Origin of the sequence: Saccharibacillus qingshengii (assembly GCF_013185195.1) — a bacterium.
Taxonomy (GTDB): domain Bacteria; phylum Bacillota; class Bacilli; order Paenibacillales; family Paenibacillaceae; genus Saccharibacillus; species Saccharibacillus qingshengii.
The window spans coordinates 127581-185251 of sequence record NZ_JAAZWC010000009.1; the positions used below are offsets into that span (position 1 = coordinate 127581).

At 57.6% G+C, this 57671-nt stretch carries 47 protein-coding genes and 2 riboswitches (1 of these 49 only partly in view); of the genes, 26 read left to right on the forward strand and 21 right to left on the reverse strand.

What is annotated here, in order from left to right; all coding sequences use genetic code 11:
* Positions 1-204: 204 nt before the first annotated feature.
* The gene (locus HRQ60_RS10055; RefSeq protein ID WP_172195681.1) at positions 205-729 is read right to left on the reverse strand and encodes a GrpB family protein; all 525 of its coding nucleotides are present in this window, start codon (positions 727-729) and stop codon (positions 205-207) included.
* 172 nt (positions 730-901) lie between these two features.
* Here HRQ60_RS10055 and HRQ60_RS10060 point away from each other — a divergent pair, with 172 nt between their 5' ends.
* The 3 genes from HRQ60_RS10060 to HRQ60_RS10070 all read left to right on the forward strand — a co-directional run bounded on the left by HRQ60_RS10060 (position 902) and on the right by HRQ60_RS10070 (position 4421).
* Positions 902-1531 carry an RNA polymerase sigma factor gene (locus tag HRQ60_RS10060; protein ID WP_172195682.1) on the forward strand — a complete coding sequence of 210 codons (630 nt, stop codon included), beginning with the start codon at positions 902-904 and terminating at the stop codon, positions 1529-1531.
* Positions 1521-2510 (forward strand): hypothetical protein, encoded by a 990-nt coding sequence (locus HRQ60_RS10065; protein ID WP_172195683.1) that lies wholly within the window; start codon positions 1521-1523, stop codon positions 2508-2510. The genes HRQ60_RS10060 and HRQ60_RS10065 overlap by 11 nt, the downstream gene beginning before the upstream one ends.
* Positions 2511-2690: 180 nt before the next feature.
* Positions 2691-2791: riboswitch (purine riboswitch) on the forward strand.
* A 112-nt stretch (positions 2792-2903) separates the two neighbouring features.
* Positions 2904-4421, forward strand: coding sequence for an NAD(P)/FAD-dependent oxidoreductase (locus HRQ60_RS10070; protein WP_172195684.1), 1518 nt, complete (start codon positions 2904-2906; stop codon positions 4419-4421).
* Between the two features lie 591 nt (positions 4422-5012).
* Here the strand turns inward: HRQ60_RS10070 and HRQ60_RS23630 are convergent.
* On the reverse strand, positions 5013-6932 hold the full coding sequence (locus HRQ60_RS23630) for an ABC transporter ATP-binding protein (protein ID WP_246281257.1): 1920 nt from the start codon (positions 6930-6932) through the stop codon (positions 5013-5015).
* A 177-nt stretch (positions 6933-7109) separates the two neighbouring features.
* On the opposite strand from HRQ60_RS23630, the gene HRQ60_RS10085 reads away from it, so the two are divergent.
* From HRQ60_RS10085 to HRQ60_RS10100, 4 genes are all read left to right on the forward strand, one after another.
* Positions 7110-8552: an ABC transporter permease gene (locus HRQ60_RS10085; RefSeq protein ID WP_172195685.1), complete on the forward strand. Its 1443-nt coding sequence runs from the start codon at positions 7110-7112 to the stop codon at positions 8550-8552.
* Positions 8553-8571: 19 nt separating this feature from the next.
* On the forward strand, positions 8572-10107 hold the full coding sequence (locus HRQ60_RS10090) for an ABC transporter permease (RefSeq protein WP_172195686.1): 1536 nt from the start codon (positions 8572-8574) through the stop codon (positions 10105-10107).
* Positions 10108-10188: 81 nt separating this feature from the next.
* Complete coding sequence (locus HRQ60_RS10095) at positions 10189-12048, forward strand: ABC transporter substrate-binding protein (RefSeq protein ID WP_172195687.1); 1860 nt, start codon at positions 10189-10191, stop codon at positions 12046-12048.
* A 184-nt stretch (positions 12049-12232) separates the two neighbouring features.
* Entirely contained in the window at positions 12233-12760 is a 528-nt protein-coding gene (locus tag HRQ60_RS10100) for a GNAT family N-acetyltransferase (RefSeq protein ID WP_172195688.1), read from the forward strand.
* 153 nt (positions 12761-12913) lie between these two features.
* On the opposite strand, the gene HRQ60_RS10105 is transcribed toward HRQ60_RS10100, so the two are convergent.
* Together HRQ60_RS10105 and HRQ60_RS10110 are read right to left on the reverse strand one after the other, a co-directional pair.
* Positions 12914-13759, reverse strand: coding sequence for an MBL fold metallo-hydrolase (locus HRQ60_RS10105; RefSeq protein ID WP_172195689.1), 846 nt, complete (start codon positions 13757-13759; stop codon positions 12914-12916).
* A gap of 176 nt (positions 13760-13935) precedes the next feature.
* The gene (locus HRQ60_RS10110; RefSeq protein ID WP_172195690.1) at positions 13936-14511 is read right to left on the reverse strand and encodes a thymidine kinase; all 576 of its coding nucleotides are present in this window, start codon (positions 14509-14511) and stop codon (positions 13936-13938) included.
* 355 nt (positions 14512-14866) lie between these two features.
* Here HRQ60_RS10110 and HRQ60_RS10115 point away from each other — a divergent pair, with 355 nt between their 5' ends.
* The 7 genes from HRQ60_RS10115 to HRQ60_RS10145 all read left to right on the forward strand — a co-directional run bounded on the left by HRQ60_RS10115 (position 14867) and on the right by HRQ60_RS10145 (position 22090).
* Complete coding sequence (locus HRQ60_RS10115) at positions 14867-15196, forward strand: metal-sensitive transcriptional regulator (protein ID WP_172195742.1); 330 nt, start codon at positions 14867-14869, stop codon at positions 15194-15196.
* 313 nt (positions 15197-15509) lie between these two features.
* Positions 15510-15710, forward strand: coding sequence for a copper ion binding protein (locus HRQ60_RS10120; RefSeq protein WP_172195691.1), 201 nt, complete (start codon positions 15510-15512; stop codon positions 15708-15710).
* Between the two features lie 145 nt (positions 15711-15855).
* Positions 15856-18342 (forward strand): heavy metal translocating P-type ATPase, encoded by a 2487-nt coding sequence (locus tag HRQ60_RS10125; protein ID WP_172195692.1) that lies wholly within the window; start codon positions 15856-15858, stop codon positions 18340-18342.
* Between the two features lie 239 nt (positions 18343-18581).
* The gene (locus HRQ60_RS10130; RefSeq protein ID WP_172195693.1) at positions 18582-19670 is read left to right on the forward strand and encodes a hypothetical protein; all 1089 of its coding nucleotides are present in this window, start codon (positions 18582-18584) and stop codon (positions 19668-19670) included.
* A gap of 168 nt (positions 19671-19838) precedes the next feature.
* The gene (locus HRQ60_RS10135; protein WP_172195694.1) at positions 19839-20108 is read left to right on the forward strand and encodes a hypothetical protein; all 270 of its coding nucleotides are present in this window, start codon (positions 19839-19841) and stop codon (positions 20106-20108) included.
* Between the two features lie 241 nt (positions 20109-20349).
* The gene (nfsA, locus tag HRQ60_RS10140; protein ID WP_172195695.1) at positions 20350-21099 is read left to right on the forward strand and encodes an oxygen-insensitive NADPH nitroreductase; all 750 of its coding nucleotides are present in this window, start codon (positions 20350-20352) and stop codon (positions 21097-21099) included.
* A gap of 82 nt (positions 21100-21181) precedes the next feature.
* Complete coding sequence (locus HRQ60_RS10145) at positions 21182-22090, forward strand: protein kinase family protein (RefSeq protein WP_172195696.1); 909 nt, start codon at positions 21182-21184, stop codon at positions 22088-22090.
* 112 nt (positions 22091-22202) lie between these two features.
* Here HRQ60_RS10145 and HRQ60_RS10150 read toward each other — a convergent pair whose 3' ends face one another.
* Positions 22203-22409: a hypothetical protein gene (locus tag HRQ60_RS10150; protein ID WP_172195697.1), complete on the reverse strand. Its 207-nt coding sequence runs from the start codon at positions 22407-22409 to the stop codon at positions 22203-22205.
* A 335-nt stretch (positions 22410-22744) separates the two neighbouring features.
* On the opposite strand from HRQ60_RS10150, the gene HRQ60_RS10155 reads away from it, so the two are divergent.
* Entirely contained in the window at positions 22745-23563 is an 819-nt protein-coding gene (locus HRQ60_RS10155; RefSeq protein ID WP_172195698.1) for a purine-nucleoside phosphorylase, read from the forward strand.
* 538 nt (positions 23564-24101) lie between these two features.
* Here HRQ60_RS10155 and HRQ60_RS10160 read toward each other — a convergent pair.
* The 5 genes from HRQ60_RS10160 to HRQ60_RS10180 all read right to left on the reverse strand — a co-directional run bounded on the left by HRQ60_RS10160 (position 24102) and on the right by HRQ60_RS10180 (position 28538).
* A complete protein-coding gene (locus HRQ60_RS10160) occupies positions 24102-25019 on the reverse strand; it encodes a TatD family hydrolase (RefSeq protein ID WP_172195699.1) in 918 nt (305 codons plus the stop codon).
* A 332-nt stretch (positions 25020-25351) separates the two neighbouring features.
* Complete coding sequence (locus HRQ60_RS10165) at positions 25352-26275, reverse strand: ABC transporter ATP-binding protein (protein WP_246281258.1); 924 nt, start codon at positions 26273-26275, stop codon at positions 25352-25354.
* The gene (locus HRQ60_RS10170) at positions 26272-27072 is read right to left on the reverse strand and encodes an ABC transporter permease (RefSeq protein ID WP_172195700.1); all 801 of its coding nucleotides are present in this window, start codon (positions 27070-27072) and stop codon (positions 26272-26274) included. The genes HRQ60_RS10165 and HRQ60_RS10170 overlap by 4 nt, the downstream gene beginning before the upstream one ends.
* Complete coding sequence (locus tag HRQ60_RS10175) at positions 27069-27368, reverse strand: thiamine-binding protein (protein ID WP_172195701.1); 300 nt, start codon at positions 27366-27368, stop codon at positions 27069-27071. Before HRQ60_RS10175 ends, HRQ60_RS10170 begins: the two co-directional genes overlap by 4 nt.
* Positions 27369-27476: 108 nt before the next feature.
* The gene (locus HRQ60_RS10180; protein ID WP_246281259.1) at positions 27477-28538 is read right to left on the reverse strand and encodes an ABC transporter substrate-binding protein; all 1062 of its coding nucleotides are present in this window, start codon (positions 28536-28538) and stop codon (positions 27477-27479) included.
* 127 nt (positions 28539-28665) lie between these two features.
* Positions 28666-28779, reverse strand: a riboswitch (TPP riboswitch).
* A gap of 178 nt (positions 28780-28957) precedes the next feature.
* Between HRQ60_RS10180 and HRQ60_RS10185 the strand changes: the two genes are divergently transcribed.
* The 3 genes from HRQ60_RS10185 to HRQ60_RS10195 all read left to right on the forward strand — a co-directional run bounded on the left by HRQ60_RS10185 (position 28958) and on the right by HRQ60_RS10195 (position 31754).
* On the forward strand, positions 28958-29374 hold the full coding sequence (locus HRQ60_RS10185; RefSeq protein WP_172195702.1) for a pyridoxamine 5'-phosphate oxidase family protein: 417 nt from the start codon (positions 28958-28960) through the stop codon (positions 29372-29374).
* A gap of 261 nt (positions 29375-29635) precedes the next feature.
* Positions 29636-30676, forward strand: coding sequence for an EAL domain-containing protein (locus HRQ60_RS10190; protein WP_172195703.1), 1041 nt, complete (start codon positions 29636-29638; stop codon positions 30674-30676).
* A gap of 265 nt (positions 30677-30941) precedes the next feature.
* On the forward strand, positions 30942-31754 hold the full coding sequence (locus tag HRQ60_RS10195) for an undecaprenyl-diphosphate phosphatase (protein WP_172195704.1): 813 nt from the start codon (positions 30942-30944) through the stop codon (positions 31752-31754).
* A 131-nt stretch (positions 31755-31885) separates the two neighbouring features.
* Here HRQ60_RS10195 and nadA read toward each other — a convergent pair whose 3' ends face one another.
* The 3 genes from nadA to nadB are packed head-to-tail and all read right to left on the reverse strand — an operon-like array spanning position 31886 to position 35435.
* Positions 31886-32992, reverse strand: coding sequence for a quinolinate synthase NadA (gene nadA, locus HRQ60_RS10200; RefSeq protein ID WP_172195705.1), 1107 nt, complete (start codon positions 32990-32992; stop codon positions 31886-31888).
* Positions 32971-33861, reverse strand: a complete 891-nt coding sequence (gene nadC, locus HRQ60_RS10205) for a carboxylating nicotinate-nucleotide diphosphorylase (RefSeq protein ID WP_172195706.1) — start codon at positions 33859-33861, stop codon at positions 32971-32973. Before nadC ends, nadA begins: the two co-directional genes overlap by 22 nt.
* Positions 33843-35435, reverse strand: a complete 1593-nt coding sequence (nadB, locus tag HRQ60_RS10210; RefSeq protein ID WP_172195707.1) for an L-aspartate oxidase — start codon at positions 35433-35435, stop codon at positions 33843-33845. The genes nadC and nadB overlap by 19 nt, the downstream gene beginning before the upstream one ends.
* 136 nt (positions 35436-35571) lie before the next feature.
* Between nadB and HRQ60_RS10215 the strand changes: the two genes are divergently transcribed.
* From HRQ60_RS10215 to HRQ60_RS10225, 3 genes are all read left to right on the forward strand, one after another.
* On the forward strand, positions 35572-36732 hold the full coding sequence (locus HRQ60_RS10215; protein ID WP_172195708.1) for an IscS subfamily cysteine desulfurase: 1161 nt from the start codon (positions 35572-35574) through the stop codon (positions 36730-36732).
* A 6-nt stretch (positions 36733-36738) separates the two neighbouring features.
* Positions 36739-37269 (forward strand): transcription repressor NadR, encoded by a 531-nt coding sequence (locus tag HRQ60_RS10220; protein WP_172195709.1) that lies wholly within the window; start codon positions 36739-36741, stop codon positions 37267-37269.
* 178 nt (positions 37270-37447) lie between these two features.
* A complete protein-coding gene (locus HRQ60_RS10225; protein ID WP_172195710.1) occupies positions 37448-37948 on the forward strand; it encodes a glycosyl-4,4'-diaponeurosporenoate acyltransferase CrtO family protein in 501 nt (166 codons plus the stop codon).
* 58 nt (positions 37949-38006) lie between these two features.
* Here HRQ60_RS10225 and HRQ60_RS10230 read toward each other — a convergent pair whose 3' ends face one another.
* A complete protein-coding gene (locus HRQ60_RS10230; RefSeq protein WP_172195711.1) occupies positions 38007-38369 on the reverse strand; it encodes a hypothetical protein in 363 nt (120 codons plus the stop codon).
* A 245-nt stretch (positions 38370-38614) separates the two neighbouring features.
* Between HRQ60_RS10230 and HRQ60_RS10235 the strand changes: the two genes are divergently transcribed.
* Positions 38615-39403 carry a copper amine oxidase N-terminal domain-containing protein gene (locus HRQ60_RS10235; protein WP_172195712.1) on the forward strand — a complete coding sequence of 263 codons (789 nt, stop codon included), beginning with the start codon at positions 38615-38617 and terminating at the stop codon, positions 39401-39403.
* Between the two features lie 64 nt (positions 39404-39467).
* On the opposite strand, the gene nspC is transcribed toward HRQ60_RS10235, so the two are convergent.
* Positions 39468-40610 carry a carboxynorspermidine decarboxylase gene (nspC, locus tag HRQ60_RS10240; RefSeq protein ID WP_172195713.1) on the reverse strand — a complete coding sequence of 381 codons (1143 nt, stop codon included), beginning with the start codon at positions 40608-40610 and terminating at the stop codon, positions 39468-39470.
* Positions 40611-40630: 20 nt separating this feature from the next.
* Positions 40631-41830 carry a saccharopine dehydrogenase family protein gene (locus tag HRQ60_RS10245; protein ID WP_141448243.1) on the reverse strand — a complete coding sequence of 400 codons (1200 nt, stop codon included), beginning with the start codon at positions 41828-41830 and terminating at the stop codon, positions 40631-40633.
* Between the two features lie 563 nt (positions 41831-42393).
* Here HRQ60_RS10245 and HRQ60_RS10250 point away from each other — a divergent pair.
* On the forward strand, positions 42394-43500 hold the full coding sequence (locus HRQ60_RS10250) for a metallophosphoesterase (RefSeq protein WP_172195714.1): 1107 nt from the start codon (positions 42394-42396) through the stop codon (positions 43498-43500).
* A 263-nt stretch (positions 43501-43763) separates the two neighbouring features.
* Here HRQ60_RS10250 and HRQ60_RS10255 read toward each other — a convergent pair whose 3' ends face one another.
* The 3 genes from HRQ60_RS10255 to HRQ60_RS10265 all read right to left on the reverse strand — a co-directional run bounded on the left by HRQ60_RS10255 (position 43764) and on the right by HRQ60_RS10265 (position 49421).
* Positions 43764-44912 carry a mannitol-1-phosphate 5-dehydrogenase gene (locus HRQ60_RS10255; RefSeq protein WP_172195715.1) on the reverse strand — a complete coding sequence of 383 codons (1149 nt, stop codon included), beginning with the start codon at positions 44910-44912 and terminating at the stop codon, positions 43764-43766.
* A 424-nt stretch (positions 44913-45336) separates the two neighbouring features.
* A complete protein-coding gene (locus HRQ60_RS10260) occupies positions 45337-47301 on the reverse strand; it encodes a PTS mannitol transporter subunit IICBA (RefSeq protein ID WP_172195716.1) in 1965 nt (654 codons plus the stop codon).
* Positions 47298-49421, reverse strand: a complete 2124-nt coding sequence (locus HRQ60_RS10265) for a PRD domain-containing protein (protein WP_172195717.1) — start codon at positions 49419-49421, stop codon at positions 47298-47300. Before HRQ60_RS10265 ends, HRQ60_RS10260 begins: the two co-directional genes overlap by 4 nt.
* A gap of 506 nt (positions 49422-49927) precedes the next feature.
* Between HRQ60_RS10265 and HRQ60_RS10270 the strand changes: the two genes are divergently transcribed.
* Complete coding sequence (locus HRQ60_RS10270; RefSeq protein ID WP_343044660.1) at positions 49928-50776, forward strand: transcriptional regulator; 849 nt, start codon at positions 49928-49930, stop codon at positions 50774-50776.
* 725 nt (positions 50777-51501) lie between these two features.
* Here HRQ60_RS10270 and HRQ60_RS10275 read toward each other — a convergent pair.
* Both HRQ60_RS10275 and HRQ60_RS10280 read right to left on the reverse strand, forming a co-directional pair.
* Positions 51502-53865: a glycoside hydrolase family 65 protein gene (locus HRQ60_RS10275; RefSeq protein ID WP_172195718.1), complete on the reverse strand. Its 2364-nt coding sequence runs from the start codon at positions 53863-53865 to the stop codon at positions 51502-51504.
* Positions 53866-54046: 181 nt separating this feature from the next.
* Positions 54047-55084, reverse strand: coding sequence for a LacI family DNA-binding transcriptional regulator (locus HRQ60_RS10280; RefSeq protein WP_172195719.1), 1038 nt, complete (start codon positions 55082-55084; stop codon positions 54047-54049).
* Positions 55085-55638: 554 nt separating this feature from the next.
* Between HRQ60_RS10280 and HRQ60_RS10285 the strand changes: the two genes are divergently transcribed.
* Both HRQ60_RS10285 and HRQ60_RS10290 read left to right on the forward strand, forming a co-directional pair.
* Positions 55639-56967, forward strand: coding sequence for a sugar ABC transporter substrate-binding protein (locus HRQ60_RS10285; protein WP_172195720.1), 1329 nt, complete (start codon positions 55639-55641; stop codon positions 56965-56967).
* A 99-nt stretch (positions 56968-57066) separates the two neighbouring features.
* Positions 57067-57671: the beginning of a carbohydrate ABC transporter permease gene (locus HRQ60_RS10290; protein WP_246281260.1), read on the forward strand. It continues 742 nt past the right edge of the window; only the first 605 of its 1347 coding nucleotides appear in the window; its start codon is at positions 57067-57069; its stop codon lies off the right edge, out of view.

Consider the following 57671-nt stretch of genomic DNA (forward strand, 5'->3'; position numbering starts at 1 on the left):
ACGCGAGACGCGAGACGCGAGACGCGAGACGCGAGACGCGAGACGCGAGACGCGAGACGCGAGACGCGAGACGCGAGACGCGAGATGCCGTCGTCGGCTTAAGCTTTGCCTGGCGGCTAAGCGCTCCGCCTTCTCCTGCGGTCCCCGCCTGCAAAGCCAAACAGCCCGGACCTGGTTCCGGGCTGTTTGGCGTATGCGCGCTCCTTAATCGACGCTTCGTTCGGACGCTTCCGCCCACGCCAACGCACGTTTTTCCAACTCGCCGACGTAAGCTTTTTTGGCCGGGCTGTAGCCGCTTGTTTCGTCGAAACGGGAAGCCAGGTCTGCTTTGAATGCGGTGTAAGCCTGCGCTTCGTCCGCTCTCGCCCGCAGGTAATCGCGCACGATCAGATGGCGCGCGATATGCGCACTGTCGACCTCGTAGAAGTGGATATGATGCGTACGCGCCTCGCCGCCTTTGCGGAACAAACGGCGCCCGGGAATGCCCCAATCGCCTGCCGCGTCGTAGCCGAGTTCGATCATGCGCGCGTTGTACCCGTCGATCGCCGCAATGTCGCGCACGATCGCCATCATGTCGATGACGGGCTTGGCGCTCATGCCGGGAACCGAGGTGCTGCCGAAGTGTTCGAAGCTCACTATTTCTTCGCCGAACACGGTGCGCAGGAATTCGGTTTCTTCCCGATACCCGACCGCCCACTCCGGGTTATACTCGCTTAGACGAACCTGCATGGACATCGCTCCTCTCGCTTCGCGGACAGCCGCGGTTGCCGGCGTATCCGCGTCCGATTGGGACTATTCGACAGCAGGGAGAGAGATTCCTGTGAAATCCGCGAAACAAACTGACATACATGGCGTTCACGCCGCGTCTAATATAAAAAGAGGAGAGAAAGGAGGCGGTGTTTTGGCGGAGCGGATATGGAGCGGGGGCGGAGCACCGATTCTTATGTCGAAACCGGACGGATCTACAAAAGAACAGGCGGCAGCGGCGGACGGATCCGAAGGGGAGCAGCTGATCGCGGAATGGTTCGAGTCGTACTATGAAGATATTCATCAGTATCTGTATTTTATGCTGGGGGACCGGGGCAGCGAGGCAGAAGATATTCTGCAGGAAGTCTTTATCAAAGCGTACCGCAATCTGCATGCGTTCAAAGGCCAGTCTTCGCCCAAAACCTGGCTGACGGCTATCGCGCGCAACGCCGCTCTGGATACGCTGCGGCGCAGGCGCTGGACGCTGGCGGGATTCGTGTCCCACAAGGAAGAGCATGCATCCGCGGCGGACGAACCGGAAGGGGCCCTCCTTACGGAGGAGCGGCGTGCGAAAGTGCTGGGACTGCTGGACGCGTTGAAGCCGGCGCAGCGGGAAGTGATCTTTTTTCTGTATCAAAAAGAACTGAGCGTTAAGGAAACGGCCGCCCTGCTCGACTGCAGCGAAGCGAGAGTGCGGACGGTGAGCCACCGGGCCCTGCGTATTCTGCGCAAAAACGGCGAATTTCAAGAATGGATCGGGGGAGAAGCGAGCGATGGGGACTAACGGACCAACGGGAGGAAGCGGACGGGGGCCGGGCAAAGGGCTGCTCGATATTCCGAAGCTGGACCCGCAGCGCAAGGAGCAGATTCGCAGCGGCATTCTGACCGGTATCCGTTCCTGGACGAAGCTGCCGGGCGAAGCCGAGCCGCCCCGCCGGGAGTCGGGGAATGGCCGGCGTCGGCTGCTGAGGGGAAGCGGTATCGGAGCGGGCTGCGCGGCATTGGCGCTGGCCGCCGTATTGATCGTGCAGACGCAGGGAGGGGAGCCGGGCGAAGTGTCGTCGCGGGCGGTTCCCGCAGCGGCATCGGCCGATAGACCGGGGCAGCCGGCTGCGGAACCCGGAAATGCCGATCGGAACCTGGAAACCGGTCCGACTGCCGACAAGAGCGCGGAGTCTCCGCCGATTTGGACGGAAGAGGAAGACCGCAGCGGCGAAGGCCCGCATGGAGTGGCGGGCACGCGGCTGGGATTGACGTACGAACAGTTTCTGATGCGTTGGCGGACGGGAGCCAGTCAAGAACTGGAACAGCTGATCCTGCCGGTGAGCGATCATCCCATACTCAGCCAAGCGCTTCCGGGACTCCGTAACACCACGCAGAGATTCGGTGCCCAAGGAGCCGGTTACGGATACGGAGTCTGGATGAACGCCGATAACGACGAGCTGCGCCGGATCACGTTTCAATTAGCGCCGATCGAAGCCGGGCAGTTCAAGAACGAATCCAACGATGCGGTCGTCCGTTATGTGACGCAGGTGCTGCAGCCGGACTTGACGGAGGCGCAGCGGGCCGAGCTGCTGGATCAGCTGCGATTCCGCGACTATGAGCAGCCGGGCGGATCGCGCTTTACCGAGATCAGCGGGGTGCTGTATACGCTGGACCAAAGCGAAGGGAATCCGAGACTCATCGTCGAATTTGCGCGCAAAGAGGGAGAACTCGACGAGATGGGTAAATTCCAAGACACCCTTCTTCCTATTGTGTCTTGATGGTCGAAGTAGATAAAAAAGAGGTTTGGATGATCGAATGTTCGGGAAAATGACAGAATAATTATTTTTCGGGCGAATTTAAGAGAATATTTCTGTTTAAGTCGAATAATACGGACATTTCGGCTTGACTCTGCTCCGGGGATTAAGTATGATTGGTTTTGTTGAAAAGCGAACAATACCATAATTAATCATATAATCATTCGTATATTCCCGGAGATAAGGTTCGGGAGTCTCTACCAGGGAACCGTAAAGTCCCGGCTACGGATAGGATGCTTTTCGCATACCTGCCGTCAGTCGGGCTTTTTTGCGCGTTCAGCAGCTTGTCCGCCGCCGCCCGCCCGTCTGTGCAATCCGAAGCCCGGTATGCGCCCATCAGAGGAGGAGACTACCCACATGACCGATTCCCTTACTTTTGAAACGACCGAACAGAGTTCCGCAGCATCCAATCTATACGACTGCATTATCGTCGGTGCGGGTCCGGCCGGCATCTTCGCCAGCTACGAATTGACGCGTCAGGCGCCCGACTGGAAAGTGCTGCTTGTCGACAAAGGCCATGATATCTACAAACGCCGCTGTCCGATTCTGGAAAATAAAGTTCAGTTCTGTCCGCCGGCCGCGGGACGCAAAGAGTTTGCGGGCTGTCTGCCGGCCTGCTCGATCACGGCGGGATTCGGCGGCGCGGGCGCGTACAGCGACGGCAAGTTCAATATCACGACGGAGTTCGGCGGCTGGATGACGGATTATCTGTCGCCTTCGCAGGTGCTGGATCTGATCCAATATGTCGATTCCATCAATCTGGAGCACGGCGCGACCGAGTCGATCACCGATCCGACGACCGATACGATCCGCGATATCGAGCAGAAAGCGTATTCGGCGGGCCTCAAGCTGCTGCGTGCGGAAGTCCGCCACCTGGGAACGGAGCAGAACCTGGAGATCCTGAAGGCCATTTTCGAATATCTCAAACCCCGCGTCGAGATGAAATACAAAGCCGAAGTCGACGACCTGATTACGACAAAAGAAGGCGGAGAGCACACGGTCACGGGCATCCGTCTCAAAAACGGCGAAGAGTACCATGCGCCGCGCGTCATGATCGCACCGGGGCGCGACGGCTCGGCATGGCTGTCGGAGGTGTTCAAAAAGCGCCGCCTGAAGCTGACCAACAACCAAGTCGATGTCGGCGTGCGCGTCGAGACGTCCGACGTGGTGATGCGCCAGATCAACGAGCATCTGTACGAAGGCAAATTCGTGTTCAACACGTCGGTCGGCACGCGCGTCCGCACGTTCTGCAGCAATCCGTCCGGCCACGTCGTGGTGGAGAATCACAGCGGCGTCATGGCGGCGAACGGCCACTCGTACAAAGACCCGGCACTGGGTTCGCGGAACACGAACTTTGCGCTGCTCGTTTCGCATAAGTTCACGGAGCCGTTCGACAAACCGAACGAATACGCCCGCGAGATCTGCGAACGCGCCAACGACCTGTCGAGCGGCGGCGTCATTGTACAGAAATACGGCGATATCCTGCGCGGACGCCGCTCCACGCCGGACCGGATTCGCGAAGGTTTCCTCGAACCGACGCTGAAGGAAGCCGTGCCGGGCGACCTCGGCCTCGTGCTGCCGTACAACACGATGAAGAGCCTGATCGAGATGGTGGAAGCGCTGGAGAAAGTCACGCCGGGCATCGCGTCCGAACATACGCTGTTCTACGGCGTCGAAGCAAAATTCTATTCCGCCCGTCCGAAGCTGGACGAGACGCTCGAGACCGAGATCCGCGGCCTCTACTGCGGCGGCGACGGCGCGGGCATTACGCGCGGTCTGGCCCAGGCCGGCGCGGCGGGCGTTCATATTGCGCGCGGCATGGTGAAGAAAGCCGCAGCGGGCGGGCGTCCGGCTGCGGAGCGGACGCTGGCTTAGAATCGGCCGGCCGAAGCGGTCTCGGCAGCCGGAACGAAGGCGAAAAGGCCCAACTCCCTACAAATACATAGGGATTCGGGCCTTTTTGTGATGAATTTGTCGTTGGCGCTGGCGAACGGGTTCCCGTGGCTGAACGGATTCCTTCGGCTGAAGGCCAACCGGCAAAAGGAACGGCGAACTCGCAGCCATTTCCCGCCTTCGTGAGCGCTAGCAGAAATAGCTGCGCCAGAGCATCTATTTTCCCTAATTCGCGCCCAAAATCGCAAATAGCTGCGCTACTACATCTATTTGCCCGCTGAAGCCCAAATTTCGGTGGAAACAGGCCAATTAGATGTATTCCTGCACCTATTTGCATAGGGAGAAATTTTGTAGGCGAAATAACTGTAGATTCGCAGTTATTTCGCCGCCGGCATGTCATCGGCGGCGGGTAAGGCACCTGATACGCCCGCCGACGCCGAAGCCTCATGCGAAGCACTCGCTTCCGAAGCTCGCCGCAGACTTTCGCACGCTTCGCACCGCCACCTCACGCCACCCTCGTACCGGCGACTCGTCACTGCCGCCGGCCTTTCGCCTCACGCCGCCCTAACCCCGTCAATCGCCCGCCAATTCCGCCGTTCCTGCCGGCATCGCCACCCAGTGCCCCGGCGATACTTCGACGAGCTCCGAACCTTCCAGTCCGTACTTGTCTTCCCGGACGTCTTCTTCCATCAGCACACGCTTTTTCTTCGCTTCGATCGCGGGATCGGGGACGGGAATCGCCGCCAGCAGCGACTTCGTGTACGGATGCTGCGGATTGCGGTACAATTCTTCGCTTTCGGCCAATTCGACGATTTTGCCTGCATACATCACGGCGACGCGGTCGCTGATATGTTTGACCATCGACAGATCGTGCGCGATAAACAGATATGTCAGCCCGAGCTTCTGCTGGAGATCTTCCAGCAGCGTCACGATCTGTGACTGGATCGACACGTCCAGCGCGGACAGCGGTTCGTCGCAGACGATGAACTTCGGTTCGACCGCGAGCGCGCGGGCGATACCGATCCGCTGGCGCTGGCCGCCGGAGAATTCGTGCGGGTAGCGCAGCGCGAACGCCGGATCGAGGCCGACCATCTCCAGCAGTTCCTCGACGCGGGCGCGGCGCTGGACCGGATTCTGCGACAAGCCGTGCACGTCCATCGCTTCGCCGATAATGTCCAGAATCTTGAGACGCGGATTGAGCGAGGCATACGGGTCCTGGAAGATCATCTGCATCTCGCGGCGCATCAGCTTCATTTCTTTGGGCGACAGCCGGTTGACGGCCATGCCGCGATACAGCACGTCGCCGCTCGTCGGCTCGTGCAGACGCAGAATCGCCCGGCCGGTCGTCGATTTTCCGCTGCCGGATTCGCCGACCATGCCGAGCGTCTCGCCTTCGCGGATAAAAAAGCTGATATCGTTGACGGCGCGCAGCGTCCGGCCTTTGCCCAGGTTGAAATGCTGCTGCAGCGAGCGGACTTCGAGCAGGGGACGATCCTCGGAGAGCGATTGCGTCCCGCCGCCCTGTTCCGTCAGGCGGCTTTCGACGTGCCGGTCGGCTCCGTCCGCTGCCGTTCCTGCCTTGCGGCTTAGGCTTTCGACGCGTCGTTCGGTCGCGTCCGCCGCCTCTCCTGCCAAGCCGCCACCTGCCCCGCCGGCTTCTCCGACCGAAGCATCCGCCCGCGCCCGCTTGGGCTTTTTCGGCTCATCCAGCCGCGGCAGCGCGTTCAGCAGCTTTTTCGTATACGGATGCTGCGGATTGGCAAAAAGTTCTGCCGTCGTGCCTTCTTCGACGATCTCGCCGCTTTTCATGACGACGACGCGGTCGCACATGCCGGCGACGACACCCAGGTCATGCGTAATCAGGATGATCGACGTGCCGAGCTTTTCCTGCATCTGCTTCATCACATTCAGGATCTGCGCCTGAATGGTAACGTCGAGCGCGGTCGTCGGCTCGTCGGCGATCAGCAGCGACGGCCGGCAGGCGAGAGCGATCGCGATCATCGCGCGCTGGCGCATGCCGCCGGAGAACTCGTGCGGATATTGATTGAAGCGGGTCTCGGGATCGCGGATACCGACCAGCTTGAGCATTTCGACCGCTTCGGTGCGGGCTTCGCGCTTGGACATTTTGCGGTGTTTGCGCAGCGTCTCGGCGATCTGCTCGCCGATGCGCAGCGTCGGATTGAGCGACGTCATCGGGTCCTGGAAGATCATGCCGATCTCTTTTCCGCGAATCTGTTCCATTTCTTTTCTCGTTTTCTGCGCCAGGTTTTGTCCCAGGAACAGGATCTCCCCGCTCTTGACGCGCGAAGAAGCTTCCGGCAGCAGGCGCATGATCGCTCTTGCCGTGACGCTCTTGCCGCTGCCCGATTCGCCGACGATCCCGAGCGTTTCCCCTTTGCGCAGCTCGAAGCTGACTCCCCGAACTGCTTCGGTCTCCGTTTCGCGCGCCGCGAACGATACGCGCAGATTGCTGACTTGCAACAGTTTCTCCATTCCCGCAGGCCCCCGTTATCTATTCCAGTATATTCCATGATCAAAAATGTTTTCGGATGTCTTGACTTTAGGGGAGAAAGAACCCTAAAATACGACATATAAATACGAGTAGTTCAATCGGAATTAAACGTTATGAACGAATTATACATTTACAACGTTTTGGGAGGCAAGTTTTTTATGGAGGCGGCACAAAAAAATAGACGTTCGCCCTGGCAGGTGCCAATTGGGCGGCTGTATCGCAAAATGCTTGGTATTCCCGGTTACCGCTTCTGGATGCTGCTGCTTGGGGCACCCGTCAACCTGATTGTGCTTGCTGTATGGCTTGCCCGGCGCGGCAGCGGCGGATATGCGGCACTGAGGGCTTCGGTACTGGAGGAACTTCGGCAATCCGGTTGGGAAAAAGAACTCAAGGAAGACTTCGCCCGACAGTTGGCGGAGAAGCAGCGCTTCTTCAAACAGTCCGCGAACGCGAAGGAGACGGAGCGGGAAGTGAACCGCAGAGCCGAAGAACGGCTGCAGTCCCGGGCCGACGAGATCACGGCCGAACGGGCCCGAACCGGCGGCGTGGCTCGCAGCGATTACGCGGCGATGTTCGAATCGCTGATCGGCAATCCGTTCTTCGCGGTACTTGCGGCGATCCTCGGACTGCCGATGGCTGCGTTGATGCTTCTGTACAGCAACGCCTACTCGAAATACATATTCGAACGGCTGCTCATGACGCTGTTTGTAGTCGTGGGCGTCTCGGCTCTCGTATTCACGATCCTGCATCTGTCTCCAATGAATCCCGCCGCCAATATTCTCGGCGAGACGGCTACCGCCGAGCAAATCGATACGTTTAACCGGATCTACGGACTGGATCGGCCGTACCTGGCCCAGCTCTGGGACAATATCCGCGGCGTACTGACGCTGGATCTGGGCAAGTCGTTCGCGGGCAACGAAGACGTCGCTTCGACCATTATGCGCAAATTCCCGGTCACGCTGACGCTTGCCTCGGTCTCGCTGGTGCTGGCGCTGCTGGTGGCGCTGCCGATCGGTATCCTGTCCGCGGCGCGCCGCGGTTCCTGGCTCGATTACAGCTTCATGTTCATCGCGCTGATCGGCTTGTCTATCCCGAACTTCTGGCAGGGCCTCGTGTTCATTCTCGGCTTCTCGATCAAGCTCGGCTGGCTGCCGGCGACGTATACGCCGGGCAATCTACTGTCGTTCATCATGCCGGTCGTCGTGCTCGGCACGGGCCTGACGGCGGCGGTGGCGCGGATGACGCGCTCCTCGACGCTTGAGGTCATGAACGAAGATTACATCCTGACCGCCAAAGCCAAAGGGCTCGGGCGCAGCACCGTATTAATGAAGCATACGGTACGCAACGCCCTCATTCCGATCGTGACCGTGGTCGGTCTTCAATTCGGCGGCATGCTGGGCGGAGCGGCTATTACGGAGAAGGTATTCAATATCAGCGGCCTCGGCAGCTACATCGTCGACAAGCAGTTCGTGCCGGACATTCCGGCCGTCATGGGCGGCGTCGTCTACACGGCGATCGCGATCTCGCTCGTCAACGTCATTATCGACGTCATGTACGCCTTTATCGATCCGAGAATCCGGACCAAGATGAAGCAATATTAGACAAAGGGGGACATGCGAAATGTCCGAATTATCGGTTACCGAACCTTCGGCCGCAGGTTCTTCCCCGTCGGGACTCGATGCCGGCGGAGCCAAATCTTCGTCCGAATACGCGCAGGCCGGCTTCGCCTGGGTCGCTTCGCTGCTGCTGACGCTGCTCCTGCTGGCCAACGCGTTCGATTACGCCGCCGGAACGATCAAGCCTGCGTTCCTGACGATCGCCGCCGCGTACGCTTTTTTCACGCTGATGCAGATTCTGATCGCTCTCTTGATCCGGCGAGACCTGGCGACCACGGGGCGAATCAAGAACCGAACGCGGGCGCTCGGCTGGGTGCAGCTGCTCAGCCTCGCGACCGGCAACGTGTTCGCCGCCGCCGCGGCGTTCCAATTGATCAAAAAGGTCAAAACGCCGGAGTACGTGTTCGCCGGGTACATGCTGCTCACCCAGATCGGCGTCATCGCGGTATCGGCGCTCAACCTGTTTAAGCCGTACGTCGCGGATACGTTCCCGCTCGGCATGCTGGTGCTGCTGATCGTGGCCGGCTTCCATCTGCTGACGCTGATCCTGATCGCCGCGTTCGTCAAGCGCAGCGCCGTGCCGCCCCGTATGACCTGGCTCGCGCTCGCGTTGATCCTGACGGCGGTGACCGGCAATCTGTTCGCGCTGCTGCTCGGCATCGTGCTGCTGGCGAAGATCCGCAGTCAGAAATCGCCGGCTTCCCCGAGATGGGAAGACGCGATCGACCGGTTATCGAGAGGCACAACGTCGATGCTGGGGATGTTCTTCATCTTCTTCTTGTTCTCGCTGTCCGTATCCAGTTTGTTCACGTTCGATTACGGCATGGCGGTCGAGAACAATTACGGCGCGATCCTGCAGACGCCGAGCCTGGCTTATCCGCTTGGTACCGACAACTTCGGCCGCGATTTGTTCTCGCGGATCGTGTTCGGCGCCCGCATCTCGCTGATCGTCGGCGCCGTATCCACGCTCATTCCGTTCGTGATCGGCGGCATCCTCGGTGCGGTATCCGGATATTACGGCCGCCGTACGGACAATATCATCATGCGGGCACTCGACATCCTGTATTCGATTCCCGGCATTCTGCTGGCGATCGCGATTATCGCGGCGTTTGGCGCGAACACGATGAACCTGATCCTCGCGCTCAGCGTGGGGGCCATTCCGACGTACGCCCGAACGATGCGCGCCAACGTCATGATGGTGTCCACCTACGAATTCGTCGACGCGGCGCGGGCTTTCGGTTCCGGCAGCCTGTCGATTATTTTCAAACATATCGTTCCGAATGCCATGGCTCCGATGATCGTCAAAGCGACGCTGACCATCGGCACGGCCGTCATCTCCACCAGCAGTCTCAGTTATCTGGGGCTCGGCGTGGAACCGCACATTCCCGAATGGGGCAACATTCTGAAGCTCGGCAGCGCGTATCTGGAAACGAATTCTTATCTGGCCGTCTATCCGGGTCTTGCGATCATCGCACTCGTCCTCTCGTTCAACTTCCTGGGCGACGGGCTGCGCGATGCGCTGGATCCGAAATTGGACTGAACCTGGAGAAATTGGAACAAGAACGCGGCCTGGTTTTGGACAAACATATACAGCTTCACACTCACGGAGGGGGAGAAAAACATGCGTAAATCTTACAAGTTCACCAAGACGCTGACCGTACTGCTGCTGGCCTTGCTTCTGGTACTGGCGGGCTGCTCGTCGGTCAAAACGAAGTCCGATACGGCCGCTCCGGCCGCCGAGTCGGCAAACAAAGGCGAAGAGGCCGCTGCCGAGCCGACAACCGCCGCTCCGGTGGATATCGAGCTGCTGGCGATGACTTCGCAGGAAGCGGACGTTAATATCATCCGCGACCAGCTCACCAAGAACGGCTTCAACGTGAAGCTGAACCTGCAGCCGGACTACGGCAGCTTCAAAGCCCAGCAGGACGCCGGCAACTATGACGCCGCGCTGTCGAGCTGGACAACCGTAACCGGCAACCCGGACTATGCGGTGCGTTCGCTGTTCAAGACGGGCGGCGATTACAGCATCCTGGCCGATTCCGAGATCGACAAGCTGATCGACAAAGCGGCGACCGAGTCGCCGGAAGATTACGTGGCGACGTATAAGGAACTCGAGCAGAAGCTCGTCTTCGACAATGCGTATATCGCGCCGCTGTACATCTCGCTCAAAAGCCAGGCGATTAACAAGGATATCCTGAATCCGGAGTCCGTCCGCCTGTCCAAATCCCGCGCCCTGGCCTGGGAAGATATCGAATTCAAAGACGCCGCGAAAAATGCGTCCGAGCCGCTGGTGCTGACACAGGCCATGTCGACGCTGACTTCGCTTGATCCGATCAAAGGCAACGACGGTTCGATCAATACGCTCAATACGAATATGTACGTGCGTCTGATCAACTTGACCGACGACGACAAGATCACCTCCGACGGTTCGCTGTCGCGCAACTTCAGTATCGCCGACGGCAACTCGGATTATTACTTCATCCTGCGCGACGATATCAACTTCGCCAAAGTCGAAGACGGCAAAGCTGTCGATACCGGCGAGCGCGTAGGAGCGGACGACGTGATCTTCGCGCTGGACCGTGCGAAAAACAAAGACTCCGTGCCGGATCACCGCACGTACTCGCTGCACGAACATATCAAGACGGTCGAAGCGGTCTCCGATCTGTCGGAACTCGATTCCGTCAAGACGACAGACGGCGGAACGGTCCGCGAAGCGCTTGAGAAAGGACTCGACGCGCCGATCTCCGCACTGGTCGCGGACAAGAAGCAGGCCGACAACGCATCCGGCAAATATCAGGTCGTCAAGCTGACTACGACCGAGCCTTTCCCGCAGGTGCTGAACTACCTGGGTCACCAATCCGCGGGTATTGTCTCGAAGAAGCAGGTCGAAAGCATCAACACGTATGATGTAGCCAAGTTCGACGTTACCAAGGATATCCCTTACGGCGACCAGAATACCGTTACGGAAGGCGCGGCCTACAACAACACACTGTATGCAAGCGGCCCGTACATCCTGACGACCAAGAACGATTATGACGCGAAGTTCGTCAAGAATCCGGCCTACATGCCGGGCACGGAGAACGAGCCGAAGATCTCCAATATTTCGGTCCGCTTTATTGCCGATGCCGACAGCGCTCTGGCTGCTCTGCGCAGCGGCGAGATCTACTCGTATTACGGCGTGCCGGAAACGAAATTCTCCGTAGTCGAAGGCGACGCGAAGCTGCAGCTGCAAAAGATTGAAAGCAACGCCGTCAGCTACCTGCTGTTCAACACCGCGGAGAACCGTCCGATCGGCAAGAGCGCCGATCTGCGCAAAGCCGTGCTGTACTCGATCAACCAGGACGAAATCCTGCAGTTCTATGAAGGCAACAAGATCAAAGCCGCTTCCACGGTCAGCCCGCTCGTCGATACCGGCAATGTGCTGACGGCGGACCCTGCCAAGGTCAAAGAAGCTTTGGCTGCTTACGAAGCTTCGAAATAAACAACGTACAAAGAGGCTCATCACGAGACCGGCTTCCGAACAAACGGACGAATCCTTCCTTCTTTGGGAAAGGGTTTGTCCGTTTTTATATCCGAATGCCCGGACAGGAATTCGCCGCCGGATCGAATCGATATTGTCAGTCTTTTTCCCGAGCTTCATAATTGAATATAGAGGAGGGATGAATATGCAAACGACGATCCGCACAGAAAGACTGATCCTGCGGGACCCCGTGCTGGACGACTGGGCCGCCATTCATGAGTATTCGTCCGATCCGGATGTGGTCCGTCACTCCATGTGGGGGCCCAATACGGAGGAAGAGACCCGCGAGTATGTGGAGCAGATGATCGAGATGCGGCAGGAGCAGCCCCGGATGAGCTATGAACTTGTAGTGACGTTAAAAGACAGCGGGGAGCTGATCGGCGGCTGCGGCATTCACAAAGCCGGCTTCAATGCGGAGATCGGCTACACGTTCAATCCGCGCTTCTGGGGACGGGGTTACGCGTCGGAAGCGGCTTTTGCGCTGCTGCGGTTCGGCTTCGAAGAACTGGGCGTACACCGCATCTACGCGACCTGCCGTCCGGCAAACGAAGCGTCCGCCAATGTGATGAAGCGAATCGGGATGCAGCGGGAAGGACGGATGCGGGAGCATTTGTTTTTCAAAGGCAAATTTCACGATTCGGAACTTTATTCGATTCTGCGGCAGGAATTTTAAGCGCAATAGACGTACGATAGCGATAGCGCTTCAATATCTCCGGATCTGTCTGCTTGGGGCCCGCCATACCCTCTTCAAACAGCAACGAAAAGACCGGCAGAAGCTTCTGCCGGTCTTGGATAGAAAATAGGGGTGGGCTGGGTCGTCCGGAAATCAGGCTTCCGGATCGATATGCGCCGAATCGACGTATCGTCCGCTGGCCGGTACGGCCAACCGGTCGAAGTCGTGATGCAGGCGCTCGAGTCCTTCGGTCAGTTCGCTTCCCGCCATCGGTTCGCCGTGACCGGTGACGGCCGAAGCCGGACGCAGCGCGGCAAGGCGCGCGACCGAAGTACGGGCCGCTTCCCAGTTCGGCGTGAAGTAGGTCGGCGGACCGTGGATCTCGCGGCGCTGGGTCAGCACGGCCAAGGCCGATTCCTGCTTGACCGTGATAAACGCGTCTCCGGCGATAAGCGTACCGTCCAGGCTGCGGAACAGCGAGATATGGCCTTCCGAATGCCCCGGCGTATGCAGCCAGTGCCAATCCGGAAGAAACGGAACGCTCCCGTCTGCCGGCAGAGGCTGGACGCGCGTGCCGAGATCGATCCCTTTATTGGGATACAGCGGCGCCGAAGCGGCCATCAGGCCGCCGCCCACAGTCGGGTCGCCCGGCGGATAATCGGCTTTGCCGGTGAGAAACGGAAGTTCGAGTTCGTGGGCATACACCGGCACATCCGGGAACAGTTCGACTAGATCTTTGATCGAGCCGGAGTGATCGAAATGGCCGTGCGTAAACACGATCGCCAGCGGCTTTTCGCTGCCGAAGCGTTCTCTGGCGGCTTTTATGATCTTGGACGTGGAACCGGGCATGCCGGTGTCGACAAGTATCCACCTGCCGCTGCCGGGCATGCCGACCATGACGACATTCGAAATCATCGTGCGCAGATAGGTCACATCTTCGGGCAGTCGGTCCTCGGGACGTTTTGCATCCGGCGAACCGGAATTGGAATAAGGCTGCATAAGTCTGCACCTCCGTAAGGTTGGAATAAATAGAAGGAAAACAGCGAAAGACGTATCAGTTGCCCTGTTTTACCCGTTACGAAGAGTGCTGACACAAACAATTGCCCTGCAAAACGAACAATTCGCGGACACTGCAGCCGAACTTGAGGCCGCCGCGACCTTGGGATAAAAGGCAGTTACAGAGGCGGATTGGCGTGGCATTTGCGGCAGACCGGGAAGTAGCGGTCGTTGCCGCCGATCTGGATCTGTTCCCCGGTATACAGCGGTTTGCGGTTCTCGTCGACCCGCAGCGCCATGGTCGCTTTGCGTTCGCAGAACCAGCAGATCGTTTTCATTTCCTCGATTTTGTCCGCATACAGAAGCATGTATTGGCTGCCTTCGAACAGCTCGTTGCGGAAGTCGTTTTTGAGACCGAAGCCCATGACCGGGATATTCAGTTCGTCCACGATTCGCGTCATCTGAAGCACCTGCTCTTTGGTTACGAACTGCACTTCGTCGAACAGGACGCAGCTGATCTTTTGTCCGTGGTAATTTTTCACTTCTTCATATAGATCGGTATCCGCATACACGGAGATCGCTTCGCGCTTCATCCCGATCCGGGAAGAGACATGGCCCACTTCGTCGCGGTCGTCGATACCGGAGGTGAAGATGAGGACGTTTTTGTTTTGTTCTTCGTAATTGTGGGCGACTTTGAGAATTTCGATCGATTTCCCGCTGTTCATTGCCCCGTATTTAAAAAAAAGCTGTGCCATCGTATTCGCTCCTTAGCTGTAAAGTCCGACTTTCATTGTAGCAGGAATGCGGAGCCGGGAAAAAGAAATTTGCATGAAGCGGTTCCGGAAGCTTGTCTCGATCGAGTCGAATGAACTTCCATGATACCTGTGCGCCTTTTGGAAGAATGGGTACCCTCCGGGGGTAAGGCGTGAATCCGGACTGCGGAAACAAGGCTTGGCGAAGAAAATTTAATTTGGGGCTTTACATACCCTATGGGGGTATATTATGATAAGGACAGAACTTGAACCAAAGCCGCTCGCCGCAGACGTTCCAACAGGAACCGAGCTGCAGCGAAGAAGGAGTGAGCCTATGGCGATTCAGAAACACACCGAGATGGCGCCCGCAAGCGAGAGCTGCCATATTCCCGGAGAAGACGGCAAGCAGCCAAGAAAGAGCCATCACTCCGAACAAACCAAGAACAATCTCGTTTCCCGCCTGAACCGCGTCGAAGGCCAGATTCGCGGTATCAAAGGAATGATCGAGAAAGATACCTACTGCGACGATGTGCTGAACCAGATCGCCGCCGCCCAGTCCGCGCTGAACAGCGTCGGCCGACTGCTCCTCGAAGGCCATATGAAGAGCTGCGTGGTCGAACGGATCGAAGCCGGAGAGACCGAAGTGATCGATGAACTGCTGATCACCGTGAATAAACTGTTGAAGTAAGACCTTCCATCCCGCCCTTCAGCTCCTTCCAATCAAAGCTTGGAAAACCGGACGGTCTAACCGGTTATCCAAGGTATCCCGGGAGCGATTCCAATGAAGGATGGAAGGTCCAAAGACCTTCCATCCCACCCTTAGCTCCTTCCAATCAAAGCTTGGAAAACCGGACGGTTCAACCGGTTATCCAAGGTATCCCGGGAGCGATTCCAATGAAGGATGGAAGGTGTGAACACGTGCTCAAAGTACCTTTCACCCTAGTTGATTTTACGCTTCATTTTATACCAAACAAATCCAATCTCCCAAGGAGGAACCACCCATGCAAACTACAACCCTTAACGTCGAAGGCATGTCCTGCAACCACTGTGTCCAAGCTGTCGAAGGAGCCGTCAAAGAAGTCGGAGCCGAAGGCAAAGTGGATCTGGGCGCCAAAACGGTAGACATCTCGTACGACGAATCCGCCGTCAACCTCGATACGATCAAAGCGGCGATTGAAGATCAGGGCTACGACGTCGTGTAAGACGATCGAGCCGTCCGGACGCGGCTTCACAAGAGCTTCGTCCGGATTTTTGCTTTCATGTGCGGCTCGCCCTGCTCGAATGCGGCCGTTTTATTTTCAATAAAATATACCCCCTAGGGGTAAATGGTAAGAGGAGGTTAACAGGATGACGGTACCCACCGAAACAAAATCTGCGCCCGAACGCGGACGTACGCAGCAGGCCACGCTTCAGATCAGCGGGATGACCTGCGCCGCTTGTGCCAACCGGATCGAGAAAGGCCTGAACCGGATGCCCGGAGTCGCCGAAGCCAACGTCAATCTGGCGCTCGAGAAAGCTTCGATCGATTATGATCCCAAAGAAACGAGTCCGGCGGAGATCGAGCACAAGATCGAATCGCTCGGCTACGGCACGGTCAAAGAAACATCGGACTTCGATATTACCGGGATGACCTGCGCGGCCTGTTCCACGCGGATCGAGAAAGGTCTGAACCGGATGCCGGGCGTGCTCAGCGCAAGCGTCAACCTGGCATTGGAGACGGCGCATGTGGAATACTCGCCGGGAGCCATGGCTCCGGCGGATATTATGCGCAAGGTGCAGCAGTTGGGCTACGAAGCGAAACTCAAAGAGGACGGTCAGGCACGCGACCGCGGCGGGGAAGAACGCAAGCGTGTGATCCGGGTGCTGATCTCCGCGCTGCTGTCACTGCCCCTGCTGTGGGCGATGGCCGGCCACTTCTCGTTCACGTCGTTTCTCTACGTGCCGGAATTGTTCATGAACCCCTGGTTCCAGCTGGCGCTTGCAACGCCGGTGCAGCTCGTTATCGGTTGGCCGTTCTACGTCGGCGCCTACAAAGCGCTGCGCAACCGCAGCGCCAATATGGATGTATTGGTGGTGCTCGGTACATCGGCCGCCTACTTCTACAGCCTCTATCTGTCGATCCGCTGGCAGCTCGACGGCGGATCGGGTGCGATGGCCGGCATGGAAGGGATGGCAGGGATGGGCGCACCGGAATTGTATTTCGAGACCAGCGCAGTCCTGATTACGCTGATTCTCGTCGGCAAGTGGTTTGAAGCCCGGGCCAAAGGGCGCTCGTCCGAAGCGATCCGCAGCCTGATGGGGCTGCAGGCCAAGACGGCGATCGTCATTCGGGGCGGAGTCGAGAGCGAAGTGGAAGTCTCCGAAGTGGTACCCGGCGATATCGTCCGCGTCCGTCCGGGCGAGAAGATTCCCGTGGACGGAGTCGTGACCGAAGGCCGCTCGTCCGTCGACGAATCGATGCTGACCGGCGAGAGCCTGCCGGTCGACAAGGAAGCGGGATCCGCCGTCACGGGAGCGACGATCAACAAGAACGGTTCCCTGCTGATGCGGGCCACCAAGGTCGGCCGCGACACGGCGCTTGCGCAGATCGTGCGCGTCGTCGAAGAGGCCCAGGGCTCCAAAGCGCCGATCCAGCGGATGGCCGATGTGATCTCCGGCATTTTCGTGCCGATCGTGGTCGGCATTGCGGCCGTGACGTTCCTCGTCTGGTATTTCGCGGTAGAGCCGGGCGCTTTCTCCGAAGCCTTGGAGAAAGCGATCGCGGTACTCGTGATCGCCTGCCCCTGCGCATTGGGGCTTGCGACTCCGACTTCGATCATGGCCGGTTCCGGCCGGGCAGCGGAGTTCGGGATTCTGTTCAAAGGCGGCGAACATCTGGAAGCCGCGCAGAAAGTCGATACGGTCGTGCTGGACAAGACCGGTACGATTACCAAAGGCAAACCGGAACTGACGGATGTGGTTGTCTATGGCGGAAGCGGGGAGAATGAACTCCTGGCGCTCGTCGGTGCGGCAGAGAATGCTTCCGAGCATCCGCTGGCCGAAGCTCTGGTCCGCGGAGCCGGCGAACGCGGAATCGTTCTGCCGCAGGCGGAACGATTCGAATCGCTGCCCGGCTACGGCATCGCCGCCGCAGTCTCCGGCGCCGAACTGCTTGTCGGTACCCGCCGCCTGATGGGCGAACGCGGGATTGACGCTTCCCCGGCGCTTGCGGACATGGAGCGCCTGGAGAGCGAAGGCAAAACGGCGATGCTGATTGCCGTAGACGGCCGCCTGGCCGGGGTAGTCGCGGTCGCCGATACGCTCAAGGAATCTTCGCCCGAGGCGATCCGCCGTCTGCGCGGCATGGGGCTGCGCGTCATGATGATTACCGGCGACAATCTGGCGACGGCACGCGCCATTGCCCGGCAGGCCGGGATTGACGAAGCCGACGTATTGGCCGAAGTGCTGCCGGAAGGCAAAGCGGCCGAAGTGAAAAAGCTTCAGGAAGCGGGACGCCAAGTCGCGATGGTCGGCGACGGCATCAACGATGCGCCGGCGCTTGCAACCGCCGATACCGGTATGGCCATCGGCACCGGTACCGATGTGGCGATGGAAGCCGCCGATATTACGCTGATGCGCGGCGATCTGAACGGGATTGCCGACGCGATAGAGATGAGCCGCCGCACCATGCGCAACATCCGGCAGAATCTGTTCTGGGCACTCGCCTACAACGTGATCGGCATTCCGATCGCCGCCGCCGGATTCCTGGCCCCGTGGCTGGCCGGCGCCGCGATGGCATTCAGTTCCGTCTCGGTCGTGCTGAACGCGCTGCGCCTGCAGCGGGTAAAGCTCTGACCTGCCCCGGCACGTCGCCGGCAGTATCCCCTCACACCCAAGCGTCACGGAGAGCCGGCCGGCTTCCCGTGACGTTTTTTTGATCGGCAGATCCGTACGGCCCGGCTCTACCTTAAGCCCACATTAAATTTTGGGATTTACGAGCCGTTTCCCCGATTGGCGCGTATAATACGCCAAAGAACATGTATCCGCTTGCAGCGAAGCGCAAAGCGGCGGAACACATCCGAGGAGGAGACAGCATGAGCGGAACAAGAAACCGGACAAGCAAGAAGATTCCCGCACTGGCTGCGATCGCATTGATGACGGCATTGACCGGTTCGGTCCTGCCGCCGGAACGGGCGGCCGCCGCACCTGCGAGCCAGGAACGGCCGGGCAGCGGACGGGAAACGAAGGCTCCGCAGAACGGGACCAAGCCCCGGCGCGAGGCAGCCGGCTCGCAGGTAGTGCCCGCTTCCGGCGAAGCCGCGGAGTTGCCGTCGGCGCTGCCGCTTCGATCGGGAGCTTCCGCATCGGGGAATGCTTCGTCCGCCGCTTCCGCGTTTGCCAAGCTGGCAGCCGCGAACGATGTGCCGCGCATGTGGGCTTATATCGATTCGCGGGCGGAGGCTTCTTCGCCGGCAGCCGTGACCGTCTGGCTGCGCCGCCTGGAAGCGGTCCAAACGAAGCGGTTGATCGAATTAGATGAACAATTGAGCGCAGAGAACGTGCAGCAGGCGCTGATGAAGACGGATCTGTTCGACAGCCAAGACGGAAGCTGGCTGCGCAGCGTCCGCACCGGAGTACCCAAAGCCGATGCGCTGTTAAAAGAAATGGCGGCGCAGGGTTATGTGCTGGATACCACCGAGGGGTATTATTTTCCGAAGATCGATTATGAACGCTACCGGAAATACGCTTCGCAAGTAAGCGCACGCTACGCCGCGTATCTGACGATCCGAGCCGACGAGACGAGAAGCGAATTGACCAAAGATGCCGGGCTGATCGTCAGTTGGGCCGAGCTGCTGGAACGGGCCGAGCGCCAAAGTCTCTATCTGCACAGCTATCCGAACTCGCCCGAGAATGAAGTCGTGATGCGCATGTATCGGCAGTCGCTGTATGTCACCTTGTACGGTACGGACAACGTGCCGCTGTTCGATTACGGGAATCAACGGATCGAACCGGATGCGAAGAAGGCCTACGAGCGCCAGGTACGCAAAGGCGGACAGTCGCCGTTTGCCCGAAGCCTACGCGGATACATGCGGGTACTGGCCGACTGCGGCGGCAAGCTAACGCCTGCGGCTGAAGCTTATCGCGAAGCCCAGGATCCGTGGGGAGAAGCATGGAAGGAATAACGCTGCGGATTCGGCCAAAATGCAGATAAATGAACAAAGTGTGTCGAGAAAATGCGAAATCCGCCCTTTTTTTTCCATAAATCATGAGTCAAAAGCGGCGGATAACGTTAAATATAGACAAAGCTTAGCCGATATGTAGGATAAGATCACGCGAAGGGAGAGAATCGAATGAGCAAAAGCCGCCGACATCCGCACCATCTATCGTTTACCGCCGCTTTTGCGCTCATTCAGGTACTGCGCGAACCGACCGGCGTTCGGGAGACCGAAGCGTGTACCGATTTTCGCAGCGAACCTGACCGGCCGGCGGAACCTTTTGCCTTTTTGCCGGATTCGGGAGATTCCTTTCGCCCTGCTTCGCATGAAGAGTTTCGCCCGGACTTTTTGAATCCGCTTTCTTCCGATCTTCCGCAGAACGGCAATCCGAAGCGGCAGCCTTGACGGGAAACCGTCTTGTTCTCCTGCCCGGCAGACTCCGGCGTACCCGCCCGGGGTCTTTTTTTGTTTTCCGCCGCGCCGAACGCAATGACGAAAATGGGGTTTGGCCGCCGCTGCCCGCCTCTATGCTTGCGCCTCGACTGCCGGAGTTTCATAATAGAAACGACACGGATTCCCGTCTGCGCATCCGGTGCAGCCGGTTACGGGTCCGTACCGACTCCCTTAAGGAAAGAAGGATTTTGTCATGAACGATACTCTTTCACTGCTGATGAATCACCGTTCCGTACGCAAATATACCGATCAACCCGTTGCCCGGGAGCATCTCGAAGCGATTGTGGCTGCCGGCCAGATGGCTTCAAGTTCCAGCAATGTGCAGGCCTATACCGTTATTGCCGTTACCGATCCCGATTTGAAAAACAAGCTGTCGGCCCATGCGGGCAATCAGGCTTATATTCGCGAGTGTCCGATTTTCTTGGTCTGGTGCGCAGATCTGTCCCGTCTCAAAAAAGCCGCCGACACCCATACTCCGGGCGTCCCTTCGTACGAAGGCGCAGCCGAGAACTTTATCGTAGCGACGGTGGATGCGGCGCTTGCGTCCCAGAACGCGGCCGTAGCCGCCGAATCGTTGGGACTGGGCATCGTCTATATCGGCGGCATCCGCAACGAGATCGAACAGGTCGCAGAGACGCTTGGACTGCCCGACTATGTCTATCCGGTGTTCGGCATGTGCGTCGGCTATCCCGATCCGCAGCACGGAGCGGGCCTGCGTCCACGGCTTCCGCTCGAAGCGGTGCTGCACATGAACGGCTACAGCGAAGAGCAGAGCGAGCGCGGCGTGGAAGCGTACGACGAGACGTCGGTCCGCTATATCACGGAGCGCACCGGCGGACAGCGTACCTCTTCCTGGTCGGAGCAGATGGCGGTCAAGCTGACCACGCCTTCGCGTATGCAGCTCCGGGCTTTTCTGGAGAGCAAAGGTCTGAACAAAGAGTAACGCTCGCGCAGAACGGTCAACGAACCGACCCGCCCGGCGCCCTGCCAGGCAGAGGCGCCGCAGCGAAACGAAGGAGTACGGGATGCTGGAATCCATCAAAGAATTTATCCGGGCCTGGCGCGATTATCCGCTGCAGCCGGGGGACGTGATCGGAGAACGTTACGAAGTGGCCGAATGGTTGGGCATGGGCAGCTACGGCCTAAGCTACCGCTGTATCGACCGGGAGAACGGGGGCGAGGTGGCGCTCAAGCAGGCCAAGCCGAGCCGCCGCCGTCTCGCTTCTTTTCTGCTGAAGCGGGAGAACGAAGCGCTGCTGGCGATGGACCACCCTTTTATTCCCCGCTGCCGGGGGTTCTTCGCCGATCGGCGCAGCGTGTGGCTGGCCGCCGATTATGTGCGCGGGCGGACGCTGGAAGATCTGATCTTCGAAGAAGGCCGGGTATTCGAGGAAGCCGACTGCCTGAGCTGGGCGCTGGAACTGCTGGACCGGATCGCCCATGTGCATCGGCGCGGGTATGTGCATCTGGATATCCGGATTCCGAACGTGATGATGGACGACGCCGGTATCCATCTGATCGATTTCGGGCTGGCCCGGCGGATCGGCGAAGACGATGCCCAAGCTCCGGACGGTTCGCCGCTGCCGAGTCGAGTGCCGCCCTGCATCGTATCGGATCTTGAAGATGCCGGCCATCTGCTGCTGTATATGCTGTATTCCGGGTATACGCCGCCGGGCGGGACACGGGAAATACCGGATACGTCCGAAGCGGCTGCCGGGAATCTTCTGTCTGCCGGCCGGCAGGAAGCGCAGGGTCCCTCGTGGGAAGAAGAGCTTTCGCTGTCCGGGCCGACCGCCTCGCTGCTGCGCAGACTGCTGCGTCTGGATGCTCCTTTTGCCGATACGGAAGAAGCCTCCGGTGCGATTCGGGTCAGTCTGGAGCAGATTCGCCGCGGCAGTGGACCGGAAGCCTCGCCGCAGGATCCCTCGTTCTAACCGCCGCGTGGCGGGTTTCCACATTTAAAACCAAAAGGCCGTTCCCTTCGTCAGATCGACGAGGAGAACGGCCTTTTGTTTTTTCCGGCAAAAGGGATACGGATGTTTCCGATCAACTGGAGCTTCCGGATTTTCTTTTGTAATAGGAGTGTCCGTGACGTCCATGCCCGCCGTGCCGGTAATCGGAAGACGAAGAACGCGAATATCTCGGGCGGCTGCTGGAACCGTGATGGCGGCGTCCGCGATGACTGCTGGAACCGCGTTTATGGCTTGAACTCGAAGCGGAGTGGATGATTTTATCGACAATTTTCTTGAACATGACTGATTCCTCCTTAAAAGTGGTCGCCTCTGTGCTCTTCGGCTTTGCGGCGATGAAGGGTATACGCAGTACACAGGCGGGCGTTTCAATTCGGATGCGTTCACGCGCTGCAGGTTCTTGCTTCAAAGTTACCCGATTTGGCAGGCGAGGAACATTAGAACTTGATGAGAAAAAGTCCCGCGGCAAAATGCGGCTTCGAACAAGGTTTACAGGCGGGCGTTTCTCCCGGTACACTGGTCTAGGCAGGGGATGCTTCATAGGGCAGAAGACTTCGCCGAACCTACCCGCCGCTGCGGCAAAATGTTCGGGAAGCCACCATTCGAGGAGGAATCAGGATGCAAAAAACAGAGGAAATTAGGGAAGCGCGCGATTTTATCGCCGCCAAGACGGAGCACCAACCGACGATCGGTCTGATTCTGGGATCGGGTCTGGGCACACTCGCCGACGAGATCGAGAACGCAGTCGTGATTCCGTACGCCGATATTCCGTATTTTGCGAAATCGGAAGCGATCGGCCATGCCAACGAGCTGGTCATCGGGCAGCTGAACGGCAAGACGGTCGTCGCGATGAAAGGACGTTTCCATTACTACGAAGGATATTCGCTCAAGGAAGTCACGTTCCCGGTTCGGGTGATGAAGGAGCTGGGCGTCGAGACGGTCATCGTGACCAATGCCTGCGGAGCGGTCAATACGAGCTTCAAGCCGGGCGACCTGATGCTGATCAGCGACCACATCAATCTCGTCGGCGCCAATCCGCTGATCGGACCGAACAACAGCGAACTGGGCGTACGTTTCCCGGACGTCTCGCAGGTCTACAACCGCGAACTGCGGGAGCTGGCACAGGAAGTGGCGGCGCAGCAGGGCACGACACTGCAGCAGGGCGTATACGCCTGGTGGAGCGGACCGGCTTACGAGACGCCTGCGGAGATCCGCATGATCCGTACGCTCGGCGGCGACGCGGTCGGCATGTCCACCGTACCCGAGACGATCGTAGCCGTTCACGGCGGGATGAAAGTGCTCGGCATCTCCTGCCTGACGAACATGGCCTGCGGCATTCTGGATCAGCCGCTCAGCCACGACGAAGTGATCGAGGTAGCCGCACAGGTGCGCGAGAAATTCGTCGGTCTGGTCAAAGGAATCCTGGCCCGGGCGTAAGCAGCCGGTTAGCCGCGGAGGAGCTGCGGCAGAGAATAGGAAGTAAGCTTGGGAAAGCGTGCGAGCAGAGTTCGGGAAGAGTTCGAGAAGAGCTCAAAAAGAGCTTGGGAAGAATTCGGAAAGAGCGCGAGAAGCGCGCGAGAACTGTTCGGGAAAGCATGCGAGCAGTTGGAAAAGAGCCAGGCAGCCGGTTGAACGGCTGTCCGGCTCTTTTTTTGCGTAGGCAGTCTATCTCGGGCGGCCGAAAATCGGCTAACGAATCCAGGGAGCGTTAAACGGGCAGATCGATGCTTTTTTCAAATCTAACGAATCGTCATATCGCTAATCGGTCGTAAAGCGGGTGTTTTCGCTCAAATCGGGTGAATAGCGATACGAGGATTCGTTAGAATGCCAGTTGGACCGCAAAGCCGCAAATAGCGATAGGACGATTCGTTAGAATATGGGCGATTGAAGCGATAGGCCGGGTGCGCAGAAGCTGTTGGATCAATCAGAGTGGCGCAGGGGATTAGGATCAAGCAACAGCCGGCGATCCGGCTGCTCAATCCTGGAAGGGAGCATAGAAACGTCTGGCGTTGTCGAGCAGGAGGGTGCGGGCGGTGGATTCGTCGATTCCGCGCAGCCGTGCCCATTCGCGGCAGACATCGGCAGTCATGGAAGGATGGGTACCGCGTCCGGCGAAAGGTCCTTCGAACGGCCAGGGTCCGTCGGTCTCGCTCATGACAAGCGTATCCGGATAGCGGCACGCAAGCTCGCGGATTTCTTCTTCATAGAGAAGGTCCGGCGTGAAGGAGACGAAATATCCATTGGTGATCATGCGCTCGACTGCGGCGGGCGAACCTTTGAACCAGTGGAAATGGGCCCGCCGGATCCCGTGGCGCTCAAGCAGATCGCAGGCGGTATCGGCATCTTCGTAGACGGCATGCAGCACAATCGGCAGATCGTGGCGGGCGGCAAAAATAACGAATCGCTCGAGCAGGCGGACATAGCCGGCTTCGTCCAGCGTCTCGCCGCGCTCGGCCGCTTCCAGCCGACTGTAGTACGGCAGGCCGACTTCGCCGACCGCCGCCATGCGGGGCGCGGCAGCAGGGCTTGAGCCAAGCGCAGAGGCAGCCGCCTCCTCCGCCCGGCTCAAAGCAGCCGGCGCCGCAGCGGCACTGACCTGCGGTTCCGCCGCTTCGCGCCCTGCGGCGGCCGCCCGCGCTTCCATCCAGGCGAACAGCGCTTCTTCTTCCTCGGGAGTCGGAAGAGGCTGCTCGGGATGGAAGCCATAAGCCGGGCGCACGAGGCCCGGAGCCTGCATCGCCAGCCGTTCGGTCCGGCGGGCGGATTCCAGGTTCATCGAGACGGCGACGACAAACTCGCCGCCCTCCTCTTGAAATTCGCGCAGCATCCGGGACGCTTGTTCCGGCTCATACTGCTCGAGATGAATATGCGTGTCGGCCAGTTTGACAGTCATGGCGGATGAACCTCCTTTTGAAATGTGATCAAAACGGCAGAAATTTATATCCGAAAAAAGCCTTTTTGCGAAAATGTGATCATCCTGCACACATTTATCGCGTAAAAGGGACAAAAGAAGAGAAAATGCCTGAATTTGTTGTCATTTTGACCACATTTCGTCGGAAAATCGGATTCTGCAGCCAAAATGTGGTCATAATGATCACTTTTGTTGAGCCGGCAGCTATGGGCTGCGGACTTGGGGCTATGAGTTCCAGGCTATGTGCTGTGTAGAATATACCCTTGAGCCACAGCCTGCGGCCTGCAGCTTCTTAGCTGTGGCTTTCGGTTTCTTCAGCTTTCAAAAGTTCCGCTCCGGATTTTACGCTGTTCTTCCTTCATCAGCCCGGTCAGTTCGCGGCGCAGGGCCAGGAATTCCGGCGATTCCGCGATTTCTTCGCGGCGCGGGCGCGGGAAAGGAACTTCGATCCGCCGCAGGACGGCGGAAGGGCGGCCGGACAGCACATAGATCGTGTCCGACAGCAGCAGCGCTTCCTCGATATGGTGGGTGACGAACAGGACGGAGCGCCGCGTCTCTTCCCAGATATCGAGCAGCCAGGCCTGCATCTCGCTGCGGGTAAAAGCGTCGAGCGCGCTGAACGGTTCGTCGAGGCACATCAGCTCGTGCGGGCTGAGCAGCGCACGAACGAATGCCGCGCGCTGCTGCATGCCGCCGGACAGCGTATGCGGGTACGCCTGCTCGAAGCCGGACAGACCGGCACGCGCCATCCAGCGCCTCGCTTCTTCGAGCGTCTCCCGGCGCGGCGTTCCGTTCACTTCGCGGTCCAAGGCCACGTTGTCTTCGATCGTACGCCACGGGAACAGAGCGGGCTGCTGCGGCATATAAGCGATATGGCCGCGTTCGCCGGCGATGCTGCGGCCATCCAGCGCGATCTCGCCGGCATCCGGCTGGAGCAGGCCGCCGATGAGGTGAAACAGCGTGCTTTTGCCCGAACCCGACGGTCCGATCAGGCTGACGAACTCGCCTTCGCGTACCTCGAGCGAGACGCCGCCGATGACCGGCAGCGGTCGGCGTTTGCTGCCGAAAGACTTGTGCACGCCGGACAGCGCCAGCTTGACCGGCGTGTCCGCTGCGCCGGTTCTTGCGGAATCTGCCGCTAGGCCGGCTGCCGTACCGCCGCTTGCCGCGCTTACAGGCGATCTGCCGCCCAGACGGTCTTCCGCCGCCCGTCCGCTTTCTTTTTCCCGTTCACTCATTTCGTTTCGCCTCCTTCCGCGTTCCCGCTTCGCCGTCCTCCGCGCACGACCAGCCGCTCGATCAGCGTGACCAGCAGGAACAGCAGCAGGCTGAGCGCGACGATAATGACGATCGCAGCGAAGATGCGGTCGGTGCGGAACGCCGATTTTTGCAGAATCATATAGTAGCCGATGCCTTTCTGGGCCCCGATCCATTCCGCGATGACGGCGCCCATGACGCTGTACGTCGCCGCGATGCGCAGTCCCGAGAACAGGGAAGGCAGGGCGTGGGGGAACTCCAGTTTGCGGAAAATCTGTCCCCGTTTCGCTCCGATCATACGCATGTAATTCAGCATGGTCCGGTCGGTCTGCGCGAATCCGTCCATCGTCGAGACGGCAACGGGGAAGAAGCAGACCAGCGTAATGACGATGATCTTCGGCAGCAGGCCGAACCCGAACCAGATCATGAGCAGCGGCGCAAGCGCGATCGTCGGCACATTCTGGCTCAGGATCAGCAGCGGATAGAGCGCCGAACGGAGCAGCGGAACGAGATGCAGCAGGCAGGCGACCAGCAGTCCGAACGCCGAGCCGATTGCGAATCCGATCAGCGTAAGCTTGAGCGTGGACAGGGTATGCATCCGGAGCGAGTCCGCGCTGCGCGCCGCTTCACCGGCAATGATCGACGGGGACGGCAGAATCCAGGCTTCGATCGCGAAGAAGCGGACCGCCGACTCCCACAGCGCCAAAAACAAGAGGACCGCCACGAAGGGCGGCCACGCGGAGCGGAACCATTGAGCTAACGTCGAGCGCAGGCTCATGGACGGTATTTGGCGGTCAGACGTTCCATGCTGATGCCGTCCGGAGTCGGATAATGTGCGATCTTGATCTGGGAGATCACGCTTGGCGCACCGGCTTCGGTCAGCGCGTCATGCATCTGCCGTACGATCTCGAGCAGTTCCGGCAGTTCGCCTTCGAGGGTCGTTTCCAGCGCATGGACTTCGTATTTGACGCCGGAGCGCTGGATGACTTCGATCGCTTTGTCTACGTAAGGAATAGAATCTTCGCCGCTGGGCGTCTTGGGAATAACCTGAATACTGAGCAAAGTCGTGGCCATGGTCTGAGGTTCCTCTCTGTGAAAAGAAATAGGGCCGCGCGATCCGTACGGAAAAAGCGGCCGCGGTAACATAAAATTGTGTATACGGGCAGTGCGAGCTTGACTTGGTTACTTGGCGTCGGCCGTAGGCAGATAGTCGTTGGTAAACGCTTTGGTGGAGTCGAATTCGCCTTCAAGCAGCTTCTGCGAACTCATCCACTCGCCGTAGTTCTTCCAGACCTCGGGTTTCTGCATGCCCCACTGGGCCGCGTCGTCTTGATATTTCGGGCTGAGCCATTCCTGACTGGCTTTGACGAGCTTCGGATCCAGGTCGGGAACGGCCTTGACCAGAATCTCCGCCGCTTCCGCCGGATGCTCGATCGCGTATTCGTACCCTTCGCTGGTCGCTTTCATAAACGATTTGACCAGCTCTGGATCGTCCGCGATCTGTTTCTCGTTCGTGGCGATCACCGGTGTGTAATAGTCGAGGCTGTCGGAGTAGTCTTTGACGTACAGCATGTCGATCGGCTCGCCCCGAAGTTCCGCTTCGATGCCTGTCCAGGCGTAGAAGATCCAGGCAAAATCGATATCGCGTTTGACCGCGGTGAAGAAATCGGCGTCGCCCATATTGATATTTTCCACTTTGGATACGTTGGCGCCTTCCTGATCCATAATCGATTTCATGACCGCTTCTTCGACCGGAGAACCCCAACCGCCGTAGCGTTTGCCTTCGAAGTCTTTGGGCGTCTTGATCTTGCGGTCGGCCGGAGCGGCGAAGCCGGATGTATTATGCTGGATGACCGCGGCAAGCGAGACGAGCGGAACGCCCTGCACGCGTGCCTGCGTGATGCTCTCCTGATAGCTGACGCCAAACGGCACTTCGCCCGAAGCCACCATCTGGTCCGCTCCGCCGGCGCCCGGCTGCAGGATCGTGACGTTCAGGCCTTCTTGTTCGTAAAAACCTTGATCCACCGCGGCATACAGGCCGGTGTGGTTGGTGTTCGGCGTCCAGTCCAGCACCACGCTTACGTCGCGCAGCTTCTGCGTTTCGCCGGCCGCTTCGTTCGAGTCGCCGGTTGCGGCCGGGGCCGTACCGCCGGAACCGCCCGAGCAGGCGGTCAGCGCCAGCAGCAGTGCCGCCAGCGGAGCCGTCCACTTCATTCTTTTTCCGATCCCCTTGTGTGTGCCCATTATTTCTCTGTCTCCTTCAAGTGGTTTGTCCGCTGCTTCATACCCGCCGGAACAACAAAAAAGCGTCCCGGGATCCGGGACGCGTCACGTCGATATCACTGCGGGCCTGTCCGAAAACCTCGGCAGGTCAAATCCGCTTAAACGTTCCTACGCTGGCATTACCCAGATCAGGTCTAAGGGTCAGTGTCTGCTTGGGACACACTCTCAGCCGGCCTTGCTTCCGGCACCCCCCGGGGTTATGAAATTTTCGGGCTGCTATCGGAGTCATTATAGCTCTTAAAAGAAAGACTGTCCAGCGAAGGCGGAGGATCGACAGACTTCCGGTTCACTTTCGTCTATTCGGGTACTTACTAATAGAGAGACGCGCGATGCGCTATGTTCCTCGCACTCATTTCATCTAACTTAGGAGGCTTTACACCATGGACCAACAACAGCTGGAACAGAAAATCACGGAAACTTTGGAACGCAACCGTTTCGGGTCTTTCGCCACGGTCGAAGGCGGCCGTCCGAAAGTGCGTTACATGACCGTATTTAATGAAGGAATGACGATCTATCTGGTGACAAGCGCCAAGACCCACAAGGTCGAAGAACTGGAACAGAACCCGAATGTGGCGCTCCTGCTCGGTTTTGAACAAGGCGGTACGCAGGACGAAGTCCAAGTCGAAGGTACAGCCGAAATCACGCGTGACGAAGAACTGCGCAAAAAGCTGTGGCACGATACATTCGAGCAGTGGCTCGAAGGACCGGACGATCCGAACTATGTCATCATCAAAATCACGCCTTCGCGTGCCGAATATGCCAAAAGCAAACATGAAGTCGAGGTATGGGAAGCTTAATTTTTTCCTGCTATCGCCTTCGTTTCTTCAAGCCCCAAACCGGTGCCAAACTGCCGGTTTGGGGCTTTTTCGTATAAAAATAGGATCGATTCATCTTGAAAGTAAAGAAAACACTAAAATATAAGCCGAAAGAACCCGATTCTAGTAGAGGGAAGTTGGGTAATAGGAGAAGATTATTCAGCTTGCTGTCTAGGTTGAATGGACCGGTTTTTTTGTCGGAGTGGAGCAGTCATCATTACAAGTTTGGGGGGTTCCTTCAATATGGAGCATATATGCAGCAGCTGTCAGCCGGTAAGACCCATCGAAGATTGGGGAACCGTTTATTTGCGTCCCGTGACGGATATGCTAAATCGGCTTGTGGAAGATCGCAATTGGAAAACAGGGCGAAACGGCTATGAGAGCGGCGTTCTCTTTTTTTCATATACGAGCAAAGAGCAGTTTCTGGAGATGGCGGAATGGCTGAACAGCCTGCCCGTTGAGTGGACCGATCCGCTGCAGGTGAAGATCTGCGGGGAACAAGATTCTCCGATGATGCTTCCTTGGCTGCCTTTCTCCCAGATTGCCGCGCGTTTTCAGAATATGGATATGGTAAGTATCATCACGCAGGAAAGATTTACGAGCTTCATGCAGCCGATCGTCAATGATCGGGAATCGATTGTCGCGTATGAGTTCCTGCTGCGCGCCGCTCCCGGCGAAGAACCGTTTAACCCGTTCGAGCTGTTCGACGTCGCCCGGCGTACCGGCATGCATTCGTTCCTCGACCGGGCGGCGCGGATTGCGGCGATTCGCCGAAGCGCGGAAGTCCTGCCAAGAGGCGTCAAACGGTTTATCAACTTCCTGCCGTCTTCGATCTACAATCCCGATTACTGCCTGAAGCATACGTTCGCCGCTATTCAGCGTTACGAACTGGACCCGCAGGATTTCGTGTTCGAAGTGGTGGAGACGGAGCGGATCAGCGATATGCCGCATCTGCAGCGGATCTTCAACGTCTATCGGTCGCGCGGCGTATTAGTGGCGCTGGACGATGTAGGGTCGGGCTATTCGACGCCGGAAGTCCTGGCCAACCTGAAACCGGATTTCGTCAAAATCGACCGGGGACTGATCGACCGCTGCGACGAATCTTCCGACAAACAGCGCCGGATCGAAGAGATCGTGGCGATCTCTGCGGGCTTTGGCGGGGTGGTTCTGGCGGAAGGCGTCGAACGGCGCGAAGAGTACGAGTTCTGCCGCAGCCGGGGAATCTCGCTTGCGCAGGGGTATTTGTTCGGTCGTCCATCCGCCGAGCCGATCGCGATCGGTTAATCTTCGCCGGATAGAAGAGGTTATGCCGGAGAAGCCTGCAATCGGGGCTTCTCCCTATTTGAGTGCAGGCGGATCCGCTTTTTTGCGGGTCCGCCTTTTGGCTGTGCGCTTGGATCCCGGAACAAGGCTGCCGTTTCCGTACCGGTATCTCCTGCGAATTTCACACCGGTAAGGCGTTTATGGTAAATTGGGAAGATGTGCGCGGCGCCGGCCTGCCGGTGCCTGGAAGCGAGCACAAGTATACATAGAAGAAAGTGGGAGAGAAATGGAAGAAACCTGGCTGTGGCTGAAGTACCTGATTCTGGGCATCGTACAGGGGGCGACCGAACCGATCCCCGTCTCGTCCAGCGGTCATCTCATCGTTGCGCAGCGTCTGCTCGGCGTGGACCAGGCGGGCCTGACGTTTGAAATCTTGACGAATACGGCCTCGCTGATCGCGATTATGTTTATTTACCGGCATGACATCGGGAGACTGATTAGGGGAAGCTGGACGTATATGCGCACCCGGGACGCGGCCTACAAATCAGATTTTATGTTCGCCTTGTATGTCGTGATCGGTACGATCCCGGCAGTCGTGATCGGCCTGCTGTTCAAAGACTGGATCGAAGCCACGTTCTCCTCCGTCAAGACGGTTGCGATTGCCCTGCTGTTCACCGGCCTTGCGCTGTGGCTGATCCGCAATATGCGCGGGCGCAAGCAGGACGGGGATCTGAAATTCCGAGATGCCCTGCTGGTCGGTCTGGCGCAGGCGGTGGCTCTGATCCCGGGCGTCAGCCGCTCCGGTTCGACCGTTATCGCGTCGATCGCGACGGGGATGAAGCAGGATACGGCGTTGCGCTTCTCGTTTATGCTCTATATCCCGATCAGTCTGGGCGCGATTGTCCTGGGCCTGCCGGACATCATCGAAGCGTCCGACGCCCCCGGCATGCTGCTGCCTTATGTGCTTGCGTTCTTTGCGACCCTGATCGTGACCTACTTCGCGATGAAGTGGTTTATGGGCATCATGGCCAAAGGCAATCTGAAGTATTTCTCTTATTACTGCTTTGTGGTCGGGATTTTGTTGTTGATCTTCTTGTAGGATTTAAAAAGCGCGCTTCTCCGGATGGAGGAGCGCGCTTTTTGGGTTTACGGCGATGCGCGCCCTTCCCGGGCGCGGTCGCGGTAATCTAAGCCTGGCGGCATAACCCGTCAGGCTCTTACTCTCAAGTCTCACACATGCTCGAACATCCGCTCCAGCGCCGCTTTGGCGTCTTCGGCAATCGCTACGGGGACTTTGATGATGCCGGTGGCTTCGCCGCGGTCGATACATTCCAGGGACCAGAGCAGATGCGGCAGATCGATCCGGTTCATGGTCAGGCACGGGCACATGTCTGGGTTGAGCGACACGATTTGTTGATTCGGGTGCTGGGCGGCCAGGCGGCGGACCAGGTTCATCTCGGTACCGACGGCCCATTTGGTGCCGGCCGGCGCTTCGTTGATCCGGTCGATGATGTATTTGGTGGAACCAGCATCGTCTGCCGCGATCACGACGTCATGCGTACATTCGGGATGCACGATGACGCGGATGTCGGGGTCTCGGCGTTTCATGTCCGCGATCTGCGCGGTGGTGAATTTCTCGTGGACCGAGCAGTGGCCTTTCCACAGGATGATCCGGATCTGCTCTGGGTCTTTGTCGGTGAGCAGGCGCTGCGCATAAGGGTCCCATACCGCCATCTCGTCCAGCGGAATCCCGAGCTGATAAGCGGTATTGCGTCCCAAATGCTGATCCGGCAGGAACAAGATCCGTTTGCGCTGCTTCAAGGCCCATTCGATGACCTGGCGGGCATTGGACGACGTGACGGTCGCGCCGCCGTGGCGTCCGACGAACGCTTTGATCTCGGCGGTCGAGTTGACGTAGGTCAGCGGCAGGATCGTATCGCCGACCTGTTCGGTCAGCAGGCGCCAGGCTTGCTCGGTCTGGACGATATTCGCCATGTCCGCCATGGAACATCCGGCCCGCTGGTCGGGCAGGATCACATGCTGGTGTTCCTGGGTCAGAATGTCGCACGTCTCGGCCATAAAATGCACGCCGCAGAACACGATATGACGAGCCTTGGTATTCAGGGAAGCCAGCCGGGCAAGCTCAAGCGAATCTCCGGTCACATCGGCAAACTGAATGACTTCGTCGCGCTGATAATGATGCCCAGGAATGAGCAGTTCGTCGCCGTATTTCTGTTTGATCTCCCGAACCCGGCGTTCCATTTCCGCAATGGGAATCTCGCGGTATGCATCGGGCATCAGTTGATATTGAGGCATTAATTCGTTAAAGATGGACATGAAGTCTCCTGCCTTTCCGCTGTCGGTCCACGTTCGGGATCCGGGATGATATCCATGCTGATGTCGAGGCTCGCTGCCGAGTGGGTGAGGAATCCGAGTGAAATATAATGGACGCCCGAGTCTCTGTACGTATGCAGAGTGTTCAGATCGATGCCGCCGGAAGCCTCCGTAATGATGGAAGGCGGCGTGATACGGGCAAAGCGGGTGACGGTATCCGGGTCGCAGTTATCGAACATGATGATATCCGCGCCGGCGGCAATCGCTTCCTGCAGCTGTTCTTCGTCTTCGATCTCGACCTCGATTTTGACCATATGACCGTGACGCGCCTGGGCTTTGGCGACGGCGGCCGCGATCGAGCCTTCCGCCGCGATATGGTTGTCCTTGATCATGATGCCGTCGTACAAGCCGAACCGGTGGTTATAGCCGCCGCCCGCAGTGACCGCGTGTTTTTCCAGCATGCGCAGTCCGGGTGTCGTCTTGCGGGTATCGCAGATCCGAATGGACGGATCGTTTAGCGCCTCGATCGCCCGCCGGGTCGCCGTGGCGATACCCGACATCCGCTGCAGCAGATTCAAGGCGACCCGTTCCCCGGTCAGCAGATTTGACGGACTGCCTTCGAGCGCGGCGATCGTGTCACCGGGTGCGATAGCATCTCCGTCCTGCTTAAGCAGGGTGACGCGGATCTCCGGATCGAGCAGGGCAAAAGCTTCGCGAATGACGTCGACGCCGGCCAGAATCCCGTGCTGCTTGGCATGGATGATCGCCCGCTGCGGCCCGGAATCCGAGATCAGCTGCGCGCTGAGATCGCCGCTGCCGATATCCTCCATATAGAAATGTTCCAGCATTTTTCTCAAAGCGATACGCTGCATGCTCGGATTGTCCTTTCTTTTTGCAAAATGGGGGCTGACTTGTGCGTATGGGTAATCGTTCGACCCGACCACTCGGGATCGAGCCGTACCGGATAATCTTCCCGATAATGGGCGCCTCGGCTCTCCGTACGCAGCAGGGCGGAGCGGACGACGAGCCGGGCAAGCTGCCACAGACGGGCCAACTCCGCTTGTTCGCGGCTGAGGTCCGAGAGAGGCACGAAGTCGGTCGGCAGGGTCTGCAGCCAGTGTGCCAACTGTTCGAGTCCTGCGGCATGGCGCACGATCGAAGCATGCAGGCTCATCTGCCGCTGAAGTTCGGCAAGTGCGACCCGCGGAACTTCGAGCGCGTCTTCCGAGCGGGCCGCCGGAGCCTTCTCTAGCACCGGATGCGCTTCGCCGGCATGCGGCCGCATCGCATAGTCGAAGCTGTGCCGCGCCGCTCTGCGGCCGACGACCAGCGCTTCGAGCAGCGAATTGCTGGCCAGTCGGTTCGCTCCGTGAAGGCCGGTACAGGCCGCTTCCCCGATCGCATACAAGCCGGGAACGCCGGTAGCGCCCGAAGCATCGACCTGGATTCCGCCCATCATGAAATGCATGCCGGGAACGACGGGAATCCGGCCGGATTCCACGTCGATGCCCGCCTGCTGCAGAATGCCGGTAATGGTCGGAAACCGCTCGCGAAAATGTTCGCAGCCGCGAATATCCAAATAGACGTTCCGGCCGCGCTGCATCTGTTCGTGAATCGCCCGGGCCACAATATCCCGCGGCGCGAGATCGCCGAGCGGATGACGGCCTGCCATGATCGGCACGTCGTCTTCATCCCGCAGTACGCCGCCTTCCCCTCGGACTGCCTCGGAGATCAAGCCGTAGGTTGTGCCATTTTTCACCAATACGGTCGGATGAAACTGCATGAATTCCAGATCGCACAATTCGGCTCCCGCTTCGTAAGCCAGCATCAGACCGTCTCCCGTGATCCCGGAGCTGCCGGTGTAATGGGCATACAGACTGCCGCATCCGCCGCTTGCCAGCACGATCGCGTCCGCCCGAAACTCGGTCAGTCGGCCTTCGTGCAGAGCCAGAACCCCGGTGCAGCGGCCTTCTTCGACGATAAGCTTCAACGCGGTTGCCTGCTCGACGACCGAAGCGCGTCCGGCGGTTCGGGTCAGCAGGTATTCCATCAGCACCCGGCCGGTGGCATCTCCGCCCGCATGAAAGATCCGGTGGAACGAGTGCGCTCCTTCCAGGCCGAGCCGGATCCGGTTCCGGGCATCGCGGTCGAAAGGAAATCCGCCCTGCGCCAACTGCCCGATCAGGCGGCTGCCTTCGGACAGCAGCTCCGCCGCGAGAGCGGAATCGCTGTGACCGTCTCCGGCCGTCAGCGTATCCTGCACATGCGAGTCGACCGAATCTTCCGGCAGACGGACGGCGGCGATACCGCCCTGGGCGAACATGGAGTTGCCGCCCCGGACCGAATCTTTGGTCAGAAGCTGTACCCGGCAGCCTGCGGGCAGTGCGTCGATCAGCGAGAGGGCTGCCGCTCCGGCTCCGACAATCAGTACGGATGGCTTGGACAAGGTCGATCCCCTCACTTTCGTAGAATGTTTACAAGTTTAATTGCAGGTGTCTTGACACCTATATTTACATAAACATAAACTAAACTCAAGTCCATTTTCATAAATCGCTGGATTTATGCCGGAAAAGAGGTTAGGAATGATTTATTTGGATTACGCGGCGTCTTCGCCTCTGTGCGAGGAAGCTTTACAAACATTAATGACCATGAGCCGGGATGTATATGCGAACGCAAGCAGTCTGCATGACGGGGGAGGGCGCGCTGCCCATATCGTGGAACGAAGCCGGGAATTCGTGGCCGGATTGATCGGTGGGCACCCGGACGGCCTGTTCTTCACGGGCGGCGGCACGGAGTCGAATATCCTGGCGATTCAGTCGTTGGCCGGGGCGCTGCCGCCGGGCCGCCGACATATTCTGATCTCCGCGCTGGAACATCATTCGGTCAAGCTCGCGGCTGCCGGACTGGTCCCGCTCGGATACGAGGTCGAAGTGATTGCGCCGGATGCGTCGGGACGGATCGGTCCCGGGCAGATCGAGCCGCTGCTTCGGCCCGGTACCGGTCTGGTCTCGGTGCAGCACGCCAATTCGGAAACGGGACTTGTGCAGGATCTGCCTGCGATCGGCGCTTTTTTGCATGAACGGGGTATTCTCCTGCATAGCGATGCCGTACAGTCTTTTGGGAAAATCGGCTTCTCCGTCCGGGAGCTGGAGGTGGATGCCCTGTCTGTCTCGGCCCACAAAGTACAGGGACCCAAAGGCGTAGGCGCGGTCTATATCCGCCCCGGCGTGCCGTTTGCTCCGCTGTATCCGGGGACGCTGCATGAGAGCGGCTTCCGGCCGGGCACGGTCAATGTGCCGGGCATTGCCGCTTTTGCCGCCGCTGCCGTCTACACATGCGGGCAGCGGGAAGAGCGGACGCAGCAGTATCGCCGCCTGAGGCAGCATCTGAAGCAGCAGTTCCAGGCTTGCGGCCTGTCCGCCTACCTGGTGGTTGACCGGCTGCCGGGAGGAGAAGTGAATGTGCTGCCCCATATCGCAGGCTGCGCCGGCTTGGGATACGAAGGGCAGTATGTTATGCTGGAATGCAATCGAAAAGGCATCTGCATCTCGACAGGGAGCGCCTGTTCTTCGGGGCATCACACCGTTCCGGATACGCTGGTCTCGCTGGGATTGTCGGAAGGGGAAGGCCATTCGTTTTTCCGGATTTCATTCGGCCCCGATACGACGACGCAGCATCTGGACCTTTTGGTGCAGACCCTGCACGAACTGGAGCAAACCAAAAAAGAAGGGAGTTTCTTGTGAATTCCTATGGAAGAAATCAAATTAACGGGCGAACAGCGGCGTGAGAAGCTGCTGGAATGGCTCAAAGCATCTTCTCCGCTGACCGGAAGCGAGCTGGCTCGAAGAGCTTCCGTCTCCAGACAGGTCATTGTTCAGGACGTGACGCTGCTCAAAGCCCGCAATCATGCGATTCTGGCGACCAGTCAGGGATACGTGTATCTGAAGCCAAGCGACGAACCGAACGCCCGGCGAATCGTAGCCTGCAGACACGACCGCTCGCGCACGGAAGAAGAACTGCTGCTGCTCGTGGATTACGGGGTCAGCGTCGACGACGTGATTATCGAGCATCCGGTATACGGCGAATTAACGGCGCTGATCCGGGTTGGCACGCGAAGCGAAGTGTATGAATTTATCGAAAAAATCACTTCAACGGGAGCATCTTATTTGTCGGAATTGACGGACGGCGTTCATCTGCATACGATCTCCGCACCCGATACGGTCCGGATCGACAAAGCGTGCGAAGCCTTGAGAAAAGCGGGATTTTTGATCGAGGACTGAGTAGGGAAAGCGGCAGGATCGGATCAGAATCAAATCGGCGATTGCGGCCCGTAAGCCCGGGCGGCAGCCGACCCAAGACCCCTGTTCTTCTTTATGAAGAATAGGGGTTTTTCAATAGGCGCGGAGCCGTGTATGATCAATAGGGAAGTCCGGCTTGCTCAACTAAGGACGGTGTAAAATGAATAGCGGGTTTATTGTAGGGATGATCGTGATCAATACGGCGTTTTGGCTGGTCTGCTGCCTGGGGACAGCCCATGCGGTTCGGTTCCTGCCCAAGTCCTGGTATGAGGGGAATGATTGGTTCTTCTCGGAACGTTCTTTTGAGAAAAATGTCTACAAAAAAATCCGGCTCGACCGGTGGAAACACAAGCTTCCGGAAGCCGGAGGGTTATGGAAATTCCAAAAGAAAAATCTCAACGAGAAACTTACGGCGGAGTATGCGGATAAATTCATTTTGGAAACGAAGTATGGGGAAGTTGGACATTTATGCATGGCGATTCTGGGTTTTGCCTGCATCTGGATCAATCCTAGCGAGTATGCGCTTGTGTTCTTGATTTGCGCGATCGTGAACGTGATCGTTCAGATCCCGTTTTGTTTGATTCAGAGGTATAACAGACCGCGGCTGGTTCGTTTGAGAGCACGGTTAGCACGCAAGAGCAGGGAATTTCAAGACGTATAAAATAACCGCCGAACCGGTTCCGAGGGTTAACCTGACAAGAGATGTCGATATTTCCGGTTCAATTCTTTGGAATATTGTCTTTTTTGAATATCTGATAATCTCCGCCGGGATAATTCACAAACAGGTTTCCGGAATCGTCTTGAAAAACCTCGGTTCCCTCATCAAGAGCATTAGAAGAAAGATTTTCCGTAGGTGAAGTATCAGCAGACACTCGTTTTGATATTTCCCCTATTTTTGTTAAGTTTTCTTTTGATATTTTGAGCGCTTCATGTCCGCGATAGCGTGTGTCTTCATACAGGATAATGGCTCCATAAGATGCCTCGCTGTTCTTGGATGGACTGCATGCACTTAATACACTTAGGAGTGACAAAAATAAGAAGAGTAAGGATGTTAGTTTTGGTGACCGTTTAATAGACTTCATATTTTCATTCCTTTCGTATATGTCCAATTCTATTTGAAAAAAGCCTTCTCAAGTTCATCTTACACGGCCTATCTTGTAGTTTGAGCCACTGAAGTTATTAACGCTTGGGGAAGTTACTCGGAATACAAAGAATGGAAAAACAATAAATGTTACGGTACAATTGATAATACTCTTCCTTATATCCACAGAAATGGTGCAGTAGTATCAATCTATAGATAATAGTTTATCGAAAGGTCAGGATACTTATGAAAATCAAATCGATAATTGCCGGCCTCTTAGGGGCTATGTTATTTAGCACATTCAGCCCCGTAACTTCTACTGCCGAGGCTGCTAATATTGTACCGGTTTATTTGAAAGTCGGAAAGTATTCGATCCTCTATACTCAACCTGCCCCGCCGTTTGCCGACGAAGCGCATCGGGTGCAGGTGCCGCTCCGGTCGATCGAAGACTTGTTAGGCGGAAAAGTGAAATACAACTCGGTGTCTAAGACCGCAGATGTAGAGTGGGTCGGGCATACGTTCCAAATCACGGTCGGCTCCAAAATGGCTCGAATCGATGGAAAGACGGTAGAAATGGATACGACGCCTATTTTGAAAAGCCAAGCGATGTTTCTTCCGATCCGCTTCTTCCTTGATGCGACCGATCTGAAGTGGCGTTGGGATCAAGAGGGGCAGCAGCTTGTATTGTCGGATGAGCGTGTCATCGCAGGGGAACCTTTTGAAGACTTTATGCTCATGGACGGTCCGGTCGTGAAAGATGAACAGGCGCTGGTCATTCAATCGTATTCGGTCGAAGGGAATTACATGACGATCAACGCTCTGAACGTATCGGGTCATGCGATTGCTGCTGGCAAGACGGATATTCAACCTCTCTTTCATTATCGGAATGGACAATTCTCTATAGACCCTTATAATCGCCCAATCGCGCTTCCTTTAGACGCAGTACAAAAGGGCGGCATCGTTAGCAAGAAAGTGCAAGGTCGTATAACGGAAGATATGGACTACGTGATTACGGTTGGACGCGAACTAAAATAAACCACACAAAAAAGACCGACATCCCCGAAGGGTGTCGGTCTTTCCATTTCGCCAATCGCCGTGCTTAAGACAACCGCGAACTATAATCCTCGAACTTGAACTCGCGGATCACCTTGATCCCTTCCTCGTCGCTGTACGAAGCGATCGAAGGCAGGTTCACGCCGTTGAACATATGGTTCTTGACCATGGTGTAATGTGCCATGTCGCCGAAGACCAGCTTGTCGCCGATTTCGAGCGGACGGTCGAACGAGTAGTCGCCGATCACGTCGCCGGCCAGGCAGGTCATGCCGCCGAGACGGTACGTGATCGCTTTCTCGCCCGGCATGCCTGCGCCGTCGATGCTCGGACGGTACGGCATCGCCAGCACGTCCGGCATATGGCACTCGGCCGACGTATCGAGAATGGCGATATCCATGCCGTTCTTCATCGTGTCGAGTACGGTCGCCACCAGGTAGCCGGTGTTCAGCGCGATCGCTTCGCCCGGCTCCAGGTAGACCTGCACGTCGTACTTATCGCGCGCGAACTCGATGCAGCGGATCAGGCGCTCGACGTCGTAGTCGGGACGCGTGATATGGTGGCCGCCGCCGAAGTTCAGCCATTTCATCTTGGAGATGACATGTCCGAATTTCTCGTCGACGACTTTGAGCGTGTTCTCCAGCGTATCGGAGTTCTGCTCGCACATCGTATGGAAATGCAGGCCGTCGATGCCTTCCAGATCGCTCTCGTCGAAGTTCTCAAGCGTAATGCCCATACGGGAGTACGGCGAGCACGGATCGTACAGCGGCACTTCAAGCTCCGAATATTCCGGGTTGATGCGCAGGCCTACTTCGATCTTGCGGCCCGGGTAGTTCAGGACTTTGTCTTTGAACTTGCGCCACTGCGCAAACGAGTTGAACACGATGTGATCGGTATAGCTCAGCAGTTCGTCGAACTCGCGATCGACGTAAGCCGGCGCGTATACGTGCACTTCCTTGCCCATTTTCTCGTAGCCGAGACGCGCTTCGAACAGCGAGCTGGACGTGACGCCCGCCAGATACTTGCCGACCAGGGGATACTCCGCGAACATGGAGAATCCTTTCTGGGCGAGCAGGATCTTGGCGCCGGTACGTGCCTGCACGGAGCCGAGCAGTTCAAGGTTCTTGGTGAGCAGACGCTCGTCCACGACGTAGCAGGGAGAAGGGACGGCGCTGAAATCGATATCTGTCATGATGTTTTCTTAAGCCCCTTTTAGTCCAGCAGCGTCGGCGAGAAATCCTCGACCCACGGCAGGCCCTGTTTGTTCAGTTCTTCCATGAACGGGTCCGGATCGAACTCTTCCACGTTGTAGACGCCCGGTTTTTTCCAGAGGCCTTTGAGGACCATCATGGCACCGATCATCGCCGGCACGCCGGTTGTGTAGGAGATCGCCTGGGAACCCACTTCGCGGTAGCATTCTTCGTGATCGCATACGTTGTAGACGTAGTACGTTTTCGGTTCTCCGTTTTTGGTGCCCTGGAAAATGCAGCCGATGTTCGTTTTGCCTTTCGTTCTCGGTCCGAGCGAAGCCGGGTCCGGCAGAACGGCTTTCAGGAACTGAAGCGGCGCGATTTTTTGGCCTTCGAAGTCGATCGGTTCGATCGAAGTCATGCCCACGTTCTCGAGTACCTTCAGGTGGTTCAGGTAGTTTTGCGAGAACGTCATCCAGAAGCGGATCTTTTTGAGGCCCGGCATATTCTCGGCGAGCGACTCCAGCTCTTCATGATACAGAAGGTAGATGTCTTTCGGTCCGATTTCCGGCAGGTCGTAGACTTTTTTCTCCGTCAGAGGTTCGGTCTCGATCCATTCTCCGTTTTCCCAGTAGCGGCCCTTCGCCGTGATCTCGCGGATATTGATCTCCGGGTTGAAGTTGGTCGCGAACGGATAGCCGTGATCGCCGGCATTGGCGTCCACGATATCGATCTGGTGGATCTCGTCGAAGTAATGCTTCAGTGCGTAAGCGCTGAATACGCCGGTTACGCCCGGGTCGAAGCCGCTGCCTAGAACTGCCGTAAGGCCGGCTTTCTCGAACTTCTCGCGGTACGCCCACTGCCATTTATATTCGAATTTCGGATTGTCGAGCGGCTCGTAGTTGGCCGTGTCGAGGTAATGCACGCCCGTCTCCAGGCAGGCATCCATGATGGTCAGATCCTGATAAGGGAGCGCCACGTTGATTACGATATCCGGCCCGAAGCTTTTGATCAGCTCCACGACTTCTTCCGTACGGTCGGCGTCGACCTGCGCAACGGAAATCTTCGTGCGTCCTCCGTCCAACTTGGTCTTCAAAGCTTCACACTTCGACAGCGTGCGACTCGCGATACAAATTTCCTCAAATACGTCAGGATTCTGGACACACTTATGCACGACAACGCTTGCTACGCCGCCGGCACCGATAATCAATGCTTTTCCCAAAATCAAGTCCCCCCTTAGTCCGTTTGAAAAGATAGTGTTCCGTTTGTTTTGACCTTCAAGAAATAAACGCTGGTTAAAAAATCAACAAGAAGGATTATACAAATAATATCGCAAAAACACAAGAAAAACACGAAAAAAACGGCTTTTTACGGAATCAACCTAGGATTTTAACATAGTTTTTACAGTAATCCTCCGTAATCCGGCTTATTCCTCCGTTTTGTCCATGCAGCAGGCCATTTCGAAGCCGTATCGGAGCGCAGCGGGCCTACAGGAGCGGAAGGGGCGTTTCTTCTCTTTATTAACCGGATGCGCCGGGCGGCAACCTGCCGGAGAACGGAAGCGGACGTTGGCCGACCCGAGAGACGCTGGGCAGAGAAAACGTTAAGCTTATTTGTGGGAAAATTTAAAAAGAAAAGACTGCTCCAATACCGATATAGGTTTGGAGGCAGTCTTTTTGTCGCGGCTCGACTTCAAGGTCGGCGGCTTCGTATAATAGAAGAAAACGTATGAGTGCGGATGATGGGATCTGCGGCTTGGCGGGAGTTGGAGAGGAGCCTGAAGGTTTGTTTATTCGCATTGTCATTTCTTTGCTCGTGTACCACGGGTTTCTTTTGTATATCGGTTGGAATCTATGGAAAGGGATCAAGGCGTTCCGACCGGACGTTCGGCGGAGGTGGCTGGTCGTCTTGTCGGCGGGACTGCTGATCGCGGCCTGGTCGATGATTTTCCGGTTCGTATTCAGCGAATATGCCTGGGCACATTGGGCGGCGGGCATTTGGTTGATCTTCGCCTATCTGATGGTGCTTGTCCTGCCGCTGACGAACTTGACGGTTGTGCTGCTCCGAATCTTCACCCGGATCGACCGGCGCAAGTTGACCCGCTCCGTATCGGCTGCGGCGCTGGCCTTGACGGTGCTGCTGGGCGCGTTTGGCGTGTTCAGCGCCTACAGCCCGGTCGTGCTCACGTACGACGTGAAGATTGCGAAGCCGGCGCTGGACGGGCGCAAGTCGATGAAGATCGTCATGGCGGCGGATATGCACTTCGGTGCGTTATCCGGACCGGGGCATGCCAAGCGGATGGTGCGTCTGATCAACGAACAATCGCCTGATCTGGTGCTGTTCCCGGGCGATCTGGTCGACGACGATATTGTCCAGTACGTCAAACAGGGCATTCCCGAGATTCTAAAAGGGATCCAAGCTCCGGTCTATGCGTCGCTTGGCAATCATGATCGCTTGGAAGCGGGCGATACGGAGCTGATCGATACGCTGGAAGAAAGCGGGATGACTCTCATGTACGACGAGGTGATTTCGGAGAATCTGCCGGTCACCCTGATCGGACGCAAAGACCGCACCGACCCGAGCCGGTTGTCTGTCGCGAAGCTTGCGTCGCAGGCCGATCCGGCGTCGCCGCTTGTCCTGCTGGACCATCAGCCGTACGAGCTAGAGCTGGCGGCGGAAGCGGGGATCGATCTTGAAGTGTCCGGCCATACGCACCGCGGCCAGATCTTCCCGGCGAACTTTATCACGAACCGGATCTACGAGAACGACTGGGGCTATCTGCGCAAAGGTAACATGGATTCGATCGTGACGTCCGGCTACGGCTTCTGGGGACTTCCGATGCGGATGGGTACGCGGTCGGAACTTACGGTGATTAACGTGGCTTTTGAATAAAAAAGAACGGGAAGCCGCCGATCCTTGGTATGCCGGGCTGCGGGTTATCGATCGACTGCCTCAGTAGGCACATCGTGGACGACAAATCGAAGAATGCAAAACGATCCGTTGAACGTCTCCGTCTGAACGTCAAAAACCCGGCCTCTTCCGAGAGCCGGGTTTTTGACGTTTATTTTGCCGTGCCAGGGATGTATGGGATTGGACTATCCAACATAGCTCGAACACAGACATCGGCATAGGAGAGCGAACCTGTTGCCAGCGATTTACTTTTTCAGCGATTCGTAAGCATCCGCGATCTTCGCATTCTCGCCGCTGTCCTCGGTGAAGCCGGTCGCTTCGGCGATTGCGCCTTCCAGACCTTTTTCCTCGATGGAAGCTTGAAGTTCGACAGACTGTTTGTCTTCCGGGTTGTTGTAATGCAGAGCGGCGGCGATACCGGTCAGCAGATTGTCGATCGGCAGGTCGAGGCTCAGCGCCATCCGCGCCGGGCCGCTCAGACGGTCGTTCGGTCCGAGCTTGCGCAGCGGTTCGCGGCCCACGCGGCTGACATCGTCGTTGAGGTACGGATTGCGGAAGCGTTTCTCGATCTTGTCGATGTATTTGGCATGTTCGGCGGCGTCAAAACCGTGTTCTTTGACCAGAGCCGCACCGCTCTCTTCCATCGCGCCGCGCACGACCGCACGGATAGAATCGTCTTCGATCGCTTTGTCGACCGTAGGCAGTCCTTTGAGGTAGCCGAGGTAAGCGGTGATCGCGTGGCCCGTGTTCAGGGTGTACAGCTTGCGCTGCACGTAAGCGACCAGCGTATCGGTCAGCTTCATGCCTTCGATCGTCGGCACGCCGCCCTTAAACGCCGGCTCTTCCACGATCCATTCGAAGAACGATTCCACGCCTACGTCGAGCAGGTTGTTGCCTTTGAACGGAGGCACGATTCGGTCGACCGAACAGTTCGGGAAGCCGACATGCTCGTCCGCATAGGCTTTGGCATCGTCGGACAGATGCGTGTAGACCTGCTCTTTGAGGTGGGAACTCGCCCCGACCATGTTCTCGCAGGCGATGATGTTGAGCGCGCCCGCGCCGGATTTGACGCGTTCTTCGAGGCCTGCGGCAATGTTGACGGCAATGAATTTAAGCACGTTTGGGCCGACGGCCGTCGTGATGATCTCGGCTTCGGCAATATGCTTGGACATGTCCGGGCTGTTCGACAGGCAGCCGGACACGCCGGTCACCGGAATCTCGCGCTTGTCGAGATCGAGGATCTGGATCGTATAGCCGTGCTTTTCGTTCAGTTCGTTGATCATGGCTTCGTTGACATCGGCAAAGACGAGTTCGTACCCGGCTTCGACGAGCAGAGCTCCGATGAAGCCGCGTCCGATATTTCCCGCTCCGAATTGAATCGCTTTTTTGGTCATGGGTGATACCTCCGTGTGGGGGGTTCGAATATTTCGCCTGTCGCTCAGGTTGTTTTCCTACGGAAAGCCAAAAGTCGCTCCAGTCGAAATATTCGAACCCGGGATGTGGAAAAAGTTTTTTCTAAAAAGAGTTCAACACTTCAAAACACATCAAACCATTTCTTCCCAAAGGAAACGGGAGGGGGCTAAAAAAGAAGGAGCAAGGGGAGGGGGAAGCTGAATAAAAATCGGGGTTCCCAATCCCAATGCTGAATTCCAAGCGCCAAACCCGCAGCCGCGTCTTTGGCGAAAAGCTTGAATTTGAAATAGTCCTGTTCTCAAAGCCGAAGCCGACAGAGGGGGTCTCTGCCGGCTTTGGACTCTAACGATAACAAAGGATAACGGTAACGAACGCAAGCGGTACGAATCGTCGGTTAACCGAAAGTTACTCCGGCTGCACGCTGAGCGTGTTGTACACGTCGTTGACGTCTTTGGTCTGGGCCAGACGGTGTACCGTCGATTCGTCTTCGATCGCTTCCGCGATCTTGGTCAGAATCTTCAGATGCTCGCCGCGGGCGCCGGCGATGCCGACGACCAGGTAAGCCGTACCGGCTTCGAATTCAACGCCGTTCGGATACTGGAGTACCACGATCCCGGAGTTTTCGATCTCGTTCTTGGCTGTGCCTACGCCGTGAGGAATCGCAACGCCGTTGCCGATGTAAGTCGAAGCTACGCCTTCGCGTTCGATCATGGCGTTTACGTAGCCCGGTTTCACGTATCCGGCTGCGGACAGCAAGCGTCCCGCTTCGCGGATCGCTTCTTCCTTGCTGACGCTCGGCAGACCGAGGCGAATATTTTCTTTGCGCAGAATGTCGGAATGCATGACTGTGGAACCCGCGCCCGGAGCCGCTTTGTCCAGCGCATTGTCGATATCCCACTGCGCATCCGCCGTTGCCGTCGTGTTGCGTTCGGCCGGCGATCCGCCTGCCTGGGAAGCTTTGAGTTCTTCGATCAGGTCTTCGTAGACCGGATTGTTGATAAAGTTGTCGATCGAAACGTGATGTGCGTTCGGAGCTTTCGCTCTGGCGCGGTCGGTCAGGTTCTGCTGCGTCACGACGATATCGGCATCACTCGGAATGTTCTCGATCGCGGTGTTGGTCACGTTGATCGGGAGTCCGGCTGCTTTGACTTTTTTGCGGAAAGAAGTCGCGCCCATGGCGCTCGAACCCATGCCTGCGTCGCAGGCGAAGACGATTTTTTCGACTTTGCCGTTTACGCGTACGGTTGTGCCGGCACCGGCTGCTGCGGAATTTGTGCCTTTCATCGACTTCGAAGCATCGCGTGCTTTGTCCAGATCGGAATCATCCGCTTTGTAGTTACGCAGGAAGACTGCGGATACCAGGAACGATACGATGGCGGCTACGGCTACACCGGCGAGTACCGGCAGATGTTCGCCTTTGGGTGCAACGGCCATCAGAGCGAAGATACTGCCCGGCGAAGCGGCCGATCCAAGGCCCGCACCGGTCAGAACGAAGGTGAACACGCCGGCCATACCGCCCAGGATAACGGCCAAGATCAGAATAGGTCTCATCAGAACGTAAGGGAAGTAAATTTCGTGAATACCGCCCAGGAACTGAATGACGATCGCGCCCGGAGCGGAACTCTTGACGGAACCTTTTGCAAATACCCAGTACGCCAGCAGCAGTCCAAGGCCCGGTCCCGGGTTAGCTTCAAGCAGGAAGAAGATCGATTTACCCGCTTCCAGTGCCTGATCGGTACCCAGTGGAGTGAAGATACCATGGTTGATCGCGTTGTTCAGGAACAGAATTTTACCCGGCTCGACGAAAATCGATACCAGCGGCAGAAGTCCCCAATCTACGATTTGCTGGACGCCTGTTTCAAGAACACTTGTGAAGGCATCGAACAGAGGGCCTACGCCATAATAGCCGCCAACTGCCAAAGCCGCACCAATAATACCGGCCGAGAAGTTGTTGACCAGCATTTCGAAACCGGCCGGAATCTTGCCTTCCAAGGCGCGGTCAAACTGTTTGATGACCCAACCGGCGAGAGGACCCATCGCCATGGCGCCGAGGAACATCGGCGTATCGGGAGCTCCGATAATTACACCCATTACGGCGATCGCACCAAGCACGCCGCCTCGGTGATCGGCGATCATTTTACCGCCGCTGTAAGCGATCAGGAGCGGCAGCAGATAAGTAATCATTGGGCCTACGAGCGAGCCCAAATTTTCGTTCGGCCACCATCCCGTCGGGATAAAGAGGGCCGTAATCAGGCCCCAGGCGATAAAGGCGCCGATATTCGGCATGACCATCGCGCTCAGGAAACGTCCGAATTTTTGAACGCCCTGTCTTGCGCCGCCCGATTTTGCAGGCGTCGATACGCTGCTCATAATTGTTCAACCTCCAATGTGTATTGTTCGATTTTTCTTGCGTATAACTCTCTCATCATGTCCGCGATCTCGCTGCGGAGCTGTTCCGGCTCGGCCGAAGCGAGCCGGGCGGCGAATCCGGGCTTGTCGATCAGCGATTTGCTGATCTCCCCGGCCGCCTGGAGGTAGGACTTGCCGCTGGCTTTGGGGGCGAGCAGCAGCAGGGCCGCTTTGAGGCGGATCGGTTTGTCTTCCGATTCGGCGGCGATGCCTTCCGGGAAACGGAAAATGCCGAGCGTCAGTCTGCCGATCACTTCGGAGCGGCAGTGCAGCAGGATCAATCCGTCCTGCGACAGCACCGTCTCGCCGAGACGCTCGCGCTCGTGCAGTTCGCGTTCGAGCACGGCGGCATCGGCGGCATTTGCGGTAAAGCGTTCCGAGATGGCGGCGATCAGCTCGCCGACATGCCGGGAGGAGAAACCGTCCGCAATATCGATATGCTTCATCAGATCGAGAATGCCTTCGAGCGTCTGGCGGTGCTCTTCGAGCGTACCGACCAGATCGTGCCGGAGATTGTGCCGCGGCTTCTTCTTGACGAATCGCCGCTGATCGTCGTTCACGAAGCGCCGAATGTTCTCGACATCGTGAAAAGACAGCAGCACGGATACGCGCACGACGGGAATGTCGGTCTCGACATCGACCGTCGAGAGGATAAAGTCGGCTTCGTCGTTCTCCGCCGCTTCCGAAGCGGAAGCCAGACCGATCAGATTAAAGGAAGGGAACTCTTTGCGTACCCGGGCCATCAGCAGTCCCGAAGTGCCCATGCCGCTTGCGCAGGCAATCAGCACTTTGGGAGAAGGACGTTCGGCTCGGGCGTATTCGCTCATGGCTCCGAGATGCATGGCGATGTAGCCCACTTCCGAATCCGGCACGCTGCGTTCGACGTAGTCGGCGAGAAGTTTCGAACATTTGGCGGCAATCGCGAAGACGTCTTCGTACTGTTCGCGAATCTGCCGGAGCAGCGGATTGCGGATATCCAGTCCCAACCTGAGCCGTTCGACGGCCGGGCCGAGATGGTGGACGAATCCGGCAAACAGTTTGCTGCTCCCTTTGAGTTCATAACCGAACTCCGCTTCCGCCGCTTTGAGCATGTTGCGGGCGAGCCGGACCAGATCGAAGCTAACATAATCGTAGTAATTGTCGCGGTCGCTGCCCGGGCGCGTCTCCGCGCCCTTCAGGTGCATCGTGATGTAGCCCACTTCGTCTTCGGGAATCTCGATCCCCAGCATTTCTTCCAAGCGGCCCGCCAACCTTCGCGCTTTCTCAAATTCGGGCAGTCCCCGAAGACCTTCGAGAATACGCGCTTCGATGACGATCCGCTGTCCGGAACGGATCCGCTGAATCGCCAGCGCCAGATGAACCGCCAAGCCGATGTAGGCGCTGTCAGTCAGCTTCAGCTCAAGACTATGTTCCAGCTCTTCGACCATGCGCTGAAGCTGTTCGGCTGCGCCTTCGTCGATCAGGTTCAGCAGCCGGCTGCGGATATGGGAGCGGACTCTGGCCGGATCGGCCGCGGAATCGACCGGCGATCCGCTCAGCAGTCCGGCGACCTGATCTTCGGTGACACTTTCGTAGACCAGTTGGATCAGGGCGGATCGGATCGCGTTCTCGCTGCCTTCGACGTAGACGCCGTATCCCGGCTTGCGGATCAGACGCAGGCCGAACGGTTCCAGCCAATGCTCCGCCCGATCCAGATCGGCGCTCAGCGTACTTTCGGTAACTTTGAATTGTGAGGCAAAACTGTACGATTTGACAGGCTCGGCCGCGAGCAGAAGCTCGCTGATCAGGAAGTAATGCCGTTCATCCTTGCTGTAATCCCTGGCCGGGCCTGCCGCGCTCAGTTCTTCTATAAGTGCGTCGAGCTGCGGCTGCGCGGCTTCCAACTTGACCCCGGCTCCCGGTTTACGGATCAGGACGGCGCCTCTTTCCGAGAGCCAATGTTCCACGCCGGGAAGTTCGCGTTTGACCGTTCTTTCGCTGACGTCCAATTCATCCGACAGATCCCGTACCGTAACGAATCCTTCCCGTGAAGCAAGAAGACGCTTCAGGATCGGCAGCAGTCGCCCGGTCGGTTTGTCCACGCGGATTCCTCCTTTTTCAACCCCTCATTTTTGAAAACGGTATCATTTCCCCCGGAACGGGGAGTAGACGAATCGCCGCAATCCTTACTGCAGTCTGCAAGACCTCGTCTTCTAATCAAATTTTAAGCACCCCGCTTCGGATTGGCAAAGGAAAGATGCCGGAATTTGTCCCGAATCAACCAGTGACAAAGCCGAATAACGGCAGGCTTTTCCTTTATCGGACAAAAGAATTTCAATCCATTATTACTCCACCCGGAAGCCAATCAATCAGTTTTCGGATGAAAACGTTCAAGTTTTTTCATGTCTTTCATTTGGCTTATTAAAATAGGATATGGACTTAATGGGTAAATATGGATATTTCGTGTTAAAAGCTCGATTGTATGTCTTTATGCTTGAGGAGTACACTGGATTCAGAAGGACGGACGCGAAGAACGCGCCGCTTCGATACGAGAGTATCGGGGCGGCTTTTTTGCGTGTTTTTTTCAAAATGGAAAGGGGTGAAGATCATGACGGCCGATTTCGAAGGGAGTTATGAACGATGGCTGACAGAGCAGCTGGCACAAGAAGAAAGCGTGCGTCGTCGTGAACGGCTGGAAGAGGGGCTGGGACACGGGACGATCGAATTTCTGCGGCAGATCTGGTTCCCGGCAGTGGGCAATCTGGACGATCTGTATGCGGAATGGGAGGTGCGCGATTACCACGGCGGCTATCGGTATATCGATCTGGCCTACTGCCCCGGCGGCGCCAAAGGAGCTGTCGAAATCCAGGGTTACGGTTCGCATGCCCGCGATCTGGATACGAGACGCTTCAAAGATTTGTGCTGGCGTCACAGCCTGCTCGGGCTAGGCGGTTGGACACTGCTGCCTGTGGCTTATCTGTCGATCCGGGAGGAGCCGGAACGCTGCCGGCAGTTGGTACTGGCTTTCGTCGGTCGGTTTCTGTCGTTCGATCCGGTGTCGGACGGGTTGAATTGGCTGGAAGAAGAGACGCTGAGGTATGCCCGCAGGCTGCTTGCTCCGTTCAGCGCGGGAGAACTGGCCGCCCATCTTCGGGTGACGGATCGGCATGCTCGTGCGATCCTGCATAGACTGGCTGCGTGCAATAGCCTAGTGGTCACCAACGACAAGCAGCGATACCGGACTTACCGGTTGGCGGAATGGACCTTCGGCGGCGATCCGGACGCTGTCCGGGGAGCGGCGGCAGACGGAAGCGTTCCCAACAAACGGAACCTTCGAGGCGGTGAGCAAGCGGGAATGGAGAAGGCGAGGCCCAAGCCGGCAAAACCAGTAAAACGAGCAAAACATGCAAAACCAGGCGACTCCGGCAGCGTGAAGAATTCTAACGGATCCAGATGACGCTTAGCGAGGATAATAAGCGATTTGGAAATTCTAACGGATCCAGGTGACGCTTAGAACGAAATTCGGCTTGAATTCGGCGGAAAACGAACACCTGAAGGCGGCTAAGGGATATACGATCCGTTAAAGTTCGGGAAAGGCTGGATTCGGCGCTCTAACGGACATACAATCCGTTAGCCGAAGCCGAAGCCGAAGCCGAAGCCGAAGCCGAAGCCGAAGGAGGGACGACGGCGGTTGGCGGACGGGGGAAAGGGGGATTTGGAGCGGCTGCGCGTTCGCCGATCCATTGACATGAAAAGGGCGCCTTCTTATAAAAAGAAGGCGCCCAGGCTGTCGAGAAAGTCCTATTCGTTTAGTAAGCTCGTCGGCTGCGGGAGAAATTCGTTAGCGTATGCTTCCGATGTGCCTTTCTCCGAAAGGCTTTAGGTCGCGTGTTGAAATCGGGAAAAAGGATTGGATTTTAGCGGAATTTTCTCGATTTCAAAGGCGAACACTATCGTTCCTACACTGAATTTCCCCCTCCGCCTCCTCGCCTCTCTCGCAATCAGACTTTCTCGACACGTTGCGGCCGGATCTTCGATGCGGTCTATTCGCCGCGTGCTGCGCAGCACCATCCCGGCGCTCGCGCCGCTGCGCCCAGAGCCCGGCTCTAACGCCGCTTCGCCGCGGATTGCTGTGCGCTGTGCCCAGAGCCCAGAGCTACGCGGTCGCTCTCACGCTCCGCTCTACTCCAGCGCAGCCGTACCGGCTTCCGCTTCCGGCGCGCCGTCATGCGGGTCGTGCTCGCCCGACACGCTGTCGCCTGCCGCGAGTTCGACCTCGCGTCCGTAGAGCGTCAGCGAAGCCGCGCCCGGGCCTTCGTTGTGGACGGTTGTGCTGCCGCCGGCCACGGTGACCTGCAGCCTTGCGCCGCGGAAACCGACTTTGAACGACAGCGATGTCCAGCTGTCCGGACTGAACGGATTCAGGATCAGGCGTCCGCCGCGGACGCGCAGACCGCCGAAGCCGTGTACGACGGACATCCACGTGCCGGCCATACTAGTCGTATGGCAGCCGTCTTCGGTGTCGTTGTTGTAGTTGTCGAGATCGAGTCTCGAAGTGCGCAGATACATGTCGTACGCTTTTTCCGTATAGCCCAGTTCGCTCGCCAGAATCGCGTGCACGCACGGCGACAGCGAGGACTCGTGTACCGTAATCGGTTCATAAAATTCGAAGTTGCGGCGCTTCGTCTCCAGATCGTAGCGGTCGCCGAGGAAGAACAATCCCTGCAGCACGTCCGCCTGTTTGATGTAGCACGAACGCAGAATGCGGTCCCACGACCACTTCTGGTTAAGCGGCAGGTGGACGGGATCAAGCTTGGCCACCGGCAGAATGTCTTTGTCCAGGAAGCCGTCCTGCTGCAGGAAGACGCCCGTACCCGGATCTTCCGCCAGCAGCATGCGTGCCGAGATATCCGCCCATTTCGACGTTTCTTCCTCCTGCAGGCCAATCCGCTCCGCTACGGCGGCGAAGGCTTCCGGCTGTTCTTTTTGCAGCAGGGCCGCCACTTCCAGCGTATATTCCAGCGTCCAGGCCGCCATCCGGTTCGTGTACCAGTTGTTGCTGACGTTGTTCTCGTATTCGTTCGGACCGGTAACGCCGAGGATCAGGTAAGCGCCGCGGTGTTCCGAGTAGTTGACCCGTTCTTCCCAGAAGCGCGACAGTTCGGCCAGCACTTCGAAGCCGTATTCGCCGAGATAGGTGCTGTCGCCCGTGTATTCGACATAGTTGTAGATCGCATAGGCGATCGCGCCGTTGCGGTGGATCTCCTCGAACGTGATCTCCCACTCGTTGTGGCATTCTTCGCCGTTCATCGTCACCATCGGATACAGGGCGCCTTTGGAGAAACCGAGCTTGGCGGCATTCTCTTTCGCTTTTTCCAGATGCTTGTAGCGGTAGATCAGCAGGTTGCGCGCGACGTTCTGATCGGCGGTGCTGAGATAGAAGGGCAGGCAGTACGCTTCGGTGTCCCAGTAGGTGCTGCCGCCGTATTTCTCGCCCGTGAAGCCTTTGGGTCCGATGTTCAGCCGGTCGTCTTCGCCCGTGTACGTCTGATGCAGCTGGAAAATATTGAACCGGATCGCCTGCTGCGCTTTCTCGTCGCCTTCGATGACAATATCGCCGTCGCGCCATTTCTCCGCCCAGGCTGCGCGCTGCGCTTCCAGCAGGGCATCGAAGCCGAGTTCGAGCGCTTCGTTCGCCAGCTGCCGCGCCGTATCGCCCAGCGCTTCGGGCTCGTAATCGCGCGAAGTGACGTTGGCGACGTATTTGCTGAGCGTGATCGTCTGGTCCGCTTCGGCCCGCAGCGACAGAGACAGTCCCGCGAACTTGTCCCGTTTATGCGTTTCCGCTTCCACGTGGAACTCTTGATTCGGGTCGCCGCTCGCCGCCAACTCGTACACCATATGGGAAGCGACGCGGAAGTCGAGCTTTTTGGTGCGGACTTCGACGCTTGCGTGATCGACAGCCGCATGCTGCGAGATCGTATCCCAGAATTTTTCTTCGTAATTGGAGTCTTTGTTCGCCACATCCGCATCGAGATACGGGGTCAGTTTGAGCTGCGCCGGTTCATCCAGCGGAGTGACCGAGTAGCGGATCGCGCCGATTTCTTTGTAAGGCACGCTTACGAAACGCAGCGACTCGACGCGCACTTTTTTGCCGCTCGGAAGAACGGCCGTGAACGAGCGGCTCAGCGTGCCTTCGTGCATATCCAGCGTGCGCACGAAATCTTCCGCCGAAGCGGTAGACAGATCGAGCGGCTCGCCGTCGATTTCCACGTCGATCCCGATCCAGTTGACGGAATTCAGCACTTTGGCAAAATACTCGGGATAGCCGTTTTTCCACCAGCCGACCCGCGTCTTGTCCGGATAATAGACGCCCGCCATATAGCTGCCCTGCAGGGAAGGCCCGCCATACTGCTCCTCGAAATTCGCCCGCTGTCCCATATATCCGTTGCCGATACTGAAGACGCTCTCGGAAACCTCGTTCAGGGTCGGGTCGAAACCTTCTTCGATAATGCGCCATGCGTTGACTTTGAGGTACGGTTTCATGCTGGATCTCTCCTTGTCGAGTGGGATAATGGCGGAGACGTACGGCGGCAGAGAAGGAAAAGCTCTGCTGCCGGCAGGCTTCCGCTTTTGTGCAAACGTTTGAACTATAAGATAAAGTCCAACCGGGAGACGAAGCCGCCAAGACGGCAAGCTCCGTTTCCCGGCCGGACGAACAGCCGTTTCAAGCTTTGCGGACCGGCGCGAACAGCGAAGATTCGCGCACGATCAGGCGATGGGGAATAATATGCCGGACGCTTGTCTGTTCTTCGCGCGGCGTCTCCACCGCACGGATAAGAGTCTGGGAAGCCGTATAGCCCAGATGGTAGCTGCCGATATCGACGCTGCTGATCGGCGGGCTCGACAGTTCGGCCAGCGCCAGATTGTTGAAGCTGACGATGCTCAGATCCTGCGGAATCCGGTAGCCGAGTTCGTTCAGCCCCCGGATCACGCCGAACGTAACAAAGTCGTCGACGACCAGCATGCCGCTCGGCCGTTCGGGCAGACTCATGAGCATGGACATGGCGCGGTAGCCGCTGTCCTGCAGGAATTCGCCTTCGACGATCCAGTCTTCGCGCAGCGGCAGGCCGGCTTCCTCAAGCGCTCTGCGGTAGCCCTGCATCCGGTCCATCGAGACGACCATATTCGGAGGTCCGCCGACAAAGCCGATCCGCTCGTGGCCGAGCGAAATCAGATGGCGCGCCGCGTCGTAAGCGGCCTGCACGTTGTCGGTATCCACCGACAGAATATCGGGATAGCGCTCGCTGCGGCCGACCAGTACGAACGGGAATTCGCGCTGCTTGAGGAATTCGACGACCGGGTCGTCTTTGCGCGAATAGAGAAGCACGGCACCATCGACGCGGCGGCCGTTCACAAGCCGTGCGACGGCTTCGACTTCTTCCGCTTCGCTGGCTCCCGAGCTGATCAGTACGTCGTAACCGGAACGCGCCGCCTGGGCCACGATCCCTCGGATCAATTCCATGAAGAACAGATTCAAGAACAGCTCTTCCGCCGGTTTGGGCAGAATGACGCAAATACTTTTGGTCGTTTTGGAAACGAGACTTTTCGCCATCAAGTTCGGATGATAGCCCATTTCCTCCATGATCTCCCGCACCTTGCGCGCAGTTGCGGCACTGATGCGCGGATGATTGGAGAGGACCCGGGACACGGTGGACGGCGAAACGTCCGCTTTCCTGGCGACGTCCTTGATGGTAACGGACATTAAGAAGCCTCCTTGTTCGTGACGCTTCCGCGCTTTTCCGGGTCAGAGAATGCTTTGTACGCGTCTTCATGTTAATTCAAACGCCAAGCCTTGTAAATGCACATTTTCAAATTCCGGGCGCGGAAGTCCGGGAATCCAAACAGCGTTCCTCCGCATTTTCAGTAAATTGAAGTATTTCCATAGCAGGATTCGAAAAAGCCAGAAAAACGAAGAATAAAAGCGTTTGAACAAGCTAGATACAAAGAAAGCGGGCAAACAGAAAGAATATGGTTTGTGCAAACGTTTTAACAAAGTAGAAAGTTAAGCTATGATGTGTAAGTAATAAAGCGCTTAATTCAAATTTGTGGAAGCTGCGCAGCTCGAAAAGAAGAACATAAGCAGGCGAAAGCAGGCATAAAACGGGAAAAGGTCCGCATACATAACGAAATGAGCAGGACGGATCGCGCTTTATGATACAAACGTTTGCACTACATGTTCTTCTTCAGAGGTCAAGGTCGGCCGGCGGACAGGCAGGGCGCTACGGCGCCGAACCATAACGAAAGGTGGCAGCAGCGATGAAGGGTACGCAAAAATGGGGGTTATGGATCGTCGGACTGATTCTGGTTCTGATGGTGACGGCATGCGGAGGAGGAGCTTCGACGACAGGAGGAACGTCTTCGGAGCCAAAAGGAACGGCTGCGACAGGGCAGGAAGGAACCGCAGACCCGGCAGCTCAGCCGGCAGGCGAGGAAGAACTGCTCCCGGAAGAAGGCGCGGTGCTCAAAGTTTGGGACAGCGGCGACCAGAAAGAATTCATCGAAGACCGGGCGGAGGCATTCGAGAAAGAATTCGGCGTGAAGATCGAATTCAGCGAGCTGGGCGCCGACAAAGCTATGAGCCAGATGGTGACCGACGGTCCCGCAGGCGTGGGAGCAGACGTCTTCACCGGTCTGCATGACCAGGTGGGACAAGGCCAAGCGGCCGGGATTCTGATGCCGAACGACTGGTTTGAAGAAGAGACCCGTGCGGACAACAGCGAACTTGCGGTCAACGCGCTGACGTACGACGGCATTCTGTACGGGTATCCGAAGTCGGTCGAGACGACAGCGGTCTTCTACAACAAAGACCTGATCGATGAAGTGCCGGCCGATTGGGACGGCGTGAAGAAATTCGCGGAAACGTACAACGACCAGGCCGCAAACAAGTACGCAATCATGTGGGAAGTGGCTAACGGCTACTACGCTTTCCCGTTCTTCGGCGGCTACGGTTCGTACATCTTCGGCCAGGACGGAACCGATCCGACCGATATCGGGCTGAACAACGAGCAGGGTATCGAAGCGGCGACATTCATCCAGAGTCTGCACGACATTCTGCCGCTCAAGACTTCGGATATCAACGGGGACATCAAAAAATCGCTCTTCGGCGACGACAAGCTGGTCATGAACGTCAGCGGCCCGTGGGATGTGGCTTCCCTCAAAGAATCGACGCCCAACCTCGCGGTTAGCCTGTATCCGAAACTGCCGAACGGCAAAGACATGACGCCGTTCTCCGGTATCAAAGCCTATTATGTGAGCGCTTATACGAAGTATCCGAACGCGGCCAAGCTGTGGGCCCGCTTCGCTTCGTCGGCGGACAGCCAGCAGAAGAACTTCGAAATGACGGGCGCACTCCCTTCCAACAAAGAAGCGTCGGCTTCCGATGTGGTGAAGAACGATCCGATCTCTACCGTTTTCCTGCAGCAGTTTGAGAAGTCCGTGCCGATGCCGTCCATTCCGGCGATCGCGCAGTACTGGTCGCCGATGGAAGCGGCGATCTCCACGATCTGGAACGACGGTAAAGATCCCAAAGCCGCCATGGACAATATGGTGAGCCAGATGGAGAGCAATATCACGACGGGACAATAATACGTTTGACGCACCGGTCCGAAGGCCACGGCGCGTCCGCCTCGGGCGGGCGCGCCGTGGTCTGACGGATTTTGGAGAGGGAAAGGAAGGGAAACAGAGATGGAAAAAGCGAAAATGGCGGCTCTTCGCAAACCGCCCGGCAGCGCCAGGACGGCAGCCTGGCTGTCCGTGCTCGGCATGGGTCTCGGCCAATTGTACAACCGGCAGTTTGTCAAAGCCGCGCTGTTTCTGCTGGCGGAAGTGCTGGGCGTATTCTTTATCGCGACTCGGCTGATACAGAACCTTACCGGATTGATTACGCTCGGCGATACGCCCACGCGTATGGAGAAAGTCGGACGGCTCTACCAGAACGTGCCGGGCGACCACTCGATTTTTATCATGATTTACGGATTGGTCGCTTTCTTGTTCGTGGCCCTGTTCGCCGTATTTTATGTATTGAACGTCCGCGACGCCTATACGGTGGGCCGTCTGCGGGAAGAAGGCCGCGAAGCGCCGAACTTCCGCGGCACGCTGCGGTACGCTTCGGACAAAGGATTCCCGTACGTCCTGCTGTCGCTGCCTACGGTCGGCGTTCTCTTTTTCACCGTGCTTCCGATCTTGTTCATGATCCTGATCGCGTTCACGAACTACGCGGCGCCGGACCATATCCCGCCGAAGAACCTCGTCGATTGGGTCGGATTCGATACGTTCAAGAATCTGCTGAC

Bases quoted from the DNA above. Each gene is read 5' to 3' on its own strand.
- HRQ60_RS10100 (WP_172195688.1), top strand. From the start codon at position 12,233: ATGCAAACGACGATCCGCACAGAAAGACTGATCCTGCGGGACCCCGTG.
- HRQ60_RS10275 (WP_172195718.1), bottom strand. From the start codon at position 53,865: ATGAAACCGTACCTCAAAGTCAACGCATGGCGCATTATCGAAGAAGGT.
- HRQ60_RS10190 (WP_172195703.1), top strand. From the start codon at position 29,636: ATGGAGCATATATGCAGCAGCTGTCAGCCGGTAAGACCCATCGAAGAT.
- HRQ60_RS10090 (WP_172195686.1), top strand. From the start codon at position 8,572: ATGTCCGAATTATCGGTTACCGAACCTTCGGCCGCAGGTTCTTCCCCG.
- HRQ60_RS10110 (WP_172195690.1), bottom strand. From the start codon at position 14,511: ATGGCACAGCTTTTTTTTAAATACGGGGCAATGAACAGCGGGAAATCG.
- HRQ60_RS10095 (WP_172195687.1), top strand. From the start codon at position 10,189: ATGCGTAAATCTTACAAGTTCACCAAGACGCTGACCGTACTGCTGCTG.
- nspC (WP_172195713.1), bottom strand. From the start codon at position 40,610: ATGACAGATATCGATTTCAGCGCCGTCCCTTCTCCCTGCTACGTCGTG.
- HRQ60_RS10195 (WP_172195704.1), top strand. From the start codon at position 30,942: ATGGAAGAAACCTGGCTGTGGCTGAAGTACCTGATTCTGGGCATCGTA.
- HRQ60_RS10115 (WP_172195742.1), top strand. From the start codon at position 14,867: ATGGCGCCCGCAAGCGAGAGCTGCCATATTCCCGGAGAAGACGGCAAG.
- HRQ60_RS10120 (WP_172195691.1), top strand. From the start codon at position 15,510: ATGCAAACTACAACCCTTAACGTCGAAGGCATGTCCTGCAACCACTGT.
- HRQ60_RS10235 (WP_172195712.1), top strand. From the start codon at position 38,615: ATGAAAATCAAATCGATAATTGCCGGCCTCTTAGGGGCTATGTTATTT.
- HRQ60_RS10065 (WP_172195683.1), top strand. From the start codon at position 1,521: ATGGGGACTAACGGACCAACGGGAGGAAGCGGACGGGGGCCGGGCAAA.
- HRQ60_RS10130 (WP_172195693.1), top strand. From the start codon at position 18,582: ATGAGCGGAACAAGAAACCGGACAAGCAAGAAGATTCCCGCACTGGCT.
- HRQ60_RS10255 (WP_172195715.1), bottom strand. From the start codon at position 44,912: ATGACCAAAAAAGCGATTCAATTCGGAGCGGGAAATATCGGACGCGGC.
- HRQ60_RS10175 (WP_172195701.1), bottom strand. From the start codon at position 27,368: ATGGCCACGACTTTGCTCAGTATTCAGGTTATTCCCAAGACGCCCAGC.
- HRQ60_RS10165 (WP_246281258.1), bottom strand. From the start codon at position 26,275: ATGAGTGAACGGGAAAAAGAAAGCGGACGGGCGGCGGAAGACCGTCTG.
- HRQ60_RS10180 (WP_246281259.1), bottom strand. From the start codon at position 28,538: ATGGGCACACACAAGGGGATCGGAAAAAGAATGAAGTGGACGGCTCCG.
- HRQ60_RS10055 (WP_172195681.1), bottom strand. From the start codon at position 729: ATGCAGGTTCGTCTAAGCGAGTATAACCCGGAGTGGGCGGTCGGGTAT.
- HRQ60_RS10105 (WP_172195689.1), bottom strand. From the start codon at position 13,759: ATGCAGCCTTATTCCAATTCCGGTTCGCCGGATGCAAAACGTCCCGAG.
- HRQ60_RS10150 (WP_172195697.1), bottom strand. From the start codon at position 22,409: ATGTTCAAGAAAATTGTCGATAAAATCATCCACTCCGCTTCGAGTTCA.
- HRQ60_RS10085 (WP_172195685.1), top strand. From the start codon at position 7,110: ATGGAGGCGGCACAAAAAAATAGACGTTCGCCCTGGCAGGTGCCAATT.
- HRQ60_RS10225 (WP_172195710.1), top strand. From the start codon at position 37,448: ATGAATAGCGGGTTTATTGTAGGGATGATCGTGATCAATACGGCGTTT.
- HRQ60_RS10170 (WP_172195700.1), bottom strand. From the start codon at position 27,072: ATGAGCCTGCGCTCGACGTTAGCTCAATGGTTCCGCTCCGCGTGGCCG.
- HRQ60_RS10270 (WP_343044660.1), top strand. From the start codon at position 49,928: ATGACGGCCGATTTCGAAGGGAGTTATGAACGATGGCTGACAGAGCAG.
- nadC (WP_172195706.1), bottom strand. From the start codon at position 33,861: ATGCAGCGTATCGCTTTGAGAAAAATGCTGGAACATTTCTATATGGAG.
- HRQ60_RS23630 (WP_246281257.1), bottom strand. From the start codon at position 6,932: ATGGAGAAACTGTTGCAAGTCAGCAATCTGCGCGTATCGTTCGCGGCG.
- HRQ60_RS10135 (WP_172195694.1), top strand. From the start codon at position 19,839: ATGAGCAAAAGCCGCCGACATCCGCACCATCTATCGTTTACCGCCGCT.
- HRQ60_RS10230 (WP_172195711.1), bottom strand. From the start codon at position 38,369: ATGAAGTCTATTAAACGGTCACCAAAACTAACATCCTTACTCTTCTTA.
- HRQ60_RS10185 (WP_172195702.1), top strand. From the start codon at position 28,958: ATGGACCAACAACAGCTGGAACAGAAAATCACGGAAACTTTGGAACGC.
- HRQ60_RS10070 (WP_172195684.1), top strand. From the start codon at position 2,904: ATGACCGATTCCCTTACTTTTGAAACGACCGAACAGAGTTCCGCAGCA.
- nfsA (WP_172195695.1), top strand. From the start codon at position 20,350: ATGAACGATACTCTTTCACTGCTGATGAATCACCGTTCCGTACGCAAA.
- HRQ60_RS10285 (WP_172195720.1), top strand. From the start codon at position 55,639: ATGAAGGGTACGCAAAAATGGGGGTTATGGATCGTCGGACTGATTCTG.
- HRQ60_RS10145 (WP_172195696.1), top strand. From the start codon at position 21,182: ATGCTGGAATCCATCAAAGAATTTATCCGGGCCTGGCGCGATTATCCG.
- HRQ60_RS10215 (WP_172195708.1), top strand. From the start codon at position 35,572: ATGATTTATTTGGATTACGCGGCGTCTTCGCCTCTGTGCGAGGAAGCT.
- HRQ60_RS10280 (WP_172195719.1), bottom strand. From the start codon at position 55,084: ATGTCCGTTACCATCAAGGACGTCGCCAGGAAAGCGGACGTTTCGCCG.
- HRQ60_RS10260 (WP_172195716.1), bottom strand. From the start codon at position 47,301: ATGAGCAGCGTATCGACGCCTGCAAAATCGGGCGGCGCAAGACAGGGC.
- HRQ60_RS10125 (WP_172195692.1), top strand. From the start codon at position 15,856: ATGACGGTACCCACCGAAACAAAATCTGCGCCCGAACGCGGACGTACG.
- nadA (WP_172195705.1), bottom strand. From the start codon at position 32,992: ATGTCCATCTTTAACGAATTAATGCCTCAATATCAACTGATGCCCGAT.
- HRQ60_RS10160 (WP_172195699.1), bottom strand. From the start codon at position 25,019: ATGACTGTCAAACTGGCCGACACGCATATTCATCTCGAGCAGTATGAG.
- HRQ60_RS10155 (WP_172195698.1), top strand. From the start codon at position 22,745: ATGCAAAAAACAGAGGAAATTAGGGAAGCGCGCGATTTTATCGCCGCC.
- HRQ60_RS10220 (WP_172195709.1), top strand. From the start codon at position 36,739: ATGGAAGAAATCAAATTAACGGGCGAACAGCGGCGTGAGAAGCTGCTG.